At 70.4% G+C, this 55852-nt stretch carries 54 protein-coding genes, 1 tRNA gene and 3 pseudogenes (1 of these 58 cut by a window edge); 43 read left to right on the top strand and 15 right to left on the bottom strand.

Translation table 11 applies throughout. From position 1 onward, the window contains the following. From ACFYMU_RS30360 to ACFYMU_RS30265, 20 genes are all read left to right on the top strand, one after another. Window positions 1–1422, top strand: the 3' portion of a protein-coding gene (locus ACFYMU_RS30360; protein WP_388380000.1) for a terminase. It extends 114 nt beyond the left edge of the window; the window shows 1422 of its 1536 coding nt (coding positions 115–1536); the start codon falls outside the window, past its left edge; the stop codon is at window positions 1420–1422. Between the two features lie 10 nt (window positions 1423–1432). Next, a complete protein-coding gene (locus ACFYMU_RS30355) occupies window positions 1433–1609 on the top strand; it encodes a hypothetical protein (RefSeq protein ID WP_388379997.1) in 177 nt (58 codons plus the stop codon). Next, window positions 1606–2766 (top strand): phage portal protein, encoded by a 1161-nt coding sequence (locus ACFYMU_RS30350; RefSeq protein ID WP_388379994.1) that lies wholly within the window; start codon window positions 1606–1608, stop codon window positions 2764–2766. The genes ACFYMU_RS30355 and ACFYMU_RS30350 overlap by 4 nt, the downstream gene beginning before the upstream one ends. A gap of 13 nt (window positions 2767–2779) precedes the next feature. Then, on the top strand, window positions 2780–3628 hold the full coding sequence (locus tag ACFYMU_RS30345) for an HK97 family phage prohead protease (protein WP_388379991.1): 849 nt from the start codon (window positions 2780–2782) through the stop codon (window positions 3626–3628). Between the two features lie 141 nt (window positions 3629–3769). Next, entirely contained in the window at window positions 3770–5188 is a 1419-nt protein-coding gene (locus ACFYMU_RS30340; protein ID WP_388379988.1) for a phage major capsid protein, read from the top strand. Between the two features lie 57 nt (window positions 5189–5245). Beyond that, entirely contained in the window at window positions 5246–5494 is a 249-nt protein-coding gene (locus ACFYMU_RS30335; protein ID WP_388379985.1) for a hypothetical protein, read from the top strand. A gap of 1 nt (window position 5495) precedes the next feature. Further along, complete coding sequence (locus tag ACFYMU_RS30330) at window positions 5496–5828, top strand: hypothetical protein (protein ID WP_388379982.1); 333 nt, start codon at window positions 5496–5498, stop codon at window positions 5826–5828. 16 nt (window positions 5829–5844) lie between these two features. Continuing rightward, entirely contained in the window at window positions 5845–6678 is an 834-nt protein-coding gene (locus tag ACFYMU_RS30325; RefSeq protein ID WP_388379979.1) for a hypothetical protein, read from the top strand. Continuing rightward, the gene (locus ACFYMU_RS30320; RefSeq protein WP_388379976.1) at window positions 6675–7139 is read left to right on the top strand and encodes a hypothetical protein; all 465 of its coding nucleotides are present in this window, start codon (window positions 6675–6677) and stop codon (window positions 7137–7139) included. Before ACFYMU_RS30325 ends, ACFYMU_RS30320 begins: the two co-directional genes overlap by 4 nt. Before the next feature lie 24 nt (window positions 7140–7163). Beyond that, a complete protein-coding gene (locus ACFYMU_RS30315) occupies window positions 7164–7370 on the top strand; it encodes a hypothetical protein (RefSeq protein ID WP_388379973.1) in 207 nt (68 codons plus the stop codon). Window positions 7371–7373: 3 nt separating this feature from the next. Then, a complete protein-coding gene (locus ACFYMU_RS30310) occupies window positions 7374–8360 on the top strand; it encodes a phage tail tube protein (RefSeq protein WP_388379970.1) in 987 nt (328 codons plus the stop codon). Window positions 8361–8367: 7 nt separating this feature from the next. After that, on the top strand, window positions 8368–8874 hold the full coding sequence (locus tag ACFYMU_RS30305) for a hypothetical protein (RefSeq protein WP_388379967.1): 507 nt from the start codon (window positions 8368–8370) through the stop codon (window positions 8872–8874). Between the two features lie 9 nt (window positions 8875–8883). After that, window positions 8884–9339: a hypothetical protein gene (locus ACFYMU_RS30300; RefSeq protein ID WP_388379964.1), complete on the top strand. Its 456-nt coding sequence runs from the start codon at window positions 8884–8886 to the stop codon at window positions 9337–9339. A gap of 130 nt (window positions 9340–9469) precedes the next feature. Then, window positions 9470–12595: a hypothetical protein gene (locus ACFYMU_RS30295; protein WP_388379961.1), complete on the top strand. Its 3126-nt coding sequence runs from the start codon at window positions 9470–9472 to the stop codon at window positions 12593–12595. Further along, a complete protein-coding gene (locus tag ACFYMU_RS30290; protein WP_388379958.1) occupies window positions 12595–15045 on the top strand; it encodes a hypothetical protein in 2451 nt (816 codons plus the stop codon). Before ACFYMU_RS30295 ends, ACFYMU_RS30290 begins: the two co-directional genes overlap by 1 nt. 11 nt (window positions 15046–15056) lie before the next feature. Beyond that, window positions 15057–15452: a hypothetical protein gene (locus ACFYMU_RS30285; protein WP_388379955.1), complete on the top strand. Its 396-nt coding sequence runs from the start codon at window positions 15057–15059 to the stop codon at window positions 15450–15452. After that, window positions 15449–15955, top strand: coding sequence for a hypothetical protein (locus ACFYMU_RS30280; RefSeq protein ID WP_388379952.1), 507 nt, complete (start codon window positions 15449–15451; stop codon window positions 15953–15955). The genes ACFYMU_RS30285 and ACFYMU_RS30280 overlap by 4 nt, the downstream gene beginning before the upstream one ends. Before the next feature lie 70 nt (window positions 15956–16025). Next, window positions 16026–16844, top strand: coding sequence for a hypothetical protein (locus ACFYMU_RS30275; RefSeq protein ID WP_388379949.1), 819 nt, complete (start codon window positions 16026–16028; stop codon window positions 16842–16844). A gap of 28 nt (window positions 16845–16872) precedes the next feature. Further along, the gene (locus tag ACFYMU_RS30270) at window positions 16873–17058 is read left to right on the top strand and encodes a hypothetical protein (RefSeq protein WP_388379946.1); all 186 of its coding nucleotides are present in this window, start codon (window positions 16873–16875) and stop codon (window positions 17056–17058) included. Window positions 17059–17075: 17 nt separating this feature from the next. Continuing rightward, window positions 17076–17339: a hypothetical protein gene (locus ACFYMU_RS30265; RefSeq protein ID WP_388379943.1), complete on the top strand. Its 264-nt coding sequence runs from the start codon at window positions 17076–17078 to the stop codon at window positions 17337–17339. 61 nt (window positions 17340–17400) lie between these two features. Here the strand turns inward: ACFYMU_RS30265 and ACFYMU_RS30260 are convergent, their stop codons facing one another. Further along, a complete protein-coding gene (locus tag ACFYMU_RS30260; protein WP_388379940.1) occupies window positions 17401–17646 on the bottom strand; it encodes a GntR family transcriptional regulator in 246 nt (81 codons plus the stop codon). Between the two features lie 162 nt (window positions 17647–17808). Here ACFYMU_RS30260 and ACFYMU_RS30255 point away from each other — a divergent pair, with 162 nt between their 5' ends. Further along, the gene (locus tag ACFYMU_RS30255) at window positions 17809–18147 is read left to right on the top strand and encodes a hypothetical protein (protein WP_388379937.1); all 339 of its coding nucleotides are present in this window, start codon (window positions 17809–17811) and stop codon (window positions 18145–18147) included. Window positions 18148–18651: 504 nt separating this feature from the next. Here the strand turns inward: ACFYMU_RS30255 and ACFYMU_RS30250 are convergent. Both ACFYMU_RS30250 and ssd read right to left on the bottom strand, forming a co-directional pair. Next, a pseudogene (locus ACFYMU_RS30250) lies at window positions 18652–19338 on the bottom strand (ATPase, T2SS/T4P/T4SS family); the annotation flags it as partial. A gap of 3 nt (window positions 19339–19341) precedes the next feature. Then, complete coding sequence (ssd, locus tag ACFYMU_RS30245; protein WP_388379933.1) at window positions 19342–20433, bottom strand: septum site-determining protein Ssd; 1092 nt, start codon at window positions 20431–20433, stop codon at window positions 19342–19344. A gap of 568 nt (window positions 20434–21001) precedes the next feature. On the opposite strand from ssd, the gene ACFYMU_RS30240 reads away from it, so the two are divergent. After that, entirely contained in the window at window positions 21002–21838 is an 837-nt protein-coding gene (locus ACFYMU_RS30240) for an HAD family hydrolase (protein WP_388379930.1), read from the top strand. A gap of 428 nt (window positions 21839–22266) precedes the next feature. On the opposite strand, the gene ACFYMU_RS30235 is transcribed toward ACFYMU_RS30240, so the two are convergent. Beyond that, entirely contained in the window at window positions 22267–23091 is an 825-nt protein-coding gene (locus ACFYMU_RS30235; RefSeq protein WP_388379927.1) for an oxidoreductase, read from the bottom strand. Window positions 23092–23191: 100 nt separating this feature from the next. On the opposite strand from ACFYMU_RS30235, the gene ACFYMU_RS30230 reads away from it, so the two are divergent. The 7 genes from ACFYMU_RS30230 (at window position 23192) to ACFYMU_RS30200 (ending at window position 32771) form a co-directional block, all read left to right on the top strand. After that, complete coding sequence (locus tag ACFYMU_RS30230; RefSeq protein ID WP_388379925.1) at window positions 23192–24172, top strand: ATP-binding protein; 981 nt, start codon at window positions 23192–23194, stop codon at window positions 24170–24172. A gap of 360 nt (window positions 24173–24532) precedes the next feature. Continuing rightward, on the top strand, window positions 24533–26914 hold the full coding sequence (locus ACFYMU_RS30225) for a SulP family inorganic anion transporter (protein ID WP_388379922.1): 2382 nt from the start codon (window positions 24533–24535) through the stop codon (window positions 26912–26914). 216 nt (window positions 26915–27130) lie between these two features. Further along, complete coding sequence (acs, locus tag ACFYMU_RS30220) at window positions 27131–29128, top strand: acetate--CoA ligase (protein WP_388379920.1); 1998 nt, start codon at window positions 27131–27133, stop codon at window positions 29126–29128. A gap of 206 nt (window positions 29129–29334) precedes the next feature. After that, window positions 29335–30909, top strand: coding sequence for a Na+/H+ antiporter NhaA (nhaA, locus tag ACFYMU_RS30215; protein ID WP_388380135.1), 1575 nt, complete (start codon window positions 29335–29337; stop codon window positions 30907–30909). A gap of 65 nt (window positions 30910–30974) precedes the next feature. Further along, entirely contained in the window at window positions 30975–31454 is a 480-nt protein-coding gene (locus ACFYMU_RS30210; protein WP_388379917.1) for a phage holin family protein, read from the top strand. Further along, window positions 31451–32401 (top strand): alpha/beta fold hydrolase, encoded by a 951-nt coding sequence (locus ACFYMU_RS30205; RefSeq protein WP_388379914.1) that lies wholly within the window; start codon window positions 31451–31453, stop codon window positions 32399–32401. The genes ACFYMU_RS30210 and ACFYMU_RS30205 overlap by 4 nt, the downstream gene beginning before the upstream one ends. 190 nt (window positions 32402–32591) lie before the next feature. Then, on the top strand, window positions 32592–32771 hold the full coding sequence (locus ACFYMU_RS30200) for a hypothetical protein (protein WP_388379911.1): 180 nt from the start codon (window positions 32592–32594) through the stop codon (window positions 32769–32771). A 36-nt stretch (window positions 32772–32807) separates the two neighbouring features. Here ACFYMU_RS30200 and ACFYMU_RS30195 read toward each other — a convergent pair whose 3' ends face one another. The 3 genes from ACFYMU_RS30195 to nth form a co-directional block, all read right to left on the bottom strand. Next, on the bottom strand, window positions 32808–34007 hold the full coding sequence (locus ACFYMU_RS30195; protein ID WP_388379908.1) for a MarP family serine protease: 1200 nt from the start codon (window positions 34005–34007) through the stop codon (window positions 32808–32810). Window positions 34008–34124: 117 nt separating this feature from the next. Continuing rightward, a complete protein-coding gene (locus ACFYMU_RS30190; protein ID WP_388379905.1) occupies window positions 34125–34838 on the bottom strand; it encodes an NUDIX hydrolase in 714 nt (237 codons plus the stop codon). Window positions 34839–34974: 136 nt separating this feature from the next. Then, complete coding sequence (nth, locus tag ACFYMU_RS30185) at window positions 34975–36108, bottom strand: endonuclease III (RefSeq protein WP_388379903.1); 1134 nt, start codon at window positions 36106–36108, stop codon at window positions 34975–34977. 326 nt (window positions 36109–36434) lie between these two features. Here nth and ACFYMU_RS30180 point away from each other — a divergent pair, with 326 nt between their 5' ends. Then, window positions 36435–37109 carry a Crp/Fnr family transcriptional regulator gene (locus ACFYMU_RS30180; protein WP_103837943.1) on the top strand — a complete coding sequence of 225 codons (675 nt, stop codon included), beginning with the start codon at window positions 36435–36437 and terminating at the stop codon, window positions 37107–37109. Between the two features lie 149 nt (window positions 37110–37258). Next, the gene (locus ACFYMU_RS30175) at window positions 37259–38107 is read left to right on the top strand and encodes a nucleotidyltransferase (protein ID WP_388379899.1); all 849 of its coding nucleotides are present in this window, start codon (window positions 37259–37261) and stop codon (window positions 38105–38107) included. 1 nt (window position 38108) lies between these two features. On the opposite strand, the gene ACFYMU_RS30170 is transcribed toward ACFYMU_RS30175, so the two are convergent. The 4 genes from ACFYMU_RS30170 to ACFYMU_RS30155 form a co-directional block, all read right to left on the bottom strand. Next, window positions 38109–38939, bottom strand: coding sequence for an MBL fold metallo-hydrolase (locus tag ACFYMU_RS30170; RefSeq protein WP_388379896.1), 831 nt, complete (start codon window positions 38937–38939; stop codon window positions 38109–38111). Between the two features lie 22 nt (window positions 38940–38961). Then, window positions 38962–39831 carry an NUDIX hydrolase gene (locus tag ACFYMU_RS30165; protein WP_388379893.1) on the bottom strand — a complete coding sequence of 290 codons (870 nt, stop codon included), beginning with the start codon at window positions 39829–39831 and terminating at the stop codon, window positions 38962–38964. A gap of 84 nt (window positions 39832–39915) precedes the next feature. Beyond that, the gene (locus ACFYMU_RS30160) at window positions 39916–40383 is read right to left on the bottom strand and encodes a RidA family protein (RefSeq protein ID WP_388379890.1); all 468 of its coding nucleotides are present in this window, start codon (window positions 40381–40383) and stop codon (window positions 39916–39918) included. Next, window positions 40380–40541, bottom strand: a complete 162-nt coding sequence (locus ACFYMU_RS30155; protein ID WP_003975360.1) for a DUF4177 domain-containing protein — start codon at window positions 40539–40541, stop codon at window positions 40380–40382. The genes ACFYMU_RS30160 and ACFYMU_RS30155 overlap by 4 nt, the downstream gene beginning before the upstream one ends. A gap of 139 nt (window positions 40542–40680) precedes the next feature. On the opposite strand from ACFYMU_RS30155, the gene ACFYMU_RS30150 reads away from it, so the two are divergent. Both ACFYMU_RS30150 and ACFYMU_RS30145 read left to right on the top strand, forming a co-directional pair. Beyond that, the gene (locus tag ACFYMU_RS30150; protein ID WP_388379887.1) at window positions 40681–41658 is read left to right on the top strand and encodes an ArsA family ATPase; all 978 of its coding nucleotides are present in this window, start codon (window positions 40681–40683) and stop codon (window positions 41656–41658) included. Further along, on the top strand, window positions 41655–43079 hold the full coding sequence (locus ACFYMU_RS30145) for an ArsA family ATPase (RefSeq protein ID WP_388379885.1): 1425 nt from the start codon (window positions 41655–41657) through the stop codon (window positions 43077–43079). The genes ACFYMU_RS30150 and ACFYMU_RS30145 overlap by 4 nt, the downstream gene beginning before the upstream one ends. A gap of 392 nt (window positions 43080–43471) precedes the next feature. Here ACFYMU_RS30145 and ACFYMU_RS30140 read toward each other — a convergent pair whose 3' ends face one another. Further along, window positions 43472–43810 (bottom strand): WhiB family transcriptional regulator, encoded by a 339-nt coding sequence (locus ACFYMU_RS30140; protein ID WP_388379882.1) that lies wholly within the window; start codon window positions 43808–43810, stop codon window positions 43472–43474. Window positions 43811–44218: 408 nt separating this feature from the next. Between ACFYMU_RS30140 and ACFYMU_RS30135 the strand changes: the two genes are divergently transcribed. After that, window positions 44219–46477 (top strand): transglycosylase domain-containing protein, encoded by a 2259-nt coding sequence (locus ACFYMU_RS30135; RefSeq protein ID WP_388379880.1) that lies wholly within the window; start codon window positions 44219–44221, stop codon window positions 46475–46477. 274 nt (window positions 46478–46751) lie between these two features. Here ACFYMU_RS30135 and ACFYMU_RS30130 read toward each other — a convergent pair whose 3' ends face one another. Then, a complete protein-coding gene (locus tag ACFYMU_RS30130) occupies window positions 46752–47219 on the bottom strand; it encodes a GatB/YqeY domain-containing protein (RefSeq protein ID WP_388379877.1) in 468 nt (155 codons plus the stop codon). A 142-nt stretch (window positions 47220–47361) separates the two neighbouring features. Here ACFYMU_RS30130 and ACFYMU_RS30125 point away from each other — a divergent pair, with 142 nt between their 5' ends. The 3 genes from ACFYMU_RS30125 (at window position 47362) to ACFYMU_RS30115 (ending at window position 49268) form a co-directional block, all read left to right on the top strand. After that, entirely contained in the window at window positions 47362–48288 is a 927-nt protein-coding gene (locus ACFYMU_RS30125) for a metallophosphoesterase (protein WP_388379874.1), read from the top strand. A gap of 84 nt (window positions 48289–48372) precedes the next feature. Beyond that, window positions 48373–49161, top strand: coding sequence for a Pr6Pr family membrane protein (locus ACFYMU_RS30120; RefSeq protein WP_388379872.1), 789 nt, complete (start codon window positions 48373–48375; stop codon window positions 49159–49161). 33 nt (window positions 49162–49194) lie between these two features. Beyond that, window positions 49195–49268, top strand: a tRNA-Pro gene (locus tag ACFYMU_RS30115). Window positions 49269–49347: 79 nt separating this feature from the next. Here the strand turns inward: ACFYMU_RS30115 and ACFYMU_RS30110 are convergent. Then, a pseudogene (locus ACFYMU_RS30110) lies at window positions 49348–49986 on the bottom strand (tyrosine-type recombinase/integrase); the annotation flags it as partial. A gap of 198 nt (window positions 49987–50184) precedes the next feature. Between ACFYMU_RS30110 and ACFYMU_RS30105 the strand changes: the two are divergent. After that, window positions 50185–50748, top strand: coding sequence for a DinB family protein (locus ACFYMU_RS30105; protein ID WP_388379869.1), 564 nt, complete (start codon window positions 50185–50187; stop codon window positions 50746–50748). A gap of 344 nt (window positions 50749–51092) precedes the next feature. Continuing rightward, window positions 51093–51179, top strand: a pseudogene (locus tag ACFYMU_RS30100) (DinB family protein); the annotation flags it as partial. A gap of 236 nt (window positions 51180–51415) precedes the next feature. On the opposite strand, the gene ACFYMU_RS30095 reads toward ACFYMU_RS30100, so the two are convergent. Continuing rightward, on the bottom strand, window positions 51416–52303 hold the full coding sequence (locus ACFYMU_RS30095) for an META domain-containing protein (protein ID WP_388379867.1): 888 nt from the start codon (window positions 52301–52303) through the stop codon (window positions 51416–51418). 97 nt (window positions 52304–52400) lie between these two features. Between ACFYMU_RS30095 and ACFYMU_RS30090 the strand changes: the two genes are divergently transcribed. The 4 genes from ACFYMU_RS30090 to ACFYMU_RS30075 all read left to right on the top strand — a co-directional run bounded on the left by ACFYMU_RS30090 (window position 52401) and on the right by ACFYMU_RS30075 (window position 54742). After that, window positions 52401–52691 carry a CPCC family cysteine-rich protein gene (locus tag ACFYMU_RS30090; RefSeq protein WP_388379864.1) on the top strand — a complete coding sequence of 97 codons (291 nt, stop codon included), beginning with the start codon at window positions 52401–52403 and terminating at the stop codon, window positions 52689–52691. Between the two features lie 98 nt (window positions 52692–52789). Then, window positions 52790–53359 carry a hypothetical protein gene (locus ACFYMU_RS30085; protein ID WP_388379861.1) on the top strand — a complete coding sequence of 190 codons (570 nt, stop codon included), beginning with the start codon at window positions 52790–52792 and terminating at the stop codon, window positions 53357–53359. Window positions 53360–53577: 218 nt separating this feature from the next. Further along, complete coding sequence (locus tag ACFYMU_RS30080; RefSeq protein WP_388379858.1) at window positions 53578–53736, top strand: hypothetical protein; 159 nt, start codon at window positions 53578–53580, stop codon at window positions 53734–53736. Window positions 53737–54274: 538 nt separating this feature from the next. Continuing rightward, window positions 54275–54742, top strand: coding sequence for a hypothetical protein (locus ACFYMU_RS30075; protein WP_388379856.1), 468 nt, complete (start codon window positions 54275–54277; stop codon window positions 54740–54742). The last annotated feature ends 1110 nt before the right edge of the window (window positions 54743–55852 follow it).

The raw sequence follows: 55852 nt of genomic DNA, 5'->3' as shown, positions 1-55852 counted from the left end.
TCGGTGACGAGCGCGGGCCAGGAGGCGATCGACCTGGCGGCCCGGGCGGGCCTGTACCTGGACCCGTGGCAGCAGCACGTGCTGCGCGTCGGCATGGGCGAGCAGGCGGACGGCAGTTGGGCGTCGTTCGAGGTCGCGGTCAACGTGCCGCGGCAGAACGGCAAAGGCGTGATCATCGAGGCCCGGGAGCTGTGGGGCCTGTTCATCGGCGGCGAGGAGCTGATCCTCCACAGTGCGCACGAGTTCAAGACGGCGAAGAACGCGTTCAAGCGGATCGAGCGCCTGATCCGGCAGACACCTGACCTGCACAAGCGTGTGAAGACGTACCGGCAGACGGTCGGCGAGGAAGGCATCGAGCTGCACACGGGGCAGCTGCTGCGGTTCATCGCCCGCTCCAAGGGCTCCGGCCGTGGCTTCACCGGGCACTGCAACGTGATGGACGAGGACATGATCCTCGGCGACAACGAGATGGACGCGCTGCTGCCGACGATGGCGGCCGTCGACGATCCGCAGATCTGGTACCTGGGCAGTGCCGGCATCGGCGCCCCGTCCGTGCAGCTGGGGCGTCTGCGGCGCCGGGCGCTGGCGGCGATCGAGGCGGGCAGCCAGGATCCGTCGCTGGCCTACATGGAGTGGTCGGCCGATCCGCACCTGGACGAGTGCTCGCAGGACTGCGACAAGCACGACGACGCCGACAGTGACGAGGCGGTGCTGAAGTCCAACCCGGGCGTGGGCTACCGGCTGACACTGGAGAAGGTCGCGCGGGAGCGGGCCACGCTCAGCGCGGCCGGCTACGCCCGTGAGCGGCTCGGTGTGGGCGAGTACCCGTCCGACGAGGCGGACACGTGGCAGGTCATCGGCGAGGAGGTGTGGCGGGCCCTGGCGGTCGCTGACGCGGAGCGCTCGGCGCCGGTGGCGTTCGCCATCGACATGACGCCGGAGCGCAGCCATGCGGCGATCTGTGCGGCGTTCCGGTGGCGTGGCGGCGTGCACGTCGCGGTGGTCGAGCACCGGCCGGGGGCGGGCTGGATCGTGGAGCGCGCCAAGGAGCTGCACGGGAAGTGGGATCCGCGCTGCTGGGTCATCGACCCGGCCAGCCCGGCGGCCTCGCTGATCCCGGCTCTGGAGGACGACGTCGAGGGCTTGGGCGTCGAGGTGGTCAAGCCGAAGGCCCGTGAGATGGCGGCGGCCTGCGGCCAGTTCTACGACGCCGTGGCGACGCAGTCCCTGACCCACTTCGACGAGGCGCCGCTGGCGTCCGCGCTGGCGGGCGCACAGAAGCGTGATCTCGGTGACGCGTGGGCGTGGGCGCGGCGGACTGTGGGCGTGGACATCAGCCCGCTGGTGGCGGCGACGGAGGCCGCGTGGGGTCTTGGCGTCGAGGTCGAGGACGACGTGGACCCGCTCGACAACATCCTGTGAGGGAGGCACCGTGACCTGGCCGAAGATGCTCGGCGCTCTGGCGGACGCGGCCGGCTGGGCGGCCGCCCGCCTGCCCGGCGCCGCCGGGGCCCTGCTCGTGTCCTGGGCGGCCGGCATGGTGTACCTGCCCGCTGGTCTGGCGGTCGCCGGCACGTTCTGCCTGCTGGCCGACTGGAGGCGACGGTGAGCCTGTTCTTCTCGCGGCGTGAGCAACGGGGCCCGTTCCCCGAGCCGCCCATCCCGCGCCCGACGAGCGCCTGGACGTTCGACCGGGTCAACCTCGCGCAGACCGAGGCGAGCCTGCAGAAGGTGGCCGTCTGGTCGGCGGTGGACCTGATCGCGTCCCTGGTGGCGACCTTGCCCGTCGACGTCTACGAGGGCACGGGGTCCTCCCGGCGGGAGGTTGCGCCTCCGCGGATCCTGGAGGATCCCTCGGGCGAGGGCTACGGGCTGGGCGACTGGGTGTACCAGTACATGATGTCGCTGCTGCTGCGGGGCAACACCTACGGCAAGACCGCCGAGCGCGACCGGCTGGGCAACCCGACGCAGATCGTCCTGTACCACCCGGACGAGGTGCAGGGCTGGCGCGACCTCAAGACGGGCCAGCCGACGTGGCGTGTGTGCGGTGAGATCCTCGAGGCGGCGGACGCCGGGGACATGTGGCATCAGCGGGCCTACACGGTGCCCGGGCGGCTGCTCGGCCTGTCCCCGGTGCAGCACCACGCCACGACGATCGGGCTGGGTATCGCGGCTGCGCGGTTTGGTCGGCAGTGGTTCGAGGACGGCGCGCACCCGTCGGGGCTGCTGACGAACGAGCAGGCCCTGAAGCCGGAGCAGGCGCGCACGGCGAAGGAGCGGTTCATGGCCGCGCTGCGCGGCACCAGGGAGCCGGTGGTGCTGGGGCAGGGCTGGAAGTTCCAGGCGATCCAGGTCGCGCCGGAGGAGTCGCAGTTCTTGGAGACGCAGAAGTACACGGCCGCGGAGTGCGCGCGGATCTACGGGCCGGGCGTGCCGGAGATCCTCGGCTATGAGACGGGCGGGTCGATGACCTACGCGAACGTTGAGCAGCGCAGCCTGGATCTGCTCACGTACTCCCTGGACCGGTGGCTGGTGCGCACCGAGCGGATGTTCTCGTCGCTGCTGCCGCCCGCCCAGTTCGTGAAGATCAACCGCGGGGCGCTGGCCCGCACCGACCTGCTGACGCGGTTCAAGGCGCACGCACTGTCCCTGCAGAACCGGTGGGCGGTGCCCAACGAGGTGCGCGACCTGGAGGACATGCCGCCCACCGCGTGGGGCGACGACCCGGTGATGGAGGCCGCGCCGACGGTGCGGATCGGAGACTGACAGGAGGGGCGCTGTGAGCGTCAAGAGCGACCGGGCCAAGACGTCCGGGACCGAGCGGCGCGCGTTCCCCGTGCAGCTCGAGGTGCGCGCCAAGAAGGGCGCCGGCAACGTGTCCACGATCCAGGGTTACGCCTCGGTGACCGAGCAGCCCTACGAGATGTGGGACTACCTGGGCGCCTACAGCGAGGTCATCCGCCGGGGTGCCTTCGCCAAGACGCTGGCTGAGACCCCGCAGGTGCAGCTGCTGCTGAACCATGGCGGGCTGGCGATGGCGTACACGAAGGCCGGCAGCCTGCGCCTGGCGGAGGATGCCAGCGGTCTGCACATGGAGGCCGACGTCAGCGCCAAGCGCTCCGATGTCGCCGACATGCTGGCGGCCCTCGAGGAGGGCAGCGTGGATGAGATGTCGTTCGCGTTCCGGGTGACCCGCCAGCAGTGGTCACCGGACTACGACCAGCGCGACATCACCGAGGTCGACCTCCACCGCGGCGACGTGTCCGTGGTCAATTTCGGGGCGAACCCCGCCACCTCGGTCGGGGCGATGCGCGCGCTGCAGGTGCCCGCCCTCGCGCGCTCCCACGTGGCCGGCGCGGTCCGCTCGGCGCTGCTGCAGCGCGCGGACGGCCCGCTGTCGCCCACGGCGATCGGCCAGATCTACCAGGTCCTCGGCCTGGTCGTGTCGGCTGACGAGGCGGTCGACGAGGCGCAGATGATCCTCGCCGGTCTGCTCGGCATCCCCAACCCGGACCCCGACGATCCCGCCGGGGCCGAACCTGCCGAAGAGGTGCCCGCGATTCCGGCCATGCTCGGCGCCCGGCACCCGCTGTCCCTGTACCTGGCTGAGGCCGACCTGCTGGCCTGAGCCCTTTCGCCTGCATCACCTGACGCGCCGGAGTCCACGCCGGAGCGCCCTGCGGCATGCCCGCGCGGCGCCACCACCTGGGCCACCACCCCGACGGCACGCGGGCGCGACCCAACCATCACCCCATGAAGGGAGCGAGCCATGCTCGCCTACCTGCGTAAGCAGATGCAGAGCGCGCTCGAGGCCCGGGCCGCGCTGAAGTCCGAGATGGACGCCATCCTCGCGGCACCCAAGGCCGAGAACCGGGACCTGACCGACGCCGAGGCCGGGACGTTCAGCGAGAAGCGCGACGCCCTGAAGACGGCCGACACGGAGATCGAGCAGATCCAGGCCCGCATCCAGGACCTGGAGGAGGACGAGAAGCGCGAGCGGCGCGCGGCCGAGATCCTCGCCCGGCACGGCCAGGCCGGGGAGCGCCGCGAGCGTGCCACCGTCCTGTCGGAGCCGGAGACGTACCGCAGGGGCGGGCAGACGTCCTACTTCCGTGACCTGTTCCGCGCCCAGATGAAGGGCGACTCGGGCGCCATCGAGCGCCTGGGCCGCAACGACCGCGAGGTGGCCGACCACCTCCAGCGCATTGCCCGCGGCGCCGAGCAGGCGCTGGAGGGCATGGAGGCCCGTGCCCTCACCACGACGGACGGCGCCGGCGGCGAGTTCGTCCCGCCGCTGTGGATGGTCAACGACTACATCGCGCTGGCGCGCGGCGGCCGCGTCGTCGCCGACCAGGTGCGGCCGATGGCGCTGCCCCCGGGCACCGACTCCATCAGCCTGCCGCGCGTCGCCTCCGGCACCGCCGTGGCCGAGCAGACCACGCAGAACACCGCGGTGCAGAACACGGACGCCACCACCAACTCGGTGACCGCGAACGTCACCACCATCGCCGGCCAGCAGGTCATCGCGCAGCAGCTGCTGGACCAGTCCCCGATCAACATGGACCAGATCCTGCTCGCGGACCTGGCGGCGGACTACGCGGTCAAGGCGGACACGTTCGTCCTCAACAACAACGCCACGAACAAGGTCGGCCTGCTGAACGTGTCCGGCCTCAACGCGGTCACCTACACCGACGCGACCCCGACCACCGCCGAGCTGTACCCGAAGGTCGCGGACGGTATCCAGCAGATCCACACCGGGCGCTTCCTGCCGGGTGACAAGATCTTCATGCACCCGCGGCGGTGGGCGTGGTTCACCGCGGCCGTCGACACCGTCGGACGGCCGCTGGTCACCCCGCTGGCGAACATGCCGCAGAACGTCCTCGCGCAGATGGGCAACGTCGTCTCCGAGGGCCTCGTGGGCACGCTGCAGGGCCTGCCGGTCTACGTCGACCCGAACATCCCCACCAACCTGGGGGCGGGCACCAACGAGGACCGCGTCATCATCCTGCGCTCCACCGACGTCATCTTCTTCGAGGGCACCCCGCAGGCCGAGGCGTTCCGCGAGACGAAGGCCGACCAGCTCAGCGTGCTGCTGCGGTTCTACAACTACGCGGCGCTGCACGCCTCGCGCTACCCGAAGTCGATCTCCGTCATCTCGGGGACCGGCCTGGTCACCCCGACGTTCTGAGCCGTACCGGGCCCGGGTGGCTGACGCTGCCCGGGCCCCGTCTGCAGGGAGGAAGACATGCCCGAGAACCAGACGGCGACCAACGTGCGGACCGGGGAGACGGTCACCACACTGGTGCCGACCGCCGACGAGGCATACGTGGCCGCGCTGCTGCGCGAGCGCGAGGGATACGCCCGCCACAGCCGCGGCGAGCGTCTCGCCGCCGTGGACGCCGAACTGGCGCGCCTGGGCGCCGGCGTGCCCGGCGGCCGGGAGACCGCGGTCGAGTCCCGGCCGCGCCGCACGGCCCGCAAGCAGGGAGGCTGACATGGGCGCGCTCCTGGTCGCGGCTGCCTCCGCAGCCCGCACCACGTCCGGGAACTCGGGGACGCTGTCCGGGTTCGGCGACTGGACGAAGTTCCGTGCAGCCCTGAACGTGACCGCTGCCTCGGGCACCACGCCGACGCTGGACGTGGTCATCGAGGACAGCCTCGACGGCGGCACCACCTGGTTCACCGTCGCCACCTTCAGCCAGAAGACCGCGGCCGGCACCCAGGCACAGGACGTCACCGGCGTGTTCAGCGACACGCTGCGGGTGCGGTGGACGATCGGCGGCACGTCACCCAGCTTCACCTTCGACGTGCGGCTCTACGGCAAGTGAAGTGAGGTGAGCGGCTGTGTCGTTCGATCTGGGTGACACCGTCCGCCTGGCCGCGGAGTGCCGGGATGCGGCGGGCGCCCTCACCAACGCCACCACGGCGGTGCTGACCGTCACCCTGCCCGACGGCACCACCGTGTCCCCGGCGGTGACCAGCCCGCCCGCCGTCACCGGCCAGTACACGGTGGACTACGTCACCACCCAGGCGGGACGGCACGGGGTGCGCTGGGTGTTCACCGCGCCCGGCTCGGCGTACACGGACGTGTTCGACGTCCGCGACGCGGCACCGCCGATGCTGTTCTCCCTCGCCTCGGCCAAGACAAAGCTCGACATCCCCGCCACGTCCACGGGCGACGACGAGGAGCTGCGCGAGTTCATCGAGGCCACCACCCAGTGCGTGGAGTACTTCGTCGGCGCGGTCGTGCGCCGCACCGTGCAGCAGGTCGTCCCGGGCGACCGGGACGCCTGGGTGCTCCACACGACACCCGTCCTGACGGTGTCCGCCATCACGCCGCTGCAGACGTGGCAGCAGGCCATCGACCCGAGCGTCCTGGACATCGACACCGTCGCGGGCATACTGCGGCGCACGGACGGCCTGTACTTCTTCGCCGGCGACTACCGCATCACCTACACCGCCGGCCGGGCCGCGGTCCCGCCGAACGTGAGCCTGGCCGGGAAGCTGATCCTGCAGCACCTGTGGCGCACCAACTACGGCGCCGCGCGCGGCCTGACCGGGGTCGGCGGCGGCGAGGACTTCTCCGTCACCGAGCAGGTCCCCGGGCTCGGCTACGCGATCCCCAACCGTGCGCTGCAGCTGCTGCAGGGCGACCGCGACATGGGGGGCTTCGCATGACGACCTCCCGCGTCCCGGCCGCCGTCGACGCGCTGCTGGCGATCCTGCGCGCGGCGCCCGGCCTGGCCGGTGTGACGATCGTCGACGGCCCGCCGGTGGTCAACCTCACTGCGCTGAAGCACGTGTTCGTGGGCTGGCAGCCATCCGCCGAGGCGGCCGTCTCCCTCGAGCAGTCGTTCAACTCGGCTGGCGCCCGCACCCGGGACGAGACGATCACGATCTCCTGCTACGCCGAGGCCCGCGCCGGCGACACCGACATGCAGGCCCGCCGCGCAGAGGTGTTCGCGCTGCTCGGCGAGGTCGAGACGGCGCTGCGTGCCACGAACAGCGCGCCGACCGCGCCCACGCTGAACGGGACGGTGCTGTGGGCGCACCTGACCGCGGGCGACCTGACCCAGGTGCAGGCCGAGGGCAGCCTCGCCGGGCTCGCTTTCACGGTGACCTGCCAGGCCCGTATCTGACCGATCCAGCAGAGGAGTTCCGTCATGGCGCGTGTGCGCTACCTGGGGCCGGAGCCGGTGACCGTGCCCGAGCTCGGCGACCGTCTCGTCCACCCGGACGAGGTGGTCGAGGTGCCCGACGCCCGGTTCGAGGGCTACGTGTGCCAGCCCGCGAACTGGGGGCCGGTCGAGGAGCCCGGGGCTGGGGCCTCGAAGAAGACCGCGGCCAAGGCGCCGCAGAAGGAGGGCTGATCCATGGCGATCGGATCCGGACTCGGCGCCCAGCTCGGCATCGCGGCCGAGTCCGCCTACGGCACGTTCGTGGCGCCGACGAAGTTCGTGGAGTTCACGAAGGAGAGCCTCGCTCTCAAGAAGACGACCGCGCAGTCCGCGGGCATCGCGGCGGGGCGGCTGCTGCCGCTGTCGTCGCGGCGTGTGGTCACCCAGCGGGAGGCGTCCGGGTCGATCGACCTGGAGGTCACCAACAAGGCCATGGGGCTGCTGCTGCAGGCCCTGATGGGCACGAGCGTGACGCCGGTGCAGCAGGCCGCGACGACGGCCTATCTGCAGACGCACACCCTCGCCGACACCGCGGGCAAGAGCCTGACGATCCAGAAGGGCGTGCCGCTCGCCAGTGGCACGGTCACCGACAAGACGTTCCTGGGCTGCAAGGTGACCAGCGCGGAGTTCTCGTGCGAGGTCGGCGGCATGCTGATGGCGTCCTACGAGTTCGACGCGAAGGACTGCGACGAGACGCAGACACTGGCCACGGCATCGTACCCGGACATGTCGGTGTTCCACTTCGGGCAGATGGCGCTGAAGACGGGCACGTTCGGTACGGAGGCGGCCCGGGACGGCATCCGGAAGGTGTCGGTGAAGATCGAGCGGCCGCAGGCGGTGGACCGCTTCTACGCGGGCCAGGCCGGGCTGAAGAAGGAGCCGATCTCAAACGACCAGGTGAAGATCACCGGGTCGATCGAGATGGACTACGTCGACACCACCCTCGACGACCTGTTCACCTCCGACGGTGCGACGTCCCTGGTGTGGGAGTTCGTGGGGCCGATCATCGCGTCGACGTATGCGGAGACGTTCCGCATCACCCTGCCCGCAGTGAAGCTGGACGAGGGCCCGCCGACCGTGGACGGCTTCGGCGTGGTCAAGCCCACCCTCAACTTCACGGGCCTGTACGACGGCACGAACCAGCCGAAGATCGAGTACATCTCGACCGACGTCTCGCTGTGAACCGGCCGTGACCCGCGATGTACGGATCCTGGGCACCGGCAGCCTGCTGGAGCTGTCACGGCGCCTGCGGGCTGCCGGTGGCGAGAACATCCGCCAGTCCATGCACCGCCGTATCCGGCGGGCCGCCGAGCCGCTGCGCGACGACCTGCAGTCCGCGATCCGCGGGCTGAACATCCGCAGCCAGGGCCGCAGCACACGGCCCGGCGGCCCCTCCCCCAACGGCCGCCCACTGCGGGAGACGATCGCCGCGGCGATCCGCATCAGCGTCCGCACCGGCGCCAGCCCGGGCGCCACCGTGTGGATCGACAAGGGCCGCATGCCGCCCGACCTGAAGAACGTCCCCACCCAGCTGAACCAGGGCCGACTGCGGCACCCGGTGTTCGGCAACAAGCGGCGCTGGGTCAACCAGTACGCCTCGCCCCCCTGGTGGGACTCGACCGTCCGCCGCCACCAACCGCGCATGGAACGCGAGGTCGCCCGGATCCTCGACGACGTCCGGCGCCGCCTCGAATAGGAGCACCCGTTGATCATCGAGTACACGCCCGAGGGCGGCGACACCCAGCGCCTGGACGCCGGCAGGCTGCGCGCCTCCGAGATCCAGGCCGTCGAGCGGACCGCCGACGGCCGCTGGGACGACATCAAGGCGGCGATGCGTGAGGGCGACATCAACGCCCTGCGCACCGTTGCCTGGATCGTCAGGAAGCGCACCGAGCCCACCCTGCGGTACAGCGACTTCGACCCGTTCGAGGACGAGTTGCGCCTGCGCCTGGACGCGCGCGAGACCCGCGCCTACGCCGAGGGCATCGTCGCAAAGTACGGCCAGGACCCGGAGCAGCTGGCCGAGGCGTTCGACGAGCTGCGCGATGCGGCCGCGGACCGTGAGGCGTGCGAGCAGGCGATCGCCGACGTGACGGCCCCAAAAGCCCCGGTCCCCGAGCCGGAGCCGGAGCTGATCCCAGCTTCACCGAGCGACGGCTGACCTACCTCCCGCTGTTCGGCCTGTACCTGCACTACACGGCGCGGGATGTAGACGAGCTGACCGAGGGCGAGTTCGACCTGCTCACCGCCTGGATCGACAACCACCAGGCCCAGATCCGCGGAGGTGAGTGATGGCGCAGCGTCTGCGGTTCATCCTCGACGGCGACGACCAGCTCTCCCGCGTCCTCAACCACGCCGGCGACTCCTCCGCACTCCTGCACCGTCGCCTGAACGACGACATGGACGCCAACAGCCGGGCGGTGAACCAGTTCGTCCGGCATACCGACGGACGCCTGCGCGACCTTCGGGGCCGGTTCGTGTCGGCCGCCGACGCCTCACGTCTGCTGGGCTCCGGGATGCCGGACCTCACCCGCCGCCTGGGCGACGTCGGCACCGCGGGCGGGGACGCAGCAGCCAGCCTGGGCCGCTCCGGCGGCGGTCTGTCCGGCGCGCTGATCGGCGTCGCCGCCGTGGCCGGCATGTCGCTGCTGCCCGCGATCGGCGCCGTGGTGCCCGCGATGGCAGGTGCCGCGGTGGCGGCGGGCACTCTCAAGCTCGGCTTCGCGGGTGTCGCGGATGCTCTCGATGCGCAGACGAAGGGGCAGAAGGAGTACGCCGAGGCCCTGAAGAAACTGCCGAAGCCAGCCCAGGATTTCACCAAGGCGCTGGTCGGGCTGAAGGGCGAGTTCAGCGGGATCGGCAAGAAGGTCCAGGCCGCGATGTTGCCCGGCTTCACCAAGGCCGTGCAGGCGGCCGGGCCCGTCGTGAAGATCCTCGGCCGGTCGATGACGGATCTCGGCGGCGCGTTCGGCAAGGCGGCCGAGGGCGTGGGCCGGCTGCTGAAGGACTCGGGGTTCCAGGCTGACCTGCAGACCAACCTCAAGCTGGGCACCCAGTTCATCCAGGACATGACCGCGGCGCTGGGACCGCTGGTCCGCTCCGTCCTGGACTTCGGTGCCGCGTCCGGGCCGACGCTGAAGGCGTTCACGGACGGCATCACCGGCCTGCTGACGAAGGGCGTGCCCGGCTTCTTCGAGGGGCTGACGCCCGGTATCGGTGGCGCGGCGAAGATGCTGGACGGCCTGTTCTCGGCGGTCAACAGCCTGCTGCCCGCCATCGGTCGGCTGGCGGGCGAGATGGGCCGCACCCTGGGCCCGATCTTCGGCGAGACGTTCCGCATCCTCGGCGACGCCGGCGCCAGCGCCCTGGACGCCTTGGCGGGCGGGATGAAGGCGCTGAGCCCCGTGTTCAAGGACTTGGCGTTCGGGCTGAAGACCATCACCGACCTGGGCGCGATCATCGGCCCGACCATGGCGGACACCGGCCTCGCGATCATGGGGGCGTTCGCCCCGATCGGCGACGAGGTCAACAACGCGGTGGGGCCGCTGCAGCGCCTGAACCAGTGGATCAACGACAACAAGATCGGGATCCTGGAGATCGCGCGGATCTTCGGCAGCGTCATGATCGACATGACGGGTGCTGCGATCCAGGCGGTTCCGCCGATCATCCGCGCCTGGAAGATGATTGCGGTCGGGGTCCTGGAGTCCATCGGTATCGCCGTCAGCGCGAGCGCGAAGTTGTGGGGCTGGGTGCCCGGCATCGGCGGGAAGCTGAAGGACGCCAACCGGGCGTTCGACCGGTTCAAGGACGGCTACATCGGCACCCTGAACACCGCGGAGAAGAAGGCCAGCGACTTCGCCGCTGCGGCCGGGCCGAAGCTGGCTGCCGGCAAGCTGAAGCTGGACATCAACAACTGGAGCCAGCAACTGGCCGAGGCCAAGCGGAAGCTGGCCTCTGTCCCGCCGAGTAAGCAGGCCGCGCTGAAGGCGACGATCAGGGACCTCGAGGCCAAGGTGGCGTCGGCAAAGCGGCAGCTGAACTCGCTGGACGGGAAGACCGCTCACACCTACATCTACAGCACCAAGGTCAACACGACGATCTACCGAACGAAGGGCTCGCTGCACGACGTCGTGGGCGGGTACGCGAGCGGCGGCCGGCCCGAGGCGGGCGAGGTGGCGTGGGTCGGTGAGGACGGTCCGGAGCTGATGCGGTTCCGGGGCGGCGAGGAGATCTACGACCACCGCACGTCGATGGCGATGCTGCGCGGCGCCCCGACGGCCGGCATGGGCATGGACGCCGGGCGCGGACTGGTGCAGGGCCTGCTGGGCTCGCAGGGCCTCGTGCAGCAGGCTGCGGCCCGCATGGCTGCGGCCGTCACTGCGGGCGTGCGCACGGAGCTGGAGATCGCCTCTCCGTCGAAGAAGATGCGGGCGCTCGCGAAGGACATCGGCGCCGGTCTGATCAAGGGCCTGACCGGGTCCCGCGACAAGATCAAGGCGGTGGCCGCGGACCTGGCCAAGGACATCCGGGCGGCGTTCTCCGGGCGCAAGGAGTCCAGCCTGATCCGGATGGTCGACCGGCAGACCAAGCGGCTGCTGGACGCCGCGGCGAAGCGCGACAAGATCGCGGCCACGATCGCCGCGGCGAAGCGGTTCGCGTCCGACGTCACCGGCAACGCCCGCGAGGGCGCCGGTCTGGCCAACCTCGGCCTGGAGCCGGAGCAGGTCACCGCGGGCCGCATCAAGGCGGGGCTGGCGTCGAAGCTGGCGCAGATCAAGCAGTTCACGAAGTACATCGACATCCTCGCCAAGAAGGGCCTCAACAAGGGGCTGCTGCGGCAGATCCTCAACATGGGCCCGGAAGCCGGATACGCCTACGCCTCCGCCCTGGTGGGCGCGGACAAGGCGACGTTCGCGTCGATCAACTCGCTGCAGACGCAGATCGACAAGAGCACGACCACACTGGGGCAGGTCGGCGCGGACCGCCTGTACGACTCCGGCAAGAACGCGTCGAAGGGGTTCCTGAAGGGGCTGGAGTCCCAGCAGAAGGACATCGAGAACCTGATGTTGAAGATCGCCAAGGGCATGGAGAAGGCGATCAAGCGGGCCCTCGGGATCAAGAGCCCGTCCACGGTGATGGCGCGGCTGGGCGCCTACTCCACCGAGGGCCTGGCCCGCGGCCTCGTCGACGGGATGCCCGTCCTCGACCGGTCGCTCGCTGCTGTGGCCGGGCGCGTCTCCGCAACCCGTCCGGTCATCGGCCGTCCCGCGGTGACGGGCAGGGGCGGCGGGGTGATGCAGGTGCAGGTCGATGTGCACGGGGCGACGGACCCGGTCGCGACGGCGCGGGAGATCCGCCGCCAGCTGCTGGAGCTGAAGCGGGTGCACGGCCTCAACATCAGTCTGGGGGTGGCGTGATGCCGCTGCTGGTGGAGATGGGCTGGGGCGGCCTCGTGCAGGCCCCGGCCACCATCACCTGGACCGACATCAGCACCTACGTCGACGGCATCGTCCGCGGCGTCACCGTCACCCGGGGCGCCTCGGACGAGCTGTCGGAGACGCAGCCCGGCACGGCCACCCTGACCCTGGACAACCAGGACGGGCGGTTCACGCCGGGCAACGCCGCCAGCCCGTACTACCCGTATGTCCGGCGCAATGCGCCGATCCGGATCAGCGTGGCAGTCATGCCGACCGTGTCCGGGTCGGCGCCCTACCCGCTGGCCATGCTCGGCGACGACTTCGACGACGGCCGCGTGGACAGCACGCTGTGGCCGACGAACACCGGTGGCGCCGGCGTGGAGACCGCCGAGCGCCGCCTGCGTATCACCGTGGCGCCCGGCGTGGACACGAACTTCACCAGCGCCCGGCAGTGGACGCTGGCGGGCAGCAAGCTCACCGCGAAGCTCACCGCGGTACCGGCGGCGAACGGCTCGTCGAACTGCGCCGCGAGCATGTGGGTGCTGTCCGCCACGTCCGGCACGCGGATCGGGTGGCGGTACGACGCGCTGATCGGTGTGCTCGCCGCGATGTCGCAGACGGGTTTCGCGGACGGCAGCCCGACGAACCTCACGTACTCGGCGATCGACCACGCGTGGCTGCGGGTGCGGGAGTCGGCGGGCACCGTGTACTGGGAGACCTCCGGTGACGGCGTGGTGTGGACGGTGCGCCGCTCGCTGGCCACCCCGGCCTGGGTCACCGCCGACACACACGCGGTGGACTTCCCCACCACCCGCACCGGTGGCACCTCCGGCTACATCGAGTGGGACCTGGTCGGCGCCACGATCAAGCCCCGCTTCTACGGCATGGTCAACGAGTGGCCGGTGGACTGGGAGGGCCTCAGCTCCACGGTCACGATCAGCGCGACGGACCTGTTCAAGCGGCTCAACCGGCTGCCCGCCCTCCGCTCGATGGTCGCCGAGGAGATCCAGCAGCTGGTGTCGGTGGCGTACTACCCACTCACCGAGCCCGCCGACTCCACCACCGCCGGGGACCTGTCCGGCAACGGCCTGCCCTCGATGGCCATCACCCAGGCCGGCGCGGGCGGCACCCTCACCATGGCCGCCGGGGACGGCCCACCAGCCACCGGCGAGACCGCACCCGCGTTCGCCCCGTCGTCGGCGACCGCCGGGAAGTACCTGGCAGTCGACATGGGCGCGGCCGCCCAAGCGCGGCTGACCGCCAACCAGCCTGCGATGGAGGCGTGGTTCAAGACCACCGTCACCGGCCGGGCGATCCTCTCCCTGTACTCGGCCGACCTGCAGTACGTGCACCTGCTGTCCCTCTCGGCGACCGGCGCCATGCAGATCGAGTGGACCACGACCGGCTCCTCCACCCTCACCGTGGAGACCGTGGCCGGTGCGAGCGGTCTGGCCGACGGTGCCTGGCATCACGTCGTCTACGACCAGCGCATCGGCGCGGTATGGGTCGACGGCGTCGAGGTGGACGCCACGCTCGCGGTCACCGTGGGCGCCGACCAACGGTTCCTCCACGTGGGCGGCTACCGCGGCACCCGGCTGTGGGACGGTTCCCTCGCCCACGTCGCCGTGTACGGGACCAGCGGCACCATCGGATCCGCCCTGGCCACCCACTACGACGCCGGCGCGAACGGGTACGCGGGCGACAGCGCCGATACGAGGATGGCGCGGTTCGCCTCCTACGTGGGGCTGATCGACATCACCATCCAGGGCAGCACCCACGACCCGATCGCCTCGCAGGGCCCGGCCGGTACGCAGGTCGTCGCCCGCATGCGGGAGGTGGAGACCACCGAGTCGGGGAAGCTGTTCGCCGCCCGCGACCAGTTCAACATGACGTATCAGTCGCGGGATGTGCGCTACAACCCGACCCCGGCCGCCGAGGCGTTCACCATCACCTACGCCGACCTGGAGCCCGGCACCAACTTCGCGGATGACGACCAGAAGATGGTCAACCAGGTCGACGCCTCCCGCCCGGGCGGCGCCACCCAGCGGGTCCAGGCAGCCGATTCGGTGACGGCGTTCGGCCCGTACCCGCGGACCCTAGACATCCTCAAGACGTCCGACAACAGCGTGCTGGACGCCGCGTACTGGATGGTGTCCCGCTACGCCGACCCGGGCCCGGAGCTGCGCGAGGTCGCGATCGAGGCGTACACGATGGCCACCTACCAGGCCATCCTCGACGCCGACATCTCCAGCTACTTCACCGTCTCCGGCCTGCCCTCGCAGGCCCCGGTGTCTTCGGCGCGGGTCACGGTCGAGGGCTACACGGAGACGCTCAAGGAGCGCTCGCACCGGATCCAGTTCCACACCAGCGCCTCGTTCACCGACTCGGTGTGGGTCCTGGACGACTCGACGTACTCGGTCCTGGACTCCACCACCCGCCTGGCCTACTGAGAGGGGACGCCGTGCCCGTCGCCGTTGTGCGCGCCGAGACGTTCTACCTGCCGGCACCACCCCAGCCCCCGGACCTGTGGGCCGGCGTGCCTGCGGCCGAGCGGGTGTGGCGGTGGTACGAGGCCCGCATGGGCCGCCGCGTCGTCCCGCCCGCGGGCCAGGTGGACAGCACCTACTGGGCCCGCATCAACCAGAACCGATGGGTGGGCGACTGCGTGTGCGGCTCCGCGCAGGTCGTCTCCCCCACCGATCCGCGCTACGCGTGCACCGAGTGCGGGTGGGGCTGGGCGACCCTAGTCTTCCCGCCGGACCCGGCCGCCGTGGAGGCCGCGCTCGCCGACCTGCCCCCGCGCCTGCGGAACTGGTGGAACGACCTCGACCCGAACAACCCGGGGGGTGTGGCATGACGTTCGCCCCGCGTACCTGGGTCGTCGGCGAGACCGTCACCGCGGCGCTGATGAACCAGGAGATCCGCGACCAGTGGAACACCGTCCTCGGCGCGTGGACCGCGTACACGCCGGCCTGGACCGCGGTGACGACCAACCCGGTCCTCGGCAACGGAACGTTGGTCGGGCAGTACATGAAGATCGGCCGGACCTGCCACCTCATCATCACGCTGACGACCGGGTCCACCACCACCTACGGCACCGGCTTCTGGCGGCTGAGCCTCCCCTTCCAGGCGGCCAGCGGCACGCCCGGTGTCCTGAACTGGGCGTACTCCACCAGCGCCGCGAACAACTTCATGATCGGCTCCTCGGTGCTGCCGTCGTCCACCTCCACCAGCGACAACATCTGGATGCCGAACCAGGCCACCACCGGTGACTGGAACGTGATGAGCGAGACGTCGCCCTACGCGCCGGCGGCCGGCTACATCCTGCGCGGCTGGGGCACCTACCAGACCGCCACCTGACCCGCCTTTCCCTACGCGCCCCGAGCCTGCTGGCCGGGGCCTTTTTCATGCCCAGAAGGGGGCCCCGCCCATGACCTCAACTCCTGCTTGGCGCCGCCTGGTCGACCACGTGATGGCCGTCCCCGAGCGCATCTACGAGCACTGGTCCAGCACCGTCGGCTGGGACAACCACACGGTCTTCGGCCAGCAGTACGGCTGGGACGGCGTGGCCTGGTGCTGCATTTTCGACTGGGACATGTACAGCGACTGCGGCCTGGCCGCCGTCGTGCCCAAGACCGCCAGCGTGGCGGGCATGACCGCGTGGGCGAAGCAGCACGGCCAGTGGTCCGAGTATCCGAGCGTCGGCGCGTGGGTCGACTTCGGCGGCGGCTCGCACACCGAGATCGTGGTCGGCTTCGATGCGGACACCGTGTACACCAAGGGCGGGAACTCGGTGAAGGCCGGCGCCTCGGACAACGGGCAGGGCAACGGTGTGTGGTCCCACAGCCACGCCCGCCGGTCCTCTTACGTGACGGGCTACTTCGCGCCCCGCTACCCGGACGGCGTGTGCCCGCCGACCGCGGACCCGAAGGACCCGCGCGGCGGGAAGGCGGTCACGTCCTGGCGCTGGTCGCCGACGCTGACCTGCCCGCCGTTCCCCGGCCGGCAGTACTTCAAGCTGGGCGCCGCCAACGACTACGCGCTGCAGCTGCAGACGTGGCTGCAGCGCGGCGGCTGGGGACCGGCGTACCGCGTCGGCCCGTCCCGCACCATGACCGCCCTGGACCTGGCGAAGGTCCGGGCGCTGCAGGAGCACTACCTCGCCGACCTCGGCCCCGCCGACGGCCTCACCGGCCCGAAGACCTGGCAGTACGCCTGGCAGGTCGCGCACGGCCTCCGCAAGAAGTAGCCCCGCCGCTGATCCGGAAGGACCCCCCATGAAGATCTCGAAGTACTGGAAGGCGGTCGCGGCAGGTGCTGCGGCCGGGGCCGCGGCGCTGTCGACGGCGATGCAGGACGGCACGGTGACGGCCGCCGAGACGGTCACCGCGGTGCTGGCCGTGCTCGGCGCGCTCGGCGTCACCTGGGCTGTGCCGAACCGGCAGGCTGGGGACGGAAGGTGACGGTGCCGGAGGCGTCTGTGGCTGTCGAGCTGGAGCGTCTCCGCGGCACGGTCGCCACGAACTTCGCCGAGGTCAAGGGCAGCCTGGCCGTCCTGGTCGAGCAGTCCAACCGGAACAAGGAGGACGTGCGCCAGCTGCGGGAGGACACGGAGAAGGACATCGGCGAACTTCGCACGGAGGTGGAATCGCTGAAGCGGGGCCGCTGGCCCATGCCGACGATCGGTGTCCTTGCCGGTGTGGCCGGCGCCGCGACGGGCGCCGTCGCCCTCTTCGCCCGATGACGTCACTGCGCCCCCTTCTGGCCTACGGGCCGGGAGGGGGCGTTTCGTCATGCCCGGGGGGTCAGCCGGACGGCGGCCGGTCCGCGACGAACGAGCCGAGGCCGCGCACCGTGTAGATGACGCCCTCTTCCCGTAGCCGCGCCAACACCTTCTGCGCCGTGTCGACTGCGACACCGGTCTCGGTGACGAGCTGCTGCACGGAGGGCACACGGGACCGCGGCGGGTACGTGCCATCGGCGATCCGCTGCCGGATGACGTCGGCGATCTGCTCCCACTTCGGCCGGTCCTGCTCCCACTCGTCGATCACGAGTGCACGGTAGGCACGCGCCCTGATGCCTCGCGATCGGTGGAACTCGCCCGGACCCGGTAGTGCACTACCCACTACTAGGGATAGCGTGCGGGGTACGAGAAGACCCCCGCGCCGTGCAACCGGCCGGGGGCATGGCCAACGCCGCGTAGGAGCGTCGACATGCCAGAGACTACCGACACCACCCCCACATGGGGCAGAGCCCCACTCCCACTCCCCACCGAGGGCACCCTCAGCGAGCACCAGCAGCGCGGCGCCGCCTGCGTATGGTGCCGACTGCCCCTCACCGCCGAGACGGCCGTAGACCTCGGCGAGCGCCGCATCCGCGTGGACGACGACTACGTCACCGCGTTCCCCCGCGGCTGCCGCCCCTGCACCCACACGCACGCCTACCGGGCACTCCTCGACCACGCGCCGGACTGCGACCTGTGCATCGCCGATGCCGGCAGCTGCGACACCGGTGTCGCGCTGCGGCGTCTGATCCGGGAGGGGCGCCGATGATCTGCGCGCGCTGCGACAAGCCGATCCGGACAGGCGAGGAGTACGAGTCGCGGGACATTCACTCGGCGTCCGGCCCGGGGCTCACGGTCCGCATACACGTCTCCTGTCAGCCGGACCGGGCTGCTCAGCCGCGCCGGTACCCGAGCTGAAAGACCCCCGGCGCGCCTGCCCTGCGGGGCCGCGCGTGTCGGGAAGGGCGGCCGCGACGGCGAGCAGTACAGCGGCCGCCCTGCACCGCTCTCCCAGGGGAGCACGGCCCCGGCCGGGTCCACGTCCCGGCTGGGGCCGCTTTGCGTCTGCTGGGCTGCTGGGGCGGCGCTGGTCGAGGAGGGTCCGCTCCACGCGGGCAAGGCCAGGAAGGGCCCGCACCAAGTGCGTACCCCTGTCAGCAGCAGCCCGTAGCCTGGCTCGAAACGGGGCCGGACCTGACAGCGCAGGTCCGGCCCTGCAGCATCTCCAGCCTCCGTGACGCAACGTGATCACAGTCTAGTGGTGTCACTGTCACATACTGGGGTTGCCCGAGCCGGTCCCACCGCTGATCACATAGGAGAGCCGAGAGGCGATCAGCGCCCGCAGCACCAGGTCCCCGCCCGGCGGCACCGTCCCCGCCGCCACCAGTTCGTCGAGGGTGAAGGCCCGGGGCCGCACCACCCGCAGGGACAGGCACGTGCAGCCGACCGCGACCGGCGGCAGTACCGCGTGCAGCCGGGTGCCGTCCGGCAGTCGGGCGTCGGCCCACGGCCTGGCGTCGTCCAGCCGCCGCCCGGCCACGGCCGCAAGCCGCTGGGCAAGGCGCCGTACGGCCCCGGCATCCGGAAAGGACACCCCTGTCAGCTCCAGTCCACCGCCGCGGTCCACCCACACGCGGTCGGGTGCGGACACCAGGACGTCGGTCACGGAGGGGTCCGCGAGCAACGGCTCCAGAGGGCCGCTGCCGACCAGTTCGGAACGCAACTGCCGGGCCGCACCCAGTACTTCCGCGTCCCCGAGCACCCGGCCCTGATCCCGCAGAGCCTGCGCCACGCGTGCGGGGGTGGGCTCGGCCCCGCTCTCGGCCAGCCACTGCCGCACGCCGTCCAGCAGCCGCGTGGGTGTGCTCGGGCCGGTCACGCTCCCCGGCTCCGCGCCCGTCCGCGAGCCGGCGGGTCCGGCACCCCGGTCCGCCCTCGCCGTGCTCCAGTCCATGCTCATGGCTCAGTCACCCGCCTCGGCCGACGCCCGCTCCCAGAAGGCCGAGCAGAACCGGGCGAGCGGCCCCCGCGCCGCTCCCCCGGGCGGCACGGATCCGTCCGGCGGAGGTGTCTCGTACGGCACCTCTCCGACCAGCGGCAGGCCCAGCAGCCGTGCCACCTCGCCCTCGTCGAGTCCGGTCGCGCACGGCCCCCGGACCGCGATCCGGAGATCGCCCAGGACCATGCCCACGGCCGCTGCCACCCGTCGTGCGGCAGCGACGGCGCGCAGGTCGGCGGGGATCACCAGCACCCCGACGTCCAGTTGTGCGAGGGCTTCGGCGACGCTCTCGTCGACGCGGCGCGGGAGGTCGACGACGACCGCGCCGCCGCGACGCCGGGCCGCGGCGAGGACCGCGCGGACCGCCTGGGGCGGGACGGCCACGGTGTCGCCGCGGTCCCAGCTCAGTACGCGCAGCTCGTGCAGCCGAGGCAGGGACTCCTCCAGGGCCCCGCCGCCGACCCGGCCACGGGACGCGGCGAAGGCCGGCCAGCGCAGTCCTTCGGCGGCTTCGCCGCCGAGGAGCACGTCGAGACCGCCACCCAGGGGGTCCGCGTCGACGAGCAGGGTGCGCCTGCCCTGGCGCGCCGACGTGACGGCCAGGGCGCAGGCAAGGGTGGACGCGCCCGCCCCGCCGCGGCCGCCGATCACCCCGACCGTGAGCGCGGGTCTGCCGACGCCCTCGGCCACGTCGGCGATGCGGTCGACCAGCCACTGCTCGCCGTCCGGCAACAGCAGGACGTGGTCGGCGCCGATCTCCACGGCCCGTCGCCAGACGCCGGGATCGTCCGGATCGCGCCCGACCAGGACCACTCCGCGCCTGCGGGCGGCCCCGCGCAGGCGGCGCGCCGCATCGTCGCCGACGATGACGAGCGGCGCCGCCTCCCAGCCGCTCCGGTGCCGGGGCACCCCAGGATGGACTTCCGGTCTGGCGCCCGCGGCCGCGCACAGGCGCAGCAGGTCGTCGAGGAGTTCGGGGTCCTCGGTGACGATCAGCGGTCCGCTCCGCCTCCCGTCGGCGACGGCCGCTCCTTCGTGTGTGATGGCTCCCGCCACGATCTCCAGCCCCCTTCGCTGCTTCCTCGGCCCGGTCCGCGGGGCCACAGGGGCCCCGCGCTTCCCGGGCATGTGAAGAACCGGCAACCGGTCTCCATATGAACGGCCGACACAAACCGGCCATACGCACCCGACAAACCGAAGCGGTCATGAACTCGCCGCCGACGGACGCGCCGGAATCACGGTGCACCGATCCCGGAAATCGTGTGGATCTTGGTCGATAACTGTGGACAACTCAGTGGTTGTGAATATCGGTGTCACTCGCCCCGGCACCACCCCCGCCACCTACCGCAGAGCAGCGTCGCGACTACGCTCCGTGTCCGATCATGGGCGTGCGGAAGCCGCGGCCACGAAGGCCGGTTCAGGGCACCCAGGGCCCGCGGAAATCAGAAAAACCCACCCGGACATGCGACGACCCCCGCCGGGGGGGAGAGCGGGGGTCGTCCCCACGGCCGACTCGGGGGGGGGAGGAGTCGGGCCGGGTTAGCACGGTCGCGAACGATCCGTGACTTCCATGGTGTACCCGAGAGCCTTCTCAGGCAAACCCACGCGCCCCACCTTACGCCGAATGGTGGGCGCATATGCTCGGGCCGTGGAAAACCACTCCTTGCCCCGCACAGCGGCCTTCTTTGACCTGGACAAGACGGTCATTGCGAAGTCGAGCACGCTTACCTTCAGTAAGTCCTTCTACCAAGGGGGACTGATCAACCGCAGGGCCGTCCTGCGCACCGCATATGCGCAGTTCCTGTTTCTGGCGGGCGGCGCCGACCACGACCAGATGGAGCGGATGCGCGAGTACCTGTCCACCCTGTGCCGCGGCTGGAACGTCCAGCAGGTCAAGGAGATAGTCGCCGAGACCCTCCACGACCTGATCGACCCGATCATCTACGACGAGGCCGCCTCCCTCATCGAGGAGCATCACACCGCCGGGCGCGACGTCGTCATCGTGTCCACGTCGGGCGCCGAGGTGGTCGAACCGATCGGCGAGATGCTCGGCGCGGACCGGGTGGTCGCCACCCGCATGGTCGTGGGCGGCGACGGCTGCTTCACGGGCGAGGTGGAGTACTACGCGTACGGGCCCACGAAGGCGGAGGCGATCAAGGAACTCGCCGGGTCCGAGGGATACGACCTCGCGCGGTGCTACGCCTACAGCGACTCCGCGACCGATCTGCCGATGCTGGAGTCCGTCGGCCACCCGCACGCCGTGAACCCGGACCGGGCGCTGCGCCGCGAGGCCGTGGCGCGCGGGTGGCCGGTCCTGGACTTCCACCGTCCGGTCCGCCTGAAGCAGCGACTGGCCGCGCCGCCGCGGCCCGCGCTCGTCGCCGCGGCCGCCATCGGAGCGGCGGCGGCCACCGCGGGACTCGTCTGGTACGCGAGCCGGCGCCGGACGCCGGCCGTGTGAACCGGCGGGCGGGCCGCGGAAGCACGGCCGGTCGCGCCCGGTTCGCGCGCCTTCGGCCCCATGGGCGGAGAGCACCGTCCGGGCCTTCCGCTCGCCCCGGCCCAGGAGTACAAAGGCATTGAGGCCCGAGAGACCAAAGGACATCCGAGAGGATCGCCTTGACGACGCTTTGGCCCCGCGGACCGTGCATGAACACCGGGCACCCACGCGACGTCGACCCGTCGATTACGGGCCAGCCGCACCAGGCGACGGGCAGAAGATCCCGGCCTGATGGGCGACACATCGAGGACGCTTGGTAACCCGGTGAACATGCCAGCGGCGGTACGAGACCTCGTACCGCCGCAACCACGCCGGGCCCGGAGGGCGGTTCCCTCCGTCCGGGGGCCGATGCCCGCCGGGCCCCGGAGGGCCGCTCCCTCCGCCGGGAGCTATGCCGCCCCGCGCTGCAGCGCCTCGCAGACCGCGGTCGACTCCCGGGCCCCCAGTCCGACCGCCTTCGCACAGTGGGCGATCCAGGCCGCCACACCCTCGGAAGTGCCCGACGCATAGCCCTCGAGGGCCGCGGCATAGGCCGCGGCACCCAGTTCCGCGTGACCCACCTCCGCGGGGCAGACCGCCTTCGGGTCGAGGCCGCTGCCCACGAGGACGAGGCGCTCGGCCGCGCGGGCGACGAGGCCGTTGTGGGAGCCGAAGGGGCGGAGTGCGAGCAGTTCGCCGTGCACGACGGCCGCGGTCACGAGCGCAGGGGCCGAACCACCCGCGATGATCAGCCGGGACAGCCCCTCGAGGCGGCCGGAGACCTCGGCCGCGTCCGGAAGCGGCAGTTCCACGAGCGGCTCGTCCACGGGCTCGCCGTCCTGACGGGGACGCCCCACGCGGGGGTCGGAGCCCGCGGCCGCCAACAGATGCAGCCGCGCCAGCACCCGCAGGGGCGACTGCCGCCAGACGGACAGCAGTTGTCCCGCCTCGGCGGTCAGCCGGAGGGCCGCGCCGACCGCGCGGGCCTCGTCGTCCCCGCTGAAGTCGGTGCGTCGGCGCACCTCTTCCAGGGCCCAGTCGGCGCCCGCCAGCGCCGCCGAGCCTCGGGCGCCGCGCAGCGCCGCCTCGGAGGTGATCTCATTGCTGCGGCGTCGCATGATCCGGTGCCCGTAGACCCGGTCCACCGCCTTGCGCACGGACTCCACGGACTCCGGCACCCCGGGCAGCGAGCCCAGGGCCGCGAGCGGATCGGGGGTCGCCCCTGTCGTACTCATGAGTACGACCCTACGCACCTCGGCGCCCCTCCTTCGAAGGAGTGGTCTTCCTCACGGCCGCCTGTCACCCAGAGACATCGCACGGCTACTCTTGGTGAATATGAAAATTGCTTTCGTCGGGAAGGGCGGCAGCGGCAAGACAACGCTGTCATCCCTGTTCATCCGCCATCTCGCCGCCACCGGAGTGCCCGTCGTCGCCGTCGACGCCGACATCAACCAGCACCTCGGAGCCGCGCTCGGACTCGACGAGGACGAGGCCGCGGCGCTGCCGGCCATGGGTGAGCGACTGCCGCTGATCAAGGACTGCCTGCGGGGCAGCAACCCACGCATCACCTCCGCCGAGACGATGATCAAGACGACCCCTCCGGGAGAGGGCTCACGACTGCTGCGGGTGCGGGAGGACAACCCGGTGTACGACGCCTGCGCGCACCCGGTGGAACTCGACGGCGGCAGCGTCCGTCTGATGGTCACCGGTCCCTTCACGGACGCCGACCTGGGGGTCGCCTGCTACCACTCCAAGACGGGAGCGGTGGAGCTGTTCCTGAACCACCTGGTGGACGGCCGCGACGAATACGTGGTGGTCGACATGACGGCGGGCTCGGACTCCTTCGCCTCCGGCCTGTTCACCCGCTTCGACATCACCTTCCTCGTCGCGGAGCCGACCCGGAAGGGGGTCTCCGTCTACCGCCAGTACCGGCAGTACGCCCGCGACTTCGGAGTGGTCCTGAGAGTCGTCGGCAACAAGGTGCAGGGCCAGGACGACATCGACTTCCTGCGCGCCGAGGTCGGTGACGACCTGCTCGTGACGGTCGGGCACTCCGACTGGGTGCGCTCCATGGAAAAGGGCCGCCCGCCCCGGTTCCACCTCCTGGAGGACGCCAACCGCGGCGCACTGCGCACCCTTCAGGTCGCCGCCGACGCCACGTACGAGTTGCGCGACTGGGCGCACTACACGCGCCAGATGGTGCACTTCCACCTGAAGAACGCGGCCAGCTGGGGCAATGAGCGCACGGGGATCGATCTGGCGGCACAGGTCGACCCCGGGTTCGTCCTCCACGAGGACGTGGCGGCCGCGGTGTGACCAACGGCCGCCGGACGTGACGACATGCCGGCCGGGCCGCCAGGGGGGACTCCCAGCCCTCCGTGGGGGCCCGGCCGGCCTCGTGCGTGCGGAACCCAAGCCCCGGCGCCGGGCCGGGCGCCGGCCTCGGCTCCACTCATATGACAAGCCGAAGAAATCAGCGATTCACCCCCTTGAGTGATTTATTGACCTGTTTGCTGCGCTTTGCCATACGTTTGATTTTACTCAGCATTACGATTCATTTACTGAGTGTTGGAACATCCCGCCGCTGTTCGCCGTGACCCACGGCCGCGCCACCCCGGTCCGCACACACGCCGGAACCACCTCCGCGACCGCGCCGCACAGAAGGAGACGGGAAGCATGTCTGCCTGCGTCCCCGCCCGCGCCACCGACTCGACTCGGCCCGACGACGCGCACCAGCCCCACAGCCCACCGCCGACCCGGCCCCGGCGCCTGCGCATCGCGGGCGCCGACCTGTCGGCCTCCATCGCGGTCTTCCTGATCGCCCTCCCCCTGTCCCTCGGAATCGCGCTCGCCACCGACGCCCCGCTCCAGGCCGGTCTCGTCGCCGCGGCCGTCGGCGGACTCGTCGCCGGCCGGCTCGGCGGCTCCGCGCTCCAGGTCAGCGGCCCCGCCGCCGGACTGACAGTGGTCACCGCCGACCTCATCCACCGCTACGGATGGCGCACGACCTGCGCGATCACGGTCCTCGCCGGGCTCGTCCAACTGTGCCTCGGCTGCCTGCGTGTGGCGCGTACGGCCCTGGCCGTGAGCCCGGCGATCGTGCACGGCATGCTCGCGGGCATCGGCGTCACCATCGCCGTCGCCCAACTCCACATCGTGCTCGGCGGCACCCCGCAGAGCGCCGTCCTCGACAACCTGCGGGCGCTGCCCGCCCAGTTGGCGCGTATCCACCCGGCCGCCGTGTCGGTGAGCGCGCTCACTCTGGCCCTCCTGCTGATCTGGCCCCGGATTCCCGGACGGGCCGGACGCCTCCTGCGCCGTGTCCCGCCGGCCCTGGTGGCCGTCGTGGGTGCCACATCGACGGCCTCGCTCGCCGGGCTGCGTCTCGCCCGGGTGGATCTGCCCTCCTGGTCCAGCCACGCACTGCCGCACCTGCCCGAAGGGCCCGTCCTCGGCATCGCGACCGCCGTGCTCACCATCACCCTGGTCGGCAGCATCGAGTCCCTGCTCTCCGCCGTCGCCGTCGACAAACTCGCCACCCTCCGCGGCACGGTGCGCGTCCCCCGCCCGGACCTCGACCGGGAGCTGCGCGGCCAGGGCACCGCCAATGTGATCTCCGGGGCCCTCGGCGGGCTGCCCGTCACCGGCGTCGCCGTGCGCAGCGCGGCGAACGTGCAGTCCGGCGCCGTCAGCCGGAACTCCACGATGCTCCACGGCGTGTGGGTGGTGGTGGCCGCGCTGCTGATGGTCCCGGTGCTCGAGCTGATCCCCCTCGCCTCGCTCGCCGCGCTGGTGATGGCCGTCGGCATCCAGATGGTGTCCCTGCACCACATCCGCACGGTCACCCGCCACCGAGAGGTGCTGGTGTACGCGGTCACCACGCTCGGCGTCGTCTTCCTCGGCGTGCTGGAGGGCGTGTGCCTGGGGGTGGCCGTGGCCGTCGCCGTCGCCCTGCACCGCCTCGCCCACACCCGTATCACCCACGAGGAGCGGGAAGGAGCCCATCATGTCCGGGTCCGGGGGCAGTTGACGTTCCTCGCGGTGCCCCGGCTCACCCGGGCGCTGCACCAGGTGCCCGCCGGCACGGATGCAGTCGTGGAGCTGGACGGGTCGTTCATGGACCACGCGGCGTACGAGTCCCTGCAGGACTGGCAGAGAACACACCTCGCGCACGGCGGCACGGTCGGTCTCACCGGTCGCGCCGGAACCCGAATCGCGCTGTCCGCCGGATCCACCGCAGCCGATTCGGGCCCGGAGTCCGCGGAGGCGTCGGCGTGCCGCTGCCGGCCCTGGACGCCATGGCGAAACCACCAGTGCGAGCGGCCGCCGGCCGCGCCGCCCGGGGGACGTCCGGAGGGACCGGCCACCGGAGCCGAACCCGCCGGGCAGCAACTGGCACGCGGGATCAGCGCGTTCCAGCGGAACACCGCACCGCTGGTGCGCAGCGAGCTGGCCCGCCTCGCGCGTGAGGGACAGCGGCCGTCGCAGCTCTTCCTCACCTGTGCCGACTCGCGACTCGTCACATCCATGATCACCTCGAGCGGCCCGGGCGATCTCTTCGTCGTCCGCAACGTCGGCAATCTGGTGCCACTGCCCGGCGCGGAGAGCGGCGACGACTCGGTGGCCGCGGCGATCGAGTACGCCGTGGATGTGCTGGGCGTGCGGTCCATCACGGTGTGCGGGCACTCGGGATGCGGGGCGATGCAGGCCCTCCTCGCCTCGGAGCCGGGCGGCGTGCGGACACCGCTCCAGCGGTGGCTGCGGCACGGGCTGCCCAGCCTGCAGCGGATGACCGACGACCAGCCGCCCTGGGCCCGGATCTCCGGTCGGGAGCCGGCCGACGCCGTCGAGCAGCTGTGCCTGACCAACGTCGTGCAGCAGCTGGAGCACCTGCGGGCCCACGAGGCCGTGAGCCGTGCACTCGGCGAGGGCACGCTCGCACTGCACGGGATGTACTTCCACGTGGGCGAGGCGCAGGCGTATCTGCTCACCCCCTCCGAGGAGGGGGACGTCTTCGGCCGGGTGGGGGCGATCGGGGACCTGCGCAGCCCGGCATGAGGCAGGGTGGTGTGCGGCCCGCTCCGCCGGCTGCGCGCCACCGGTCCGGCGGCGAGGGTTCACGTGTCGGGTGTGAGATGCGTCGCCATGGCGCCGGGTGAACCATGGCGGCGGCGCATACGTGACCGAAACGAGAGCTGTTCGGGACAGACTCACAACAGGTCTAAACCAATTTCCGGCCGACCCTTGTCATCGAGCCCCCCGGTCTGGTGAGCTGTGGCCTGGGACACAACGGACACCCTGAGAAAGGGAGATGTCGTGAGCAACGAAAGCCTGGCCAACCTGCTGAAGGAAGAGCGCAGGTTCGCGCCCCCCGCCGAGCTGGCCGCGAACGCCAACGTCACGGCGGAGGCGTACGAACAGGCCAAGGCTGACAGGCTCGGTTTCTGGGCCGAGCAGGCCCGGCGGCTGACCTGGGCCACCGAACCGACCGAGACGCTGGACTGGTCGAACCCGCCGTTCGCCAAGTGGTTCAAGGACGGCACGCTCAACGTCGCGTACAACTGCGTCGACCGGCATGTCGAGGCCGGCAACGGCGACCGCGTCGCCATCCACTTCGAGGGTGAGCCCGGCGACAGCCGCGCCATCACCTACGCCGAGCTCAAGGACGAGGTCTGCAAGGCCGCGAACGCCCTGCTGGAGCTCGGCGTCCGCAAGGGCGACCGGGTCGCCGTCTACATGCCGATGATCGCCGAGGCCGCGATCGCGATGCTGGCCTGCGCCCGCATCGGTGCCACGCACTCCGTGGTCTTCGGCGGCTTCTCGGCGGACGCGATCGCCACCCGCATCCAGGACGCCGACGCCAAGATCGTCATCACCGCCGACGGCGGCTACCGCCGCGGCAAGCCGTCCGCGCTCAAGCCGGCCGTCGACGAGGCCCTCGAGCGCGTGGAGAGCGTGCAGCACGTGCTCGTCGTGCGCCGCACGGGCCAGGAGGTCGCCTGGACCGAGGGCCGCGACCAGTGGTGGCACGACCTCGTCGGGCGGCAGTCCGCCGAGCACACGCCGGAGGCGTTCGAGGCGGAGCAGCCGCTGTTCATCCTGTACACGTCCGGGACGACGGGGAAGCCCAAGGGCATCCTGCACACCTCGGGCGGCTACCTCACCCAGGCGGCCTACACCCACCACGCGGTCTTCGACCTCAAGCCCGAGACCGACGTCTACTGGTGCACCGCGGACATCGGCTGGGTCACCGGCCACTCCTACATCGTCTACGGCCCGCTGGCCAACGGCGCCACGCAGGTCATGTACGAGGGCACCCCCGACACCCCCCACCAGGGCCGGTTCTGGGAGATCGTGCAGAAGTACGGGGTCACCATCCTGTACACGGCCCCCACGGCCATCCGCACGTTCATGAAGTGGGGCGACGACATCCCCGCGAAGTTCGACCTGTCCTCCCTCCGGGTGCTCGGCTCCGTCGGCGAGCCCATCAACCCCGAGGCCTGGATCTGGTACCGCAAGCACATCGGCGCCGACCGTACCCCCATCGTGGACACGTGGTGGCAGACGGAGACCGGCGCGATGATGATCTCGCCGCTGCCGGGCGTCACCGAGACCAAGCCGGGCTCCGCCCAGCGGCCGCTGCCGGGCATCTGCGCCACCGTCGTCGACGACGAGGCCAACGAGGTGCCCGACGGAGGCGGCGGCTACCTCGTCCTCACCGAGCCCTGGCCCTCCATGCTGCGCACCATCTGGGGCGACGACCAGCGCTTCATCGACACCTACTGGTCCCGCTTCGAGGGCAAGTACTTCGCCGGCGACGGCGCCAAGAAGGACGACGACGGCGACATCTGGCTCCTGGGACGCGTCGACGACGTCATGCTCGTCTCCGGCCACAACATCTCCACCACCGAGGTCGAGTCCGCCCTGGTCTCGCACCCCGCGGTCGCCGAAGCGGCGGTCGTCGGCGCCGCCGACGAGACCACCGGCCAGGCCATCGTCGCCTTCGTGATCCTGCGCGGCACCGCGTCCGAGGACGACAAGCTGGTCGCCGAACTGCGCGACCACGTCGGCGCCACCCTCGGCCCGATCGCCAAGCCCAAGCGGATCCTGCCCGTCGCCGAACTGCCCAAGACCCGGTCCGGCAAGATCATGCGCCGCCTGCTGCGCGATGTCGCCGAGAACCGCGAACTGGGCGACGTCACCACCCTCACCGACTCCACCGTCATGGAACTGATCCAGACGAAGCTCCCGGCGGCGTCGAGCGAGGACTGAGGTTCGAGCGGGGACTGAGGTTCGAACGAGGACTGAGGTTCCCGACCTGGACATGGGGCGCCCGGCAGCACGCCGGGCGCCCTTTTTCATCCCCTCTGCCCGGCAGGGCGGATCCCGAGGGTAAGGCTCCGGTAAAGTGGGGACTCAAGGTGTGCCGGGAAGTCTGGTCGGCAAGTCGTCCGAGGGATCTCGTGACGGCCGTCATGATGTCGCACCACCCGGAGGTCCTCACCGTGGCCGCGCCCCGCACCCGCACCTTTCTCGGACGTCTCTCCCTGCCCGAGCGGAACTTCGTCGCGGACGCGCTGCGCACCGAGACCGTCGGCGGTGTGCTGCTCCTCCTCGCCGCCGTCGCCGCGCTGGTCTGGGCGAACGTACCCGCGCTGCACGGCAGCTACGAGAGCCTCGGCCACCACCACCTCGGCCCCGCCGCCCTGGGCCTGCATCTGTCCGTCGAGCACTGGGCCGCCGACGGCCTGCTCGCGGTCTTCTTCTTCGTCGCCGGGATCGAGCTGAAGCGGGAACTGGTCGCCGGTGAGCTACGGGACCGGCGAACCGCCGTCCTGCCCGTCGCCGCCGCGCTCTGCGGCATGGCGGTACCCGCGGTCGTCTACGCCGTCACCAACGCCGCCGGCGGCGGCTCCCTCGCCGGCTGGGCGGTCCCCACGGCCACCGACATCGCCTTCGCGCTCGCCGTGCTGGCCGTCATCGGCACCTCCCTGCCGTCCGCCCTGCGCGCCTTCCTGCTCACCCTCGCCGTCGTCGACGACCTCTTCGCGATCCTGATCATCGCGGTCTTCTTCACGGACCGGCTGAACCTCGTGGCGCTCGGGGGCGCCGTCGCGGGCCTCGCCGTGTTCTGGGCACTGCTGCGGGCGGGCGTCCGGGGATGGTACGTGTACGTCCCGCTCGCCCTGGTCGTGTGGGGGCTGATGTACAACAGCGGCGTGCACGCCACCATCGCCGGTGTGGCGATGGGGCTGATGCTGCGCTGCCACCGTCACGAGGACGAGGAGCGCTCCCCGGGCGAGCGCATCGAGCATCTCGTGAGGCCTCTGTCGGCCGGTCTCGCGGTCCCGCTCTTCGCCCTGTTCAGCGCGGGTGTCACGGTCTCCGGTGGGGCGCTGCGGGACGTGTTCACCAGGCCGGAGACGCTGGGCGTCGTCCTCGGCCTCGTCATCGGCAAGACCGTCGGCGTCTTCGGCGGCACCTGGCTGACGGTCCGCTTCACCCGGGCCACCCTCAGCGACGGCCTCGCCTGGGCCGACGTGTTCGCCGTGGCCTCCCTCGCCGGCATCGGCTTCACCGTCTCGCTGCTCATCGGCGAACTGGCCTTCGACGGTGACGCGGTGCTCATGGACGAGGTCAAGGCCGCGGTGCTCGTCGGATCACTGCTGGCGGCGGCGTGCGCGACCACACTGCTGAAGGTACGCAACGCCAAGTACCGCGCCCTGTGCGCCGACGAGGAGCGCGACGAGGACCTCGACGGCATACCCGACGTCTACGAGCAGGACGACCCGGCGTACCACCTGCGCATGGCCGAGATCCACGAGCGCAAGGCCGCCGAGCACCGCAGGATCGCCGCACTGAGGTCGACCGAGCGTGAAGCAGGCACCGACCTCGGGGACGGCACACCCGCCCGGGACAGGAACCGCACACCCGCCCGGGACAAGAACCGCACACGCGGAGGGGGCGGGAACCGCCCGCCCGGCGGGGAAGGGAACGGCACGCTTGCCGAAGTGGCGGGCGGGGCAGGCGAGGAGAACGAGCGTCCGGCATGATCTGACACATCCGCAAAACTCCGCAGCAATCCGCGGAGACGTACGCAGAGAGCAGGGAGACCCCGATGAGCGCACCCGACGGCAGCCCGGTCGGCGCCGAACGCAGCATCGGCCAGTTGTTCGCCTCGGCGACGACCGAGATGTCCGCGCTGGTGCACGACGAGATCGCGCTGGCGAAGGCCCAGCTCAAGCAGGACGTCAAGCGCGGTGCGGCCAGCGGTGGCGCGTTCTCGGCCGCGGGGGCCATGCTGCTGTTCTCCCTCCCCATGCTGAACTTCGCACTGGCGTACGGCATTCGGACCTGGAGCGGCTGGAACCTGGCCGTCTGCTTCCTGCTGTCCTTCGCCGCCAACGTGTTGGTCGCCGGGCTCCTCGCGCTCATCGGCGTGGCCTTCGCGAAGAAGGCCAAGAAGAGCAAGGGTCCGCAGAAGGTCGCCGCGTCGATGAAGGAGACCGCCGGCGTCCTGCAGAGGGCCAAGCCGCACCCCCGTCAGCCCAACCGGGCCGACACGGGGGTCGAGGCTGTGGCACGCTCGTCCTCATGACGGACCCTGCCACTCCTTCGGCGCAACCCACCTCGGTCGTCCGGCTCGGCGTGCCCGGCGGGAGAGAGGTGACGCACCGGGATGTAGCGGCCAATGGCGCGCGTTTCCACATCGCGGAACTGGGCGACGGTCCGCTGGTCCTGCTGTTGCACGGATTCCCGCAGTTCTGGTGGACCTGGCGGCACCAGTTGGTCGCGCTCGCCGACGCCGGGTTCCGGGCCGTGGCGATGGATCTGCGCGGGGTCGGGGGCAGCGACCGTACGCCGCGCGGTTACGACCCGGCGAACCTCGCGCTCGACATCACCGGCGTCGTACGGTCCCTGGGCGAGCCCGATGCCGCGCTCGTCGGCCACGACCTGGGCGGCTATCTCGCCTGGACGGCGGCCGCCATGCGTCCCAAGCTCGTACGGCGGCTGGTGGTCGCCTCCATGCCGCATCCTCGGCGCTGGCGCTCGGCGATGCTCAGCGACGTCAAGCAGACGGCCGCGAGCTCCTACATCTGGGGCTTCCAGCGGCCGTGGATCCCGGAACGCCGGCTCACCGCCGATCACGCGGCCCTGGTGGGCCGGCTCCTCCGCGACTGGTCGGGGCCCCGGACGCCGGACGACGAGGCCGTGGAGAGCTACCGGCGTGCCATGTGCATCCCGTCCACGGCGCACTGCTCGATCGAGCCCTACCGCTGGATGGTGCGCTCCCTGGCCCGCCCCGACGGCATCCAGTTCAACCGCCGTATGAAGCGGCCCGTTCGGGTCCCGACGCTGCATCTGCACGGCTCGCTGGACCCCGTGATGCGGACGAGGAGCGCGGCCGGGTCGGGTGAGTACGTCGAGGCGCCGTACCGCTGGCGGCTGTTCGACGGGCTGGGGCACTTCCCCCACGAGGAGGATCCCCTCGCGTTCTCCTCCGAGCTGATCAACTGGCTCAGGGACCCCGAGCCCGACCGCTGAGCGCCCCCGGGATCCGCACGAACCGGCCGGTCGGCCGGAGGACTTCGAGCCCCGTGGGTGACCGCCCGAGAACGCCCGGCACCCGAGGATGGGAACGCCTGTTCCCCGCGCGGCCACATGCCCGGCGCATAGGCCAATTGAGGGGTGCCAAGGCGGTTATCGACCTTGGGGCAGGGGCAGAGGTCGGGGTATGGGCTGGACGCACGACTACAGTGACGCAGCACGCGACCGCCGCTCGGCCACCGGTCCGAGCTCGCACCAGAGGGGCGCCCCGCAGTCGGCGGGCGCGGATCCCCGAGTGGGCATTCCGCACATTCTGCGCCGCCGGGCCCGATGGGTCTCGGTACGTCTGCGCCACCCGCGCGGCTGACCGGTCACCCGGCAGCGGCCGCCCCGCCCTTCGGGTTCACAGCGCGCAGTTGTCGCTGTCCACCTGCTGGTTCGCCGTACGGCCCTGGGTGATGTCCGGCTGGATCTCGTCGGCCGTGAGCGCGTACCCGGTGTCGGCGTCGTCGAGGGACTTGGCGAACACCACTCCGTAGACCCTGCCCTGCGTGGTGAGGAGCGGGCCGCCGGAGTTGCCCTGGCGGACGGTCGCGTACAGCGAGTACACCTCGCGGCGGACGGTGCCGCGGTGGTAGATGTCGGGGCCGTTGGCCGTGATGCGGCCGCGGAGGCGCGCGGGCTGGACGTTGTACGACCCGTTCTGCGGGAAGCCCGCGACGATCGCGTTGGTGCCGCCGGCCGCGTCCGTGGACGTGAAGCGCAGTGCCGGCGCGTCCAGATCCGGCACGTCGAGTACGGCGATGTCGCGCCGCCAGTCGTAGAGGACGACCTTCGCGTCGTACTTCCTGCCCTCGCCGCCTATCTGCACGGTGGGTTCGTCGACCCCGCCCACCACATGGGCGTTGGTCATCACCCGGCGGTCGGCGAAGACGAAACCCGTGCCTTCGAGGACCTTGCCGCAACTCTGGGCGGTGCCGACGACCTTGACGATGGAGCGCCGCGCCCGGGTGGCGACCGCGCTCTTCGCGAGGGCCGGGTCGGGGGGCTGGACCTCGGTGATGGGCTCGTTCGCGAACGGGCTGAAGACCTGGGGGAAGCCGTTCTGCGCGAGGACCGTGGAGAAGTCGGCGAACCAGGTGTCCGCCTGTGCGGGCAGCGCCCGGGAGACACCCTGGAGCACCTTGGAGCCGCGGACCTCCCTGCCGAGGGTCGGCAGCGTCGTCCCCGCGAGGGCGGAGCCGATCAGCCAGGCGACCAGGAGCATCGCCACCACGTTGACGAGGGCGCCGCCCGTGGCGTCCAGGGCGCGGGCCGGGGACCAGGTGATGTAGCGGCGCAGCTTGTTGCCCAAGTGGGTGGTCAGGGCCTGGCCGACGGAGGCACAGACGATCACCACGACCACGGCGACGACGGCGACGGTCGTGCTCACCTTGTGGTCGCCCGTCGCCTTGTCCCAGACGAAGGGAAGCAGGTAGACCGCGACGAGGCCGCCGCCCAGGAAACCGATCACCGACAGGATGCCGACGACGAAGCCCTGGCGGTAGCCGACGATCGCGAACCAGACGGCGGCGACCAGCAACAGGATGTCCAGCACGTTCACTGCTTCAAGCCTCGCCTCGTCGCTTTCCGGTCGCCGTCGTCCGGCCGGGGGCCCGGACCGCCGAGCAGCGGCGATGGCGCGGCGTCGCGGGAGAACCACAGCACGGGGGCAACCTTGTCATGCGCGCCAGTCGAGCGGGACCTGCTTGTCGCGGTCCCAGGGGCGCTCCCAGCCCGCGTAGTGGAGCAGGCGGTCGATCACGCCCGCGGTGAAGCCCCAGACGAGGGCCGATTCGACCAGGAATGCCGGGCCTCGGTACCCACTGGGGTGGACGGTGGTGGCCCTGTTGGCCGGATTCGTGAGATCCACCACGGGGACGGTGAAGACCCGCGCCGTCTCGTTCGGATCGACGACGTCCACCGGGCTGGGCTCCCGCCACCAGCCGAGGACCGGCGTCACCACGAAGCCGCTGACCGGGATGTAGAGCCTGGGGAGCACGCCGAAGAGCTGAACGCCGCCGGGGTCGAGTCCCGTCTCCTCCTCGGCCTCGCGGAGCGCGGCCCGCAGCGGCCCCTCGGCCGTCGGGTCGCCGTCCTCGGGGTCGAGGGCCCCGCCGGGGAACGAGGGCTGCCCGGCGTGCGAGCGCAGCGAGCCGGCCCGCTCCATCAGCAGCAGCTCGGGGCCGCGGTCGCCGTGCCCGAACAGGACCAGTACGGCCGACTGGCGCCCCTCGCCGTTCTCCGGCGGCAGGAAGCGGCTGAGCTGCAACGGCTCGACGGTCTCCACCACCCGTGCGACCGGGCCGAGCCACTCGGGCAGGCCCTCCGTGCTCAGCCGCAGCCGACCCCCGTCCGTGGCGCTCGTGTGATCCGTGTCGCTCGCGTGTCTCATCGCCACCCCCGTTCTGCCGATCCCAACGCCCCTGGGGCCGCGAATCGTTCCACACGTCGCCCGTACGGGTGTCCTGCCACGCGGCCCGCCGGACTGCGTCCCTCCCCTGCGAGAAGCGCGTGAGCGCGCACACCCGTCACCCGGCCCCCAGCGGCGGGGCCGGGATCCCACCCGCGTCCAGATAGGCCTGCGGGGGCTTGAGCCGCTGGCCCGGGAGGCCGCCCTTCTCGTACTTCAGGAGCTTCTTCGCCTTCTCCGGGTCGGTCTCTCCCTCTCCGTACGCCGGGCAGAGCGGGGCGATCGGGCAGGCGCCGCAGGCCGGCTTGCGGGCGTGGCAGATGCGGCGGCCGTGGAAGATCACGTGATGCGAGAGCATCGTCCAGTCGCTCTTCGGGAAGAGCGCGCCGACGGCCGACTCGATCTTGTCGGGATCGGTCTCGTCCGTCCACTGCCAGCGGCGGACGAGCCGCTGGAAGTGGGTGTCGACGGTGATGCCGGGCCGGCCGAAGGCGTTGCCCAGCACCACGAAGGCCGTCTTGCGCCCGACACCGGGCAGTTTGACGAGGTCCTCCAGGCGGCCGGGCACCTCGCCGCCGAACTGCTCCACCAGGGCCTTGGAGAGCCCTATCACCGACTTGGTCTTGGCCCGGAAGAAGCCGGTCGGGCGCAGGATCGCCTCGACCTCCTCAGGGTCGGCCGCGGCGAGGTCCTCGGGGGTCGGGTACCGGGCGAAGAGCGCCGGGGTGGTCTGGTTCACCCGCAGGTCGGTGGTCTGCGCGGACAGGACCGTGGCCACGATCAGCTGGAAGGGGCTCTCGAAGTCCAGCTCCGGATGGGCGTACGGGTACACCTCGGCGAGCTCGCGGTCGATGCGGCGGGCGCGCCGGACGAGGGCGGTACGCGACTCGTTCCTGCGCGGCTTCGGGGCGACGGTCCTCGGGGGAACGGCGCCCCGGACGGCGATCGTGGCCTTCTCGCCGACCGCCTGCACGGGGGCGGCCTTCTTGGCGGGGGCTTTCTTGCCGGTGGTCTTCTCGACGGCCGTCCTCTTGGCGGCCGTCTTCTTGGCGGGCGCCTTGGCTGCCGTCTTCTTGGCTGCCGTCTTCGCGGCGGCACCGGTCTCGGCGGCGGACGTGGCCTTCTGCGCGGCCGCCTTCTTCGCCGACGCTGTCTTCGGGGAAGCCTTCTTCGCGGCGGCTTTCCCGGCGGCGGTCGAGGCGGCGGCGGTCTTCCCGGCAGGCCGCTCCGCCGACGCCTCACCGGGCGCCACTTGTGCCCTTTTTGCCGCTTTATTACCCTCGCCACGAGCATGTTCGCCCACAGCGGAATCACGCCGTGCAACCACCCGCTCAGCCCCCTTGGCCTGTGCTGTCACCGGGGAATTGGACACCCGGCCAGCCTAAGGCCCGACGCCGGCCTCCGCCGCGTACCCCGACGATCGGCCCCCAATTGGACCCCTGCCGCATACCCCGGCTCGCCAATGCGGCATCCTTGTGACAGATCACACTGTTTGGACCGTCCGGCAAAACGGGGAACACGGTCCCCTGGTAAACCGGGGAGCAACATCCCCTGAGCAGGTCGACAAGGAGAGAACTCGTGGACGACGTTCTGCGGCGCGCCCCGCTCTTCGCGGCGCTCGATGACGAGCAGGCCGCGGAGCTGCGCGCCTCCATGAGTGAGGTGACCCTCGCCCGCGGCGACTCGCTGTTCCACGAGGGCGACCCCGGGGACCGCCTGTACGTGGTCATGGAGGGCAAGGTCAAGCTTCACCGCACCTCGCCCGACGGCCGCGAGAACATGCTGGCCGTACTCGGCCCCGGTGAGCTGATAGGCGAACTGTCGCTGTTCGACCCGGGCCCGCGTACGGCCACCGCGACCGCGCTGACCGAGGTCAAGCTGCTGGGTCTGGGTCACGGCGACCTCCAGCCGTGGCTGAACGCCCGGCCCGAGGTGGCGGCGGCGCTGCTGCGCGCCGTGGCGCGGCGGCTGCGCAAGACCAACGACCAGATGTCGGACCTGGTCTTCTCGGACGTGCCCGGACGTGTGGCGCGCGCGCTGCTGGACCTCTCGCGACGGTTCGGCGTGCAGTCCGAGGAGGGCATCCACGTGGTGCACGACCTCACCCAGGAGGAGCTGGCCCAGCTGGTCGGCGCGTCGCGTGAGACGGTCAACAAGGCGCTGGCGGACTTCGCCCAGCGAGGGTGGCTCCGCCTGGAGGCCCGCGCGGTGATCCTGCTGGACGTGGAGCGGCTGGCCAAGCGGTCCCGCTGACGCCCGCCCCCTACGACTCCCGGGCCCCCGCCTCCCCTGTGAGGCGGGGGCCCGTCGTCCTGTGGCCCGGCGCCCGTCGTCCCTTGTGAGCGGTGCCCGTCGTCGCTCCGCCGGGACCCTCCCGAGGCCGTCCCGGCATACTTGCCCCCGTGATCGACCCATCGCGCCCCTCCTCGTACCGCGACGGACACGGCCGCGGCAGGGGTCTCGACTCCCACGGACACATCCGGCGCGAGGGCGCCCTCGAACTGGTCACCGCCCCCTTCGGGCCCGTCGTCGAGGCCGCTCGGAAGCGGCTCCCCGGTGTCTTCGGGACACGGATGACCGGCGCCTACCTCTACGGGTCGATTCCGCGCGGCACCGCGCGTGTGGGACGCAGTGACCTCGATCTGCTGGTCGCGCTGGCCGCGGAGCCCACCGAGGCGGACCACCGCGCCGCCCGTGCGCTCGGGGACGGGCTGGACCGGGAGTTCCCGCAGATCGACGGCGTGGGAACGCTGCTGTTCAGCCGTGCCCGGCTGCTGAGCGACCTGGAGACGTACGACCTGGGGTGGTTCGTCGCCTGCCTGTGCACGCCCCTGCTGGGCGAGGACCTCGCCGCCCGTCTGCCCCGCTACCGGCCCGACTCCCGGCTCGCCCGGGAGACGAACGGCGACCTGGCGCTGCACCTGCCGCGGTGGCGCACACGCATGGCCGAGGCCACCACGGACGACGCCCGCCGCACCCTCGTGCGCGGTGTCTCCCGGCACCTCGTCCGCACCGGCTTCACCCTGGTCATGCCCCGCTGGAACGGCTGGACGAGCGATCTAGGGGACATGGCCGAGTCGTTCGCGGCCTTCTACCCGGAGCGGGCCGAGCAGATGCGCGCGGCGGCGGTTCTCGGGTACGAGCCGGGCGGCGACCCGGCCGTCCTGCGGTCGTACGTCGACGACCTCGGCCCCTGGCTGGCCGGGGAGTACGCGCGCGTGCACGGGATCAAGGCCCCGCGCCCCCAGTGAGTCAGATCAGCCCGTGTTCGCGCAGGTAGTCGAGCTGTGCCCGCACCGACAGCTCCGCCGCCGGCCACAGTGCCCGGTCGACGTCGGCGTAGACGTGGGCCACGACCTCGTCCGGCGCGCGGTGACCGTTCTCGACCGCCGTCTCGACCTGTGCGAGGCGGTGGGCACGGTGGGCCAGGTAGTACTCCACGGCTCCCTGGGCGTCCTCCAGGACGGGCCCGTGGCCGGGCAGCACGGTGTGGACGCCGTCGTCGACGGTGAGCGACCTGAGGCGGCGCAGCGAGTCCAGATAGTCCCCCAGGCGGCCGTCCGGGTGCGCCACGACCGTCGTACCGCGGCCCAGGACGGTGTCCCCGGTCAGGACGGCCCCGTCGGCCGGGAGGTGGAAGCACAGGGAGTCCGAGGTGTGGCCCGGTGTCGGCACGACGCGCAGCTCCAGCCCACCGACGCGGACGACGTCCCCGTGGCTCAGCCCCTCGTCGCCCAGCCGCAGCGCCGGGTCGAGGGCGCGCACCTGCGTGCCGGTCAGCTCGGCGAACCGGGCGGCGCCCTCGGCATGGTCCGGGTGGCCGTGCGTGAGCAGGGTGAGCGCGATCCGTCTGCCGGACCGCTCCGCCGTGTCGATCACCTGGCGCAGGTGCCCCTCGTCGAGCGGACCGGGATCGACCACCACGGCCAGTGCGGAGTCGGGCTCGGCAAGGATCCAGGTGTTGGTGCCGTCGAGGGTCATCGCCGACGGGTTGGGGGCGAGGACGTTCACGGCGCGCGCGGTCGCGGGGCCGGACAGGACCGTGCCGCGGGGCCGGCCCGGAAGGGCTGCGGCGTCCGTCATGACCGGGCACCTCCCGCGTGGATCATGCCGGCGCTCCCCCTGTCCGGATGTGCTTGGTGAACTCCTCGTGGCCGGGCCAGGCCAGCACGATCTCGCCGTCCTCCAGGCGGGCCGTGGCCAGCACGGGAGTCAGATCGCGGCCGGAGGCGGCGGTCAGGGCCTCGTCGGCGCTCGCGTACGGCACCAGCTGGCGCAGGGTCGCGATCGTGGGCGGCATCATCACCAGCTCCCCCGCGTCGTACGAGGCGGCCGCCCGAGCCGGGTGGATCCACACCGTGCGGTCCGCCTCCGTGGAGGCGTTGCGGGTGCGCTGCCCCTCGGGAAGCGCGGCGACGAAGAACCACGTGTCGTAGCGGCGGGACTCGAACTCCGGGGTGATCCAGCGGGTCCAGGCGCCGAGCAGGTCGGAGCGCAGCACCAGCCCCCGGCGGTCGAGGAACTCGGCGAAGGACAGGTCGCGGGCCACCAGGGAGGCGCGGTCGGCCTCCCAGTCCGCGGCCGTGGTGTCGCCGACGACCGACTCCGGGGTGGGGCCGGCGAGCAGCACACCGGCCTCCTCGTACGTCTCCCGCACGGCCGCGCACACGATGGCCTGGGCGGACGTCTCGTCGACGCCGAGGCGGTCCGCCCACCACGCGCGCGTGGGGCCCGCCCAGCCGATCCGCAGGTCGTGGTCGCGGGGGTCCACGCCGCCGCCCGGGTAGGCGTACGCGCCTCCGGCGAAGGCCATGGAGGCGCGCCTGCGCAGCATGTGGACGGCGGGGGCGCCGTCGGTGTCCTTCAGGAGCATGACGGTGGCCGCGCGCTTCGGCGCGACCGGAGCGAGTGTGCCTTCCGCCAGCGCGCGGATCCGCTCAGGCCACTCCGGTGGAAACCACTGTCCATTCGCCATGGGCGGAGGCTATCCCGTAGTGCGCAGATGTTCGAGAGGGAATGATCGCCGGCTCCGCGTGGGACGCCGCCCGGGGAACCGGTCCTACGCCTCCGTCAGCTCGACCTGGACCTCCACCTCGACCGGCGAGTCCAGCGGGAGGACCGCCACGCCGACCGCGCTGCGCGCGTGCACGCCCTTGTCGCCGAGGACCTCGGCCAGCAGCTCGCTGGCGCCGTTGATGACGCCCGGCTGCCCCGTGAAGTCCGAGGCCGAGGCCACGAAGCCGACGACCTTCACCACACGCGCGATGCGGTCCAGGTCGCCCGCCACGGACTTCACCGCGGCGAGCGCGTTCAGTGCGCACGTCCGGGCCAGGTCCTTGGCCTCCTCGGCGGTGACCTCCGCGCCGACCTTGCCGGTGACCGGGAGCTTGCCCCCGACCATCGGCAGCTGGCCGGAGGTGTACACGTACGCCCCGGACCGCACGGCGGGCTGGTACGCGGCGAGCGGCGGCACGACCTCCGGCAGCGTCAGCCCCAGTTCGGCCAGCCGGGACTCCACCGCGCTCATGCCTGCTTCTCCCGCTTCAGGTAGGCCACCAGCTGCTCCGGGTTGTTGGGCCCCGGCACGACCTGGACGAGCTCCCAGCCGTCCTCGCCCCAGGTGTCCAGGATCTGCTTCGTGGCGTGGACGAGCAGCGGCACGGTTGCGTATTCCCACTTGGTCATGGGGCGACTGTAGCCGCTGTGGCGGCCGGGGCACGCGGCCGTCGGCGGTGCCGGTGCGGGCCGCCGTGCGGCCGATCGTCGGGGCTGTTGTCCACAGCCTCCGGCGTATGCCGTGCGCGGACTGGTTAGGCTCGAAGGCGTGAGCAGGCTCCAGGTCGTCAGCGGCAAGGGCGGCACCGGAAAGACCACGGTCGCCGCGGCACTCGCGCTCGCCCTCGCGACCGAGGGCAAACGCACCCTTCTGGTGGAGGTCGAGGGCAGACAGGGCATCGCGCAGCTCTTCGAGACGGAAGCGCTGCCGTACGAGGAACGGAAGATCGCCGTCGCCCCGGGCGGAGGCGAGGTGTACGCACTGGCCATCGACCCCGAGCTGGCTCTGCTGGACTACCTGCAGATGTTCTACAAGCTGGGCAGCGCGGGGCGGGCCCTGAAGAAGCTGGGCGCCATCGACTTCGCCACCACCATCGCGCCCGGCCTCAGGGACGTGCTGCTGACGGGCAAGGCGTGCGAGGCCGTCCGCAGGAAGGACCGCGGCGGCCGGTTCCTGTACGACTACGTGGTGATGGACGCCCCACCCACCGGGCGCATCACCCGCTTCCTGAACGTGAACGACGAGGTGGCGGGTCTCGCCAAGATCGGCCCGATACACAATCAGGCACAGGCGGTGATGCGGGTCCTGAAGTCCCCGGAGACGGCGGTGCACCTGGTGACGCTCCTCGAGGAGATGCCCGTCCAGGAGACCTCGGACGGCATCGCCGAGCTGCGCGCCGCCCGGCTGCCGGTGGGGCGGATCATAGTGAACATGGTGCGGCCCTCGGTCCTCGGACCGTCGGAGCTGGAGCTCGCCCGCACGGTGCCGCGGACGGCCGTCGCCGCGTCCCTGTCGGGCGCGGGTCTCGGCGGTGCGCGCCGCGGCGGGCTCGCGGAGCGGCTGGCCGGCCCGCTGCTGGAGCAGGCCGACGAGTACGCGGCGCGGTTCGCCCTGGAGCGCGAACAGCGCGCGGTGCTCATGGAGCTGGGCCTGCCCCTGCACGAACTGCCGCTGCTCGCCGAGGGCATGGACCTGGCGGGCCTGTACGAACTGGCCACGGAACTGCGTCAGCAAGGGATCTCATGAGCTCGGACCCGGCCCCCACGCACGACGGCACGGCCTCCGCACCCGATGCGGCACACCCTCACGACACCGGCTCCGTGCGCGCGTTGAACCCCGTACCCGTCCTGGAGGTCGACGCCCTCCTCGACGACCCGGCGACCCGCATCGTCGTGTGCTGCGGTTCCGGCGGCGTCGGCAAGACGACCACGGCGGCCGCCCTGGGGCTCCGGGCGGCCGAGCGCGGCCGCAAGGTGGTCGTGCTCACCATCGACCCGGCCCGCCGCCTCGCCCAGTCGATGGGCATCGACGCGCTCGACAACACCCCGCGGCGGGTGAAGGGCATCGAGGACGCCGAGGGCGGCGAACTGCACGCCATGATGCTCGACATGAAGCGCACCTTCGACGAGATCGTCGAGGGGCACGCGGACCCCGACCGGGCGGCCGCCATTCTGAGCAATCCCTTCTACGAGTCGCTCTCCGCGGGCTTCGCCGGCACGCAGGAGTACATGGCGATGGAGAAGCTGGGGCAGCTGCGCGCGCGGGACGAGTGGGATCTGATCGTCGTCGACACACCGCCCTCGCGTTCGGCGCTGGACTTCCTGGACGCGCCCAAGCGCCTCGGGTCCTTCCTGGACGGCAAGCTGATCAGGGTGCTGATGGCCCCGGCGAAGATGGGCGGCCGCGCGGGGATGAAGTTCCTGAACGTCGGGATGACGATGATGACGGGCGTCCTGGGAAAGCTGCTCGGCGGCCAGCTCCTGAAGGACGTCCAGACGTTCGTGGCCGCCATGGACACCATGTTCGGCGGGTTCCGCACGCGCGCCGACGCCACGTACAGGCTGCTGCAGGCGCCCGGCACCGCGTTCCTGGTGGTGGCGGCCCCCGAGCGGGACGCGCTGCGTGAGGCCGCGTACTTCGTGGAGCGGCTGGCCGCCGAAAACATGCCGCTGGCCGGTCTGGTGCTCAACCGGGTCCACGGCAGCGGCGCCGCGCAGCTGTCGGCCGAGCGGGCTCTGGCCGCCGCCGAGAACCTGGACCTCGCCGCCGATCCGCCCGGCGCCGAAAATCTTGCGGGGTCCCGCATTGTGGATCAGGAGGGCGGGAAAGCTGGACTTCGTAACTCTCCCGACACGCACGGACGTTCAGACTCTTCCTCATCCGCTGCACCGGTTCCCGACGCAGGCTCCCCCGCCCCCACGGACCCGGATCGGAGCATCGAACAACTCACCGCGGGTCTGTTGCGGCTGCATGCGGAACGTATGCAGTTGCTCTCCCGCGAGCAGCGCACGCGTGACCGCTTCACCGCGCTCCACCCCGAGGTGGCCGTGGCGGAAGTGGCCGCGCTGCCCGGCGACGTCCACGACCTTGCGGGACTGCGGGACATCGGCGACCGCCTCGCGGCCGACCGGCCGGAGCGCCCGCGGGCGCGCGAGGCACGCGCGTAAGGGCGTCGGGGTCGCCTCGACGGCGCCCAGCCTGCGGTCGCACGCAGGCCGAGGAACCAGGCACCCAGGAGGCCGAGTCCCGAGCCCAGGGGTCCGGGACGGCGCCGCGTGCGGGCCGTGGGCATGGCGCGAGGCCGTGGGGGATGCCCTGAGGGCCCGGCTGCGGACTGCACTGCAGGAAACCGTGTGACGGCGGCGGCCCGGGACGCCCAGACGCATGAGGGCGCCGGCCATGACACCCCCGCTCCTCGAGGCGTGCCCCTCACGGCACCTCCCGTGAAGCGGACCCCCGATGGGGCGGATGCGACGGCCGACCGGGACGACGCACTCCCACGAGACCGCGCCCCGCAAGGGACGTGCCCCGCACAGGACGTGCCCCGCAGGGGACGCGCTCAGCTCACCGCCGCATAGTTCTCGTACGCCTCTTCCTCGTCGAGGGGCAGCAGGCCCGCCCCGCGCTCGTACTCCGTACGCGCGGTCTCCAACAGGTGACGCCACGATGTGACGGTCGGTCGCCTGCGCAGCAGTGCGCGGCGCTCCCGCTCCGTCATGCCACCCCACACGCCGAACTCGACGCGGTTGTCGAGCGCGTCGGCCAGGCACTCCGTGCGTACCGGGCATCCGGTGCACACCGCCTTGGCCCTGTTCTGCGCTGCTCCTTGAACGAACAGTTCATCCGGATCGGTAGTGCGGCAGGCCGCCTGCGCACTCCAGTCGGTTACCCAGCCCATACCGGCGCCGTCCTCTCCCGAATCGAGGCTCCCCCACGGCGGCAGCGGCATATTCACCGCCGCCAGTTGAGGACGTTACGGAAGGTGGGCACAGCGCAACACCCCCGTGGGGCCCAATCTTGAATGGTCCGAACGGACTATGGGTAAGCGGCAGATCACCCGGGGGAGTGAGCTGGCGACATACGCGACCTTCCGGGCAAACCGGGACAGTCCAGCGACGCCACAACGGACGTCCACTCACACACAAGGCGGATTCGGGCACGCATCCGACAAAAAAGTCGGGGAACATCGGAACGATTCGGGGTCGCGGGACGTACTTGATACGTGGCCCTACTGCTGTGACAGTTGGGAGCAGCTTAGGCCAAGGCATATACGCGTGTCCGGCGAATGAGAACGTAGGCTGCCCTCATGCCAAAGAAGCGCTCGGGCGGGGGGCTGTCCCCCGTGCAGCAGGCCACCAAGTTCCTCGGCGTGAGTGTGCTCGCGGGGGCGGTGATGGCCGGCATCGCCCTGCCCGCCGCGGGAGCGCTCGGCCTCGCGGCCAAGGCGTCGGTCGAGGGATTCGACGAGATCCCGGCCAACCTGAAGAGTCCGCAGCTGAGCCAGCGCACCACCATCCTGGACGACAAGGGCGGCCAGATCGCGACGGTCTACTCGCGGGACCGCACGGTGGTGGACCTCAAGGACATCTCGCCGTACATGCAGAAGGCGATCGTCGCGATCGAGGACTCGCGGTTCTACCAGCACGGCGCGATCGACCTGAAGGGCGTCCTGCGCGCGCTGAACCGGAACGCGCAGAGCGGCGGAGTGGCCCAGGGCGCCTCCACGCTCACCCAGCAGCTGGTGAAGAACTACTTCGTCGAGGAGGCCGGCAACGACCCGACGAAGGTCGCCCAGGCCACCCAGCAGACCATCGGCCGCAAGATCAGCGAGCTGAAGTACGCGATCCAGATCGAGAAGGAACTCGGCAAGAAGAAGATCCTCGAGAACTACCTGAACATCGCGTTCTTCGGCCAGCAGGCCTACGGCGTCGAGGCGGCGTCCCGGCGCTACTTCTCCAAGCACGCCAAGGACCTCAGCCTCCAGGAGGCCGCGCTCCTCGCGGGCCTCGTCCAGTCGCCCACGCGGTACGACCCGGTGAACGACGAGGCGGAGGCCAGGAAGCGGCGCAACGTGGTGCTGCAGCGCATGGCCGACGTGCACGACATCTCGCAGGCCGAGGCCGACAAGGCCAAGAAGACCTCCCTCGGGCTGCACGTCAGCCAGCCGAGGAACGGCTGCATCACGGCGGTCAGGGGAGCGGGCTTCTTCTGCGACTACGTGCGCGAGGTGTTCCTGAACGACCCGGTCTTCGGCAAGAACCGGGAGAGCCGGGCGAAGATCTGGAACCGCGGCGGTCTGACGATCCGTACGACGCTGGATCCGCAGGCGCAGGAATCGGTGCAGCAGTCCGTCAAGGACCACGTCAACAAGAGCGACGACGTGGCCACGGCCGCGAGCATCGTGGAGCCCGGCACCGGCAAGATCCTCGCCATGGGCCAGTCCCGGCCGTACGGCTTCGGCAAGGACGAGACACAGATCAACCTCTCGGTCGACAGGGCCATGGGCGGCGGCGCGGGCTACCAGCCCGGTTCGACGTTCAAGCCGATCGTGGCCGCGGCCGCCATCGAGGGCGGCAAGTCGGCGACCCAGGAGTACCCGTCGCCGTACGAGATGCCGTACCCGAGCCCGGTCGCGGCCTGCAACGGCAAGCAGTGGGTGAACACGGAGAACTCCAAGCTCACCAACGAGAACGAGTCGGAGCAGGGTCCGTACGCGATGAAGGAGGCGACCGCCAAGTCGGTCAACACCTACTACGTGCAGCTGATCGACGACATCGGCATCTGCCCGGTGATAGACATGGCCGGGAAGATGGGCGTCAACCGCGCGGACGGACAGAAGATCACCGAGGCCCCGTCCATCGCGCTCGGCACCCAGGAGATGTCGCCACTGACGATGGCGAACGCGTACGCGACCTTCGCCTCCCGCGGCACGTACTGCACGCCGATCGCCATCGAGTCGATCACGCAGACCGTCGGCGGCCAGCACAAGTCCCTGAACGTCCCGAAGTCGACGTGCACGCGCGCCATGTCGGAGAACACCGCGGACACGGTCACCACCCTCCTGAAGGGGGTCGTCGAGGACGGTACGGGCCAGCAGGCCGGCCTCGGTGATCGTCCCAGCGCCGGAAAGACCGGTACCACGGACTTCCGCTACGCCGCCTGGTTCGTCGGCTACACGCCGAACATGGCCGGCGCGGTGTGGGTCGGCGACCCCGCGCACAAGCGGCGCATGACCAACATCACCATCGGCGGCGTCACCTACGAAAAGGTCTTCGGCGGCCAGGTCCCGGGCCCGATCTGGCGCGACATGATGACGGGCGCGCTGGCAGGCAAGCCGGTCGAGGACTTCACCCTGGTCGACATCCCCGACCCCCTCCCCGACGAGGGCGACAAGAACGGGGACGGCAAGGGCAGGGGCAACCACAACGGCGGCCCGACCATCGGCGGCCTGATCACCGGAGGAGCCGGTGGCGGCGGGCTGCCGACGCCCAGCTTCTCGATCCCCGAGGGGTGGATCCAGGGGAACGGAAACGGCGGGAACGGCAACGGCGGGCTGCGCGGATAGATCCCGCACCCGCGGGAACGCCTCTACGGCTACGTGTACGACGACGGGGCGCCCCTCGGCTGGAGGGGCGCCCCGTCGTCGTACCACCGTTGTCGCGCGTGCCGTCGCCGGGACGTGCCGTTGTCGCGCGTGCCGTCGCCGGGACGTGCCGTTGTCGCACGTACCGGCCGTCGGGCCGTGCCGCCACCGCACGTGCCGCCGTCGGGCCGTGCGGCTCAGCGCGGCCGACCGGCCGGTCGGCCGGTCGGCCGGTCGGCCGGTCGGCCGGTCGGCCTCAGCCGCCCGCGAGCAGCTGCTTGACCACCGCGGCGACACGGCCGCCCTCGGCCTGACCGGCCACCTTCGGGTTCACGATCTTCATGATTTGGCCCATCGCGCGCGGGCCCTCGGCGCCGGCCGCCTTCGCCTCCTCCACGGCCTGGACGACGATCTGCCGCAGCTCGTCGTCGGACAGCTGCTTGGGCAGGTACGCGGCGAGCACCTCGCCCTCCGCCTTCTCCCGCTCGGCCTGCTCGGAGCGCCCGCCCTGCGCGAAGGCGTCGGCGGCCTCGCGGCGCTTCTTCGCCTCACGGGTGATCACCTTGGTGACCTCCTCGTCGGAGAGCACGCGCTTCTCCTTGCCCGCGACCTCCTCCTTGGTGATCGCGGCGAGCGTCAGCCGGAGCGTCGAGGAGCGGAGCTCGTCGCGCCCCTTGATCGCGGCGTTGAGGTCTTCCTGCAGCTTCGACTTGAGCGTGGTCATGACTCCGATTGTCGCAGGTGTGACGGAGCGTCCGCCCGCCGATTTCCACAGGGTCGCGTGAGTCGGCCGACGGCTGCGCCGTCCGGCCGCAGTTGTCCACAGCCGGACATGAGGCCTCTTCGGGTTCTGACACGATGGTCATATGCGTGCGCGATACGGAGTACCCCTGGGAATCACGGCGGTGGCCGCCGCCGGACTGCTCTACTCGGCCGGGTTCGAGGCCCGTTCCTTCCGGCTGCGCCGGGTGACGGTCCCGGTGCTGCCCCGGGGGGTGCGGCCGCTGCGCGTGCTCCAGGTCTCGGACATCCACATGGTGAGCGGTCAGCGCAAGAAGCAGCGCTGGCTGCGCTCGCTGGCGGGCCTGCGCCCCGACTTCGTGCTCAACACCGGGGACAACCTGTCCGACCCGCAGGGTGTGCCCGAGGTGCTGGACGCGCTGGGCCCGCTGATGGAGTTCCCCGGGGCCTACGTCTTCGGCTCGAACGACTACTACGGCCCCCGACCGCGCAACCCCGCCCGCTACTTGGTCGAGAAGGCGAGGGGCCACCACGGCCTGAACGGCAACCCACCCGTGGTCGGCGCCGTCCACAACCCCTGGGAAGACCTGCGCGACGGCTTCGACGCGGCAGGCTGGCTGAACCTGACGAACACCCGGGGGACGCTGAAGATCGACGGCCTGGAGGTCGAGCTGACGGGCCTGGACGACCCCCACATCAAGCGGGACCGGTACGCGTATGTGGCGGGTGGCCCGTCTCCGGCGGCGGACTTCTCCATGGGCGTGGTCCACGCTCCCTACCTGCGCGTCCTGGACGCGTTCGCGGCGGACGGCTATCCGCTGATCCTGGCGGGCCACACCCACGGCGGCCAGCTGTGCATTCCCTTCTACGGCGCCCTGGTCACCAACTGCGACCTCGACACCGACCGGGTGAAAGGCCTGTCGCGGCACACCGGGGAGGGCCGCACGTCGTATCTGCACGTGTCGGCGGGGTGCGGGACGAACCGCTACACGCCGGTGCGGTTCGCATGTCCGCCCGAGGCGACGCTGCTGACGCTGGTGCCCAGGGAATAGCGGCCTCCGCCCGGAATCAAGCGAGGGTAACCCACCCGGATCACCCATATCGCCCGTTTTGCCCGATCCACTTAGCGTGAGGGCATGATCGCGCCGATACCCAAGGAGATCCCGGACCTGCCCGCGGTACCGGGCATGCCGACGCTGCTGCCGTCCGACGTCCCCGCGGCCGCCGTGATGACCCCGGTCCGCCGTCCGGTGGCGGCGGCCTACCGCCTGCTGGTGGCGCTCACCGCCGCGGCGGCCGTGGCCGTCGACCTGGCCCTGGGCCTCAGCCCGGTCCGGGTACTGAGCTACTTCACCGTCCAGACCGGCGTGCTCGTCGCGCTGGTCTTCACCGTGTCGGCATGGCGAGCGTGGACGGCCCGCCGCCCGCTGCCGCCGCTGGTGACCGGCGGCACGCTGTTCTACACCCTGATCGCGGGCCTGCTCTACCACGTGGTCTTGGTGAACGAACCGGGCACGTTCTCGATGACGGGCCCCACCGACGCCCTCACGGGCTGGCCCGCGCTCACCAACCAGGTGCTCCACACGGCGATACCCGCCGCGGTCCTGCTGGACTGGCTCCTCCTGACCCCCGCGGCCCCCCTGGGCCTGCGGCACGCCACGAGATGGCTGCTGTACCCGGTGGCATACCTGATCTTCTCCCTGACACGGGGAGCGCTGATCCCACGGAACAAGGAGGGCCGCTACCTCTACCCCTTCCTGGACGCCGGCCACCTCGGCTACAAGAGCGTCCTCGGCAACGCGCTCCTGCTCGGCCTGGCGTTCTTCGTGGTAGCCCTCCTCCTGGTCGCCGCCGACCACCTCCGCCCGGACCCGATCCGCCACCGCCCCAAAACCGGATTTCGTCTCCAGCCACCAGTGGGCTAAAGTAAACGACGTCGCCGCGAGAAGCAGCGACATCGGGGTGTAGCGCAGCTTGGCAGCGCGCTTCGTTCGGGACGAAGAGGTCGTGGGTTCAAATCCCGCCACCCCGACAGCCGAAACACCAGGTGAAGCACCTACCAGCTTTGGTAGGTGCTTCACCTGGTTCTGCATGCGTGTCTATCTGCGTGACTACCGCTCCGGATCGCGCCTGAAGATGCCCTCCATGACCACAGCGCCCGTCTCGATCACGGGGCGGATCTGCTTCCGGTAGACCTCCTCGGTCACGGCCGTGCCGGAGTGGCCGACGAGCCGGGAGATCTCCTCCAGTGGGACGCCACGGTCGGAGAGCAGGGACACGAAGCTGTGCCGCAGCTCCCTCGGAGTCCACTCGTCGGCGTTGATCCCATCGATGCCCTTGAGCGCCTGCCGGAAGGCGCGTCGGACGTTGGCAGCGTCGAGCGGCTTGCCCACGGCCGAGGAGAACACGAGCCCGTGTTCCTCCCACTCCTCGTCGGCGGCAAGCCGATCCCATCCCTGATCTTCGAATTGCCGCCAGAGGGCTTCGACGCAGCGCGTCGGCAGAGCGAGCGTGCGCCGGGACTTCCGGGTCTTGGTGTCCCCGCCCCGGCGGACCGAGCGCCACACCGCGATGTGCGGAGGCTGCGGCGGGTGGGCGTCCGGCTTGCCCTTCAGGAAGACGTGATCCCAGGTGAGTGCCCGCAGCTCCTCCGTGCGTGCACCGGTCAGCAGGGCGACGACGATGTAGGCGGCCACAGCGCGGCTGGACAGCTCCGAGGTGCCCGCGAAGTCGGCCGAGCGGATCGGGCGGATGTCGTCCTGCTCCACGGTGTGTGGGTCGACGGCGTACGGGATGGGAGCTGGGGGTGGTGGTGGGTTGCGGGAGGCTGTGTCGTGATCGGTCTGATTCCCGATTCACCTCAAATTCCCTTTGTGGCCTGCAAGTTGAATGCTTGTAGCTCAGTGGATAGAGCGCAGCCAGGTCGCCGTTGTATGTAGTGTGCGGAGGTGACAAGAAGCGAGCGGCTCGCGGAGCAGCTGGACTGGTACTGGCACAAGAACCTACGGCCGCGGCTGGACGGTCTTACCGATGAGGAGTACTTCTGGGAGCCGGTGCGCGGCTGCTGGAGCATCCGGCCGCGTGGCACGTCGGCCGCACCGAGGTCGGTAGGTTCGGGGGAATGGACGATGGATTTCGCGTCCCCTGGTCCGGAGCCGGCGCCGGTGACCACGATTGCCTGGCGGCTGGCGCACATCATCGTCTCTTGCCTGGGCTATCGGGTCGGATGGTACTTCGGCGGCCAGGACGTCGACTCCGAGACATTCGCCTACGCGGGGACCGCTGCCGAGGCGTTGAAACAGCTCGATGAGATGTATGAGAGATGGAACGCGGGGGTCCGCGAACTCTCGGACGCTGACCTGGAGAATCCGCCCGCGGTGGGTCCCGAGCGGTTTCCCATGGAGAACAGGGTCCTGCACGTCAACAGGGAGCTGATCCATCACGGCGCCGAGATTTCCCTGTTGCGCGACCTTTACCGCTGGCAGGACGGAACCGTACCGCGCCGAATATGACTTTCCGGCGACCGGCGATCGAGCTTCGAAAACCTAGGTGGACTCCGTGACGCTCCGTGGCTGGGAGCTTCACTGGGCAGAGCGCCAAGCGGCGACTGATGTCTGACATCAATGGCTGACACCAACAGCGGCGGACGACTGCGGATCAGTGCGGACCTTAACGGTCGGTCCAAGGGCACGGAGCGGCTTCAATGTGGGTCCGGGAGCCCCAACGGATCGACCTGGATAAGGATGAGGTCACAGGTTCAAATCCTGTTAGCCCAGCAAGAAGACCCCCGAACCATCGGTCCGGGGGTCTTTTGATACCCACGCTGCACACCAACAGCGACGGTCAGCCGGTCAGTCTCTTCCACTTGCTCCAGGAGTACGCGCGCCCCGTCGGTCAACTCGACGTCGCGCGGGAGCTCATCGACGGCGATACCGGCGAGTGACACGCCCAGGGACCGATGACACATCGCCAGACGGCCTCAATCCCCGTCATCATTTCGAGAACGGCGTCCTGGTCGAGCGGAAGACCAAAGCGGCATGAATTCCGGTGGTGGACCTGCCACCACCTTCGAGATCATCACCCTGTGTCGCATGACGATGCAGAACCGAACGGGGCGCAGGCCAGCGCCAGCGAACCCAGCGATCTTGAAGTGCCACACCCCCGGAATCACATGTCACGTCACTTGCCGGGAAGTGCGGCGAAGTAGTAGCTGACGAGTTCCATGGTCTGGACGATGTCCTGAGTGAGGACGAGCGAGCCGCGCTGGGCGCGCCAGCCGAAGCTGTCCGGGAAACTCCGCAGCAATGACTGCTCGTCGCGCATGATCTGCGCGGAGCAGGTCCGGCGTGTGGTGGGGGTCAGCTTGCCTATGGCAACGCGCTCACCGTCGAGGACGGCGCTGCTGGTGAAGGTGTTGCAGCCCAGCTTGCCGTCCATCGTGCCGTCCGTCTGGAAGCGGAACCAGATCTCCTTGCCGGCCGCGTAGTCCGGTCCGGGTTCGTCACCGACCTCGTTGTGCGCGAGCCAGTAACGGGTGCCGAACATACCTTCGGGCCGGTTGAACTTTACGGCGATGTAGTCCCCGTTCTCGTTCTTCAGGTCCATGGTCAGGGCGTCATACCTTTTGTTGATCGTGAGTCTTCCCGTGAAGAGTTCTCGGAACCGGTCCCTGAAGGACTGCCGCGCGGGCTCACAGTCCTCCCCCGAGTACGCCCTCGGAGCAGGTTGCACGGTGAGCGCATCGGCGGTGATACGAGCGGAACGCAGCAGGGGATGGCAGCCGTCGCTGCCCCGGATGAGGCCGTCGTACCCGAACTCCAGCCAGGCGGCGGCGTCCGGCGGGGCAGTCGTAGAGCGACCACCCATGGTTATCCACTGGATCTTCCAGCGCTCCCCCATCAGCAGGCCGCCGTACCCACCCGGGTCCTTCCGCTTCGCGCCCGGGCTTCGCGGCGAGGCGCTGGCGTGCCCGGCCGGGTCGTCCCCCGTACCGGTACAGCCGCCGAGACCGAGCAGGGTCGCGAGGAGCCCGGCGATCGCGACGGCAGTGCTTCGACGTATCCGCATGGATACCAGACGCTCCAGCCCGGCTCAGGGTTGTGGTTGCGATCCATCCGATGGCAAGGCACCGGTCTAGCGCGTTCGCGGCGCATGTCGCGCCTTGATGATTTGGATCAAAGACCTCACCCGGATCACTCTTTTACCCCGGGGTGGTCCGTACAGCTGGCTGAGCCTCGCGGAGGCACGTCGAAACTTTCATGCCGTGGGAGCCTGTGATGAGCGATGTACCCAGTCCGTCCGCGCCTCTCTGCCACGAGCGCCCGACAGACTGACATCACCAACTGACATCAACGTCGCCATACGACGACGGATCCTCACGTCCTTAGCTGGATTGGGAATCGCTCAGCAGCCATGGTCTCAAGCCGCCCACACAGCCCACCGATCGAACTCCTAAAGCGGGTGTCGCAAGTTCGAATCCTGCCGGGGGCATCAGGGCACAGGCCCCGAACCGATCATGGTCCGGGGCCTGGGACATCCACCATGATGAGGTGCATGGATCTTGGGGGGATAGCCGCCGTAGTAGCAGCCGGATTCACGGCTCTGGGACTTCCAGCGACGTATCTGCAGGCCAGAGCAGCCCGATGTGCTGCGGACAATGCGGTAGAAGCGGCGAAGATAGCCGCTCGTGCCCTACACGCCGAAGCGCGTCGCACCGCCCAGAGACAGGCCTACGTAGATCTTCTCGTAGCAGCAGACGGGTTCGAGAAGGCCGCCGTGAGCATGGCATGGTGTGCTTCGCTTCCGCCAGGGTCCGCGGCTCGTGAGGATGCAGAGACCAGGCTGAATGATGCGCACACAGCTCTTGGCAAGGCCGCCCGCCTGGTCGGTTTGGACGCGCCCGAGGCGGTCATCCCGCTGGTGGAACGACTCAAGCATGTCGCTGACGTTTGTCTTCTCTCTTCCCAGAGTGAAGAAGACGTCGAGTGGCCAACCGACGACGGGATGGTGCTCGGGAGCTATGTCCCCGCGCTGTACAGGCGTGCTCGGCAAGCGTTCGTAGATCACGTGCGACAGTCCCTCAACGCTGACGTGAGGCAAGCGAGCGACTCCGTTCGGCAGTAGTGGCTGTGCAGCAACGCAGCGCGTCATCATGCGGTATGGGGATTGATTTGGAGCTGCACTCGTCACGGCCGGCACGCAACGACTGGCCCAAGTCCCGCGCAACACTCCTGCGGAGCTCCTTCGGGCACGGCGACGCACTGGCCGATGCACTCGGCTCGCTCCAACTCCTCGGAGTATCCGGGAGGCTCACCGCCGTCGATCCGTACGGGGACACGTTGATGAACGAGCAGGAGGCCGCCACCGCCCTCCAGGAGATCCACGGCTTGAGGCGGAGTTGCGCTGACAAGCGTCAGCTCGCTGCGCTGGACGATCTCACAACCATGCTGGAACAGTGCGCGGCTACCCCAGGCAGCTACTTGTGGTTCGCGGGCGACTGAAGCTCCCGCCAGCTTGCCGCGTGAGGGTCCAACTGCGTGACAACGCCACGGACAGTGTCGGACAACCGCGCACGCCTGCGGACCATCACAGCAGGCGAGAGGCGCACCGCCCCAAGGTCAGGCGCCCGCACAAGTTGCTTCGGGACGAATCGGTCGTGGGTTCAAATCCCGCCACCCCGAGACAGGTCAGAGGCCCATTCGCGTGGTCGCGAGTGGGCCTCTGAGTGTTTGTGCAGCAGCGGGCGCCCGCCGGGTCTCCGCAGAGGGAACGTGCGTATAGACCTTCGTGGTCACCGCGATCTCGGAGTGGCGTCGGAGTGGCGGAGGATCTGCATCGCGATCCGAGGGTGGACATCGAGAGCCGCCAGGAGCGAGGCGCAGGTGTGTCGGGTGTCATGCACACGGACCCGGCGGATCCCGGCACGCTCGCACCGGCGGTCGAACTCGCGGGTGAAGTTCCGCGGCTCGACGAGAGTGCCGTAGCGGGTGGTATCACGTCGCCTGGATGAGGTTCCTGCCTGACGAATCGAGTGAGCCCATGAGTGACGACGTCCTCTCCGTCATTCCGACCGACCCGCACTGGCAGCCCGAGCAGGCCGCGGCCGACCGTACTGCGTCGATCGTGGAGGACCTGGCCCCCGGGATCCCTGGCGGCGTCGAGGTCGAGGTCGACGTCACCTGGCACGACACACTCACCGTTGTCGACTGTGGTGAGAATCTGCAGAAGATCGGTTGTCCCCACTGCGGCGCGTCGATCGGCATCGAGTGGTGGGCCGACCTACTCGAAGCCCACTGCGACCACGGCTTGGCAACGCTCGCCGTGGTGGTCCCCTGCTGCGGCACCGCGACGTCGCTGAACGCACTGGACTACGACTGGCCCTGTGGCTTTGCCCGATTCGAGATCGCCGTCTGGAACCCCGAGCGTATCTGGTTCAGCGACGAGGAACTGACTGCCATCGGGCACGCACTCGGACATCCGGTCCAGCAAGTCAGGGCTCACATCTGACGCACGTCAGCCCGCGAGGAACCCGACATCACGAGTTCAAGTTCACCAGCTCGACCGACGAAACGGCAGGTCACGCACCGACGCCCCAGCCTCTCTCCTGAAGCGGGACTTTCGCAGTGGCGTGCATCTCATGGGGACCCAATGCCGGGAGGGCGAGAGGAAACACCTGCTGTATCACGCTGATAACCCCGCCCGGATATCCCGAGGTCATGACGTACGGCAGCATGGAATCCGTCACGCGACATCCGGTATCTCTTGTAGGATTTTTCCCACTCCACTGCGTCTACGTCAATCAATCCACGTGCGTAGTCACTCAGCTGCCACAAGGCCGAACGAAACGCATGTGCAGCCCTGCCAACTTGCTCATCACCGATCATCTGCACCGTCTCGTACGCGAGCGCCAGACGTCTATCAGATTCGGCGATCTCTCTTATCCCGTCTTCGATGGAGACTGGAGGGGGACCTTCGAGGAGATTTCTTGCCGTAGCAAGCGAACGCGCAGCCCCGACCTGAACATGTGCTTCATGAATTAACTCTCGGTATGCGTCGAATCGACGCTGGCTCCACTCCCGTTGCACATCACGCTTCCACCGAAACCTCTCAGAAAGCGCACTGCCGACAAAGGAGACGACTCCGCCGATCACTACGCCTATCAAGGCTGGAAGTTGACCTGTCAAGCTCACGTGTCCCCCAAGTTCAAGGGACAGCCGATCGAACCGTGCCCGATGACTCCCCCTGCCTGTGTCGCCAAGTAGCCTCCCCAGCAGCGTGCTTGCGCAGCCCTCCCCCACAGGTTCTCGGGATCCAGGGCACTCGCCGGCCGGCCGACACAGGCGGAATGCTCCGAGCCACCGAGTACGACCAGGGGGAGCGGTTGCTGTGAGGACTGCAGTACAACAGCGAAGTACAGCAACCACCGCACCGCCTCTGACCGCCAAAGCAAGCCCTGGCCAGCCCGAGGAGAGATCGAACCCCTAAGCCGGATGTCACAGGGGTGTGGCACCTTGGTCTCGTTGGGGTCTGTGTAGCGAACGGCCCTGTCTCACATTCGGTGGTGACGGAGCGTCCTGGGGGTCGTTGACATCCCGTGAAGGATGTCAACGAGCTTGT

The organism is Streptomyces sp. NPDC007264 (assembly GCF_042869095.1).
Lineage (GTDB): Bacteria > Actinomycetota > Actinomycetes > Streptomycetales > Streptomycetaceae > Streptomyces.
The sequence above is the reverse complement of the archived record's forward strand: the minus strand, read 5'-3'. Positions and strand labels throughout refer to the sequence as shown.

What these genes read in the sequence shown, in the direction of transcription:
- ACFYMU_RS30090 (WP_388379864.1), top strand. Translation starts at nt 52,401, where the DNA reads ATGATTTGGATCAAAGACCTCACCCGGATCACTCTTTTACCCCGGGGT.
- ACFYMU_RS30275 (WP_388379949.1), top strand. Translation starts at nt 16,026, where the DNA reads ATGACCTCAACTCCTGCTTGGCGCCGCCTGGTCGACCACGTGATGGCC.
- ACFYMU_RS30130 (WP_388379877.1), bottom strand. Translation starts at nt 47,219, where the DNA reads ATGACCACGCTCAAGTCGAAGCTGCAGGAAGACCTCAACGCCGCGATC.
- ACFYMU_RS30235 (WP_388379927.1), bottom strand. Translation starts at nt 23,091, where the DNA reads ATGAGTACGACAGGGGCGACCCCCGATCCGCTCGCGGCCCTGGGCTCG.
- ACFYMU_RS30225 (WP_388379922.1), top strand. Translation starts at nt 24,533, where the DNA reads ATGTCTGCCTGCGTCCCCGCCCGCGCCACCGACTCGACTCGGCCCGAC.
- nhaA (WP_388380135.1), top strand. Translation starts at nt 29,335, where the DNA reads ATGTCGCACCACCCGGAGGTCCTCACCGTGGCCGCGCCCCGCACCCGC.
- ACFYMU_RS30330 (WP_388379982.1), top strand. Translation starts at nt 5,496, where the DNA reads ATGGGCGCGCTCCTGGTCGCGGCTGCCTCCGCAGCCCGCACCACGTCC.
- ACFYMU_RS30205 (WP_388379914.1), top strand. Translation starts at nt 31,451, where the DNA reads ATGACGGACCCTGCCACTCCTTCGGCGCAACCCACCTCGGTCGTCCGG.
- ACFYMU_RS30190 (WP_388379905.1), bottom strand. Translation starts at nt 34,838, where the DNA reads ATGAGACACGCGAGCGACACGGATCACACGAGCGCCACGGACGGGGGT.
- ACFYMU_RS30230 (WP_388379925.1), top strand. Translation starts at nt 23,192, where the DNA reads ATGAAAATTGCTTTCGTCGGGAAGGGCGGCAGCGGCAAGACAACGCTG.
- ACFYMU_RS30080 (WP_388379858.1), top strand. Translation starts at nt 53,578, where the DNA reads ATGAACGAGCAGGAGGCCGCCACCGCCCTCCAGGAGATCCACGGCTTG.
- ACFYMU_RS30280 (WP_388379952.1), top strand. Translation starts at nt 15,449, where the DNA reads ATGACGTTCGCCCCGCGTACCTGGGTCGTCGGCGAGACCGTCACCGCG.
- ACFYMU_RS30200 (WP_388379911.1), top strand. Translation starts at nt 32,592, where the DNA reads ATGGGCTGGACGCACGACTACAGTGACGCAGCACGCGACCGCCGCTCG.
- ACFYMU_RS30320 (WP_388379976.1), top strand. Translation starts at nt 6,675, where the DNA reads ATGACGACCTCCCGCGTCCCGGCCGCCGTCGACGCGCTGCTGGCGATC.
- ACFYMU_RS30135 (WP_388379880.1), top strand. Translation starts at nt 44,219, where the DNA reads ATGCCAAAGAAGCGCTCGGGCGGGGGGCTGTCCCCCGTGCAGCAGGCC.
- ACFYMU_RS30140 (WP_388379882.1), bottom strand. Translation starts at nt 43,810, where the DNA reads ATGGGCTGGGTAACCGACTGGAGTGCGCAGGCGGCCTGCCGCACTACC.
- ACFYMU_RS30290 (WP_388379958.1), top strand. Translation starts at nt 12,595, where the DNA reads ATGCCGCTGCTGGTGGAGATGGGCTGGGGCGGCCTCGTGCAGGCCCCG.
- ACFYMU_RS30160 (WP_388379890.1), bottom strand. Translation starts at nt 40,383, where the DNA reads ATGAGCGCGGTGGAGTCCCGGCTGGCCGAACTGGGGCTGACGCTGCCG.
- ACFYMU_RS30340 (WP_388379988.1), top strand. Translation starts at nt 3,770, where the DNA reads ATGCTCGCCTACCTGCGTAAGCAGATGCAGAGCGCGCTCGAGGCCCGG.
- ACFYMU_RS30095 (WP_388379867.1), bottom strand. Translation starts at nt 52,303, where the DNA reads ATGCGGATACGTCGAAGCACTGCCGTCGCGATCGCCGGGCTCCTCGCG.
- ACFYMU_RS30075 (WP_388379856.1), top strand. Translation starts at nt 54,275, where the DNA reads ATGAGTGACGACGTCCTCTCCGTCATTCCGACCGACCCGCACTGGCAG.
- ACFYMU_RS30165 (WP_388379893.1), bottom strand. Translation starts at nt 39,831, where the DNA reads ATGGCGAATGGACAGTGGTTTCCACCGGAGTGGCCTGAGCGGATCCGC.
- ACFYMU_RS30255 (WP_388379937.1), top strand. Translation starts at nt 17,809, where the DNA reads ATGCCAGAGACTACCGACACCACCCCCACATGGGGCAGAGCCCCACTC.
- ACFYMU_RS30085 (WP_388379861.1), top strand. Translation starts at nt 52,790, where the DNA reads ATGGATCTTGGGGGGATAGCCGCCGTAGTAGCAGCCGGATTCACGGCT.
- ACFYMU_RS30170 (WP_388379896.1), bottom strand. Translation starts at nt 38,939, where the DNA reads ATGACGGACGCCGCAGCCCTTCCGGGCCGGCCCCGCGGCACGGTCCTG.
- ACFYMU_RS30240 (WP_388379930.1), top strand. Translation starts at nt 21,002, where the DNA reads ATGGTGGGCGCATATGCTCGGGCCGTGGAAAACCACTCCTTGCCCCGC.
- ACFYMU_RS30295 (WP_388379961.1), top strand. Translation starts at nt 9,470, where the DNA reads ATGGCGCAGCGTCTGCGGTTCATCCTCGACGGCGACGACCAGCTCTCC.
- ACFYMU_RS30125 (WP_388379874.1), top strand. Translation starts at nt 47,362, where the DNA reads ATGCGTGCGCGATACGGAGTACCCCTGGGAATCACGGCGGTGGCCGCC.
- ACFYMU_RS30335 (WP_388379985.1), top strand. Translation starts at nt 5,246, where the DNA reads ATGCCCGAGAACCAGACGGCGACCAACGTGCGGACCGGGGAGACGGTC.
- ACFYMU_RS30145 (WP_388379885.1), top strand. Translation starts at nt 41,655, where the DNA reads ATGAGCTCGGACCCGGCCCCCACGCACGACGGCACGGCCTCCGCACCC.
- ACFYMU_RS30155 (WP_003975360.1), bottom strand. Translation starts at nt 40,541, where the DNA reads ATGACCAAGTGGGAATACGCAACCGTGCCGCTGCTCGTCCACGCCACG.
- ACFYMU_RS30270 (WP_388379946.1), top strand. Translation starts at nt 16,873, where the DNA reads ATGAAGATCTCGAAGTACTGGAAGGCGGTCGCGGCAGGTGCTGCGGCC.
- ACFYMU_RS30210 (WP_388379917.1), top strand. Translation starts at nt 30,975, where the DNA reads ATGAGCGCACCCGACGGCAGCCCGGTCGGCGCCGAACGCAGCATCGGC.
- ACFYMU_RS30120 (WP_388379872.1), top strand. Translation starts at nt 48,373, where the DNA reads ATGATCGCGCCGATACCCAAGGAGATCCCGGACCTGCCCGCGGTACCG.
- ACFYMU_RS30315 (WP_388379973.1), top strand. Translation starts at nt 7,164, where the DNA reads ATGGCGCGTGTGCGCTACCTGGGGCCGGAGCCGGTGACCGTGCCCGAG.
- ACFYMU_RS30310 (WP_388379970.1), top strand. Translation starts at nt 7,374, where the DNA reads ATGGCGATCGGATCCGGACTCGGCGCCCAGCTCGGCATCGCGGCCGAG.